Origin of the sequence: Streptomyces sp. NPDC048288, from assembly GCF_043201555.1 — a bacterium.
Classification (GTDB): domain Bacteria; phylum Actinomycetota; class Actinomycetes; order Streptomycetales; family Streptomycetaceae; genus Streptomyces.
The window spans coordinates 279609-333467 of record NZ_JBICZD010000013.1 but is presented as its reverse complement, the minus strand read 5'-3'; the positions used below and the strand labels follow the sequence as shown (position 1 = coordinate 333467).

Genomic DNA, 53859 nt, shown 5'->3' with positions numbered 1-53859 from the left:
CTACGAGCGCAAGCCGGAACACTTCCTCGCCTTCACCGCCATCGCCGCGACCCTCATATGTCACCGCCGACTCACCAAATGAAATGGCGTCTTAGAGTCCGGCACCCGCTGGCTCGTCGCCCAGTCCAGGCTCATCCACGCCATGCCGGCCCTGGTCCGGATCCCCGAGGGCCGGCGCGGCCCGGTCCTCGCGGACGGGAAAGGGGACGCCGCCTGCCGGCTGGTGCCGCTCGACGCCGCCGAAGAACTCGCCGACGTCGGGGCGGTATGCGTGAAGGCGTCCGGCGGGTGCCTCCATCGCGTGGAGGTGCCGGGGCGACCACGGACGCGACCATGACCGAGGCGCAAGACCGCCTGGCGCCGGACATCGAGACCATGCGGAGTACCGCACACCGGTTCCTCGCCTCGGACGCCCGCCCCATCCCCACCGGCGAGGTGCAGACGCTGGGCACCGCGTTACGCGGGCAGATCGCGGAACTCATCCCCACCATCGAGGCGATGACCCGGCAGTTCCCGGCGGACGACATCCCGAGCGCGTGCGCGCTCGCCTGCACCCGGGAGGCCCGCATACGGCTCGGCCTGCGCCCCGGTTACAACAGCCCCGGCCAGATGACCGTTGCCATGAAACTTGCGCGAAGCGTGACCGCCTTGTGCGACCACTTCGAGAACCTCGGCGGCGGGCAGACCGCACCAACTCAGTAAGGCGCCCCAGCCGGGGCGCCCGTCCACGACAGGAGGACAACGTGACCGTCGCGTTGGAACAGCCCGCCACGACCCGCACCCGGGACCCGCAGGAACTCCTCAACGCCGTCGCCCCGCACATCACCGAGCTGACCGTCAACGTCTTCGACTCCGGTATGAGCCTGTGGGACCGGGAGGTCGCCCTGCTCCTGCGTGACCACACCATGGTCCGCGACATGGCCGAACGGATCCTCGGCAACGCCATCATGTACGTCATGGGTTCCATCGAGAACCCCGACCAGCACCTCGGAGTCGGCAAGCTCGTCGACATCGGCGTGCACCAACTCATCCTCGACACACCTGTCTGGTGGGGCATCTGCCGCCTCTACAACGGCGGCCGGTTCAAGCACCACGCCCCGTTCATCCAGCGCCGCCGCGACGGGCTGTGCGCACGCACCGGCGACTTCCTCCGCTCCCAGGGCTGGGCGATCGACGAGGAACTGTGGGCAATCGACGGCACCGACTGTTCGCCCTGCGACGACAAGGTCCCCGACAGCCACTGACCCCGGCTACAGTCGCCCCCGCCCTCACCGCACCCCCGAGGGCGGGGGATCCGCATCCCGACGACCCAAGGAACCGCCGTGCCCGTACCGCACGACATCGCCGCCGAGACCGAACTGTGGGACGCCTTCGCCGAGTCGGCGTTCAAGGAAGACGCCGAGCCGTCGTTCTGCTGGACCCAGTACGCCGGCCACGGCCCCGGCCCGGAACTCCTGGGATCCCCCGAATCCGTGCTGGAGGTCGGCTGCGGCACCGGCCGCGCGCTGGCCTACCTCTCACAGCGGGGAGTGAAGGCGACGGGCGTGGACCTGTCGCCGCGCATGGTGCAGCTGGCGGGCGACAAGTGGACGCCGCTCGGGGTGCGGATCGAGCAGGGCGAGATCCTGGAGTGGCTCGCCGCCGATGGCGGCCGGTACGACGCGGTGTACTCCATCTTCGGCGCCGCCTGGTTCACCGCTCCGTCCCGGCTGTTTCCCCTCGTCCGTCAGCACCTGGTCCCGGGGGGTGTCTTCGTGTTCTCCCAGCCGCCGGCCATCCCGGGCGCCTACGGTCCGCAGGGCATGTACAAGGGTGGCTTCGCGGGGAAGGCCATGTTCACCTATCGGTACAGCTACCGGCCTGCGGTGTGGGAGCGGCATCTGCTCCGGGCGGGGTTCACCGCAGCAGAGGTGACGGTGGTGGACGCGCCCAAGGCCGGGCACATCGGGACCCTCATCGCCCGGGCCCGCGCCTGAGTCACCGTCGTGCCTCGGCCGCCGCCCCGAAGACGCCGCGGGACGAGTGAAACTCCGGACGGGTGCTGTTTTCGCCCTCCATACGAGGTAACCCAGCAGACGGCGGATTGCGCTCCGGGCAGAGTGGGTGCATGGAAAACGCCGCCCTGCATAAGTGGGTCGCGACGACTGCCGCTGTCGGCGCCCTGGCCATTTCGATCTACAACTTCGCCGATTTGCACCGGCAACCCACCGTTGATGTAACGCTCAGTAATCCGCGATGTGCGCCTACACCTCGCCCCTACCGGCTCCATCTCCTCTTCCAAGAAGCCGGCATTCTATTGGCGGGAGAGCGACACATGGGCATACGATCCGAATTCCGACTCGGTCAATCCCACATGGAGTGGTGATCCAGCCCCATTTATCGTCAGCCAGGACAATCCTCAACAACCATCATTCAAGTTCCTGGCAAGCAACTGGCTGTACCAGGCGGGCCGCTACGAAGGATCCATTGAGCTGCGCCGCACAGCAGGCCGCCATCCGCTGATCAAGACGTTCTGCCTGACCATTTCAAAGGCAGCCGCAAATGAGCTAGCAAACCCACAGCCGCCGAGCCAGAATGTCCACTTTTCCCGCAACGACCTGCCTAAGTTCACCTCTTCCGGCAACTCCCCGAACTGCTATCGGAGGGACACGGACTAAAGCCCAGGGTGGCCACGGTCCGCAGTGCGCCTCGATCGAATTCGCCCACGAGGCGTAAATCGGGATGAAGCACGGCTCGACCTTGTTCTTCTTCGCCCAGCGGCGGATCTCGGCGCCCCTGTGGGCGGGCGGCACGGATCGACTTCAGCACGGTGCGGCACCCATGGAAGTAGCGCGCGGGCACAGCGCTAGCCGGCCAGAGCGGGCACCGGCGCCGCCGGCCGGCGCCGGATCACCAGGGCCATCAGGGCCGCCGCCGCGCACAGGGTGCCGGAGGCGTACCAGACCATGTCGTAGGTGCCGAAGACGTCGCGGGCGACGCCGCCGAGGTAGGCGACGAGGGCGGCGCCGACCTGGTGGGAGGCGAGGACCCAGCCGAAGACGATGGCGCTGTCCTCGCCGTAGTGCTCCCGGCACAGGGCCAGGGTGGGCGGGACGGTGGCGACCCAGTCGAGGCCGTAGAAGACGATGAAGAAGATCATCGGGGGGTGGATCGAGGGGCCGAGCAGCATCGGGAGGAAGAGCAGGGAGATGCCGCGCAGGGCGTAGTAGACGGCGAGCAGGCGGCGCGGTTCGAAGCGGTCGGTGAACCAGCCGGAGGCGATGGTGCCGACGACGTCGAAGACGCCGATGACCGCGAGCAGCGAGGCCGCCGCCGTGATCGGCAGGCCGTGGTCGTGGGCGGCGGGCACGAAGTGGGTCTGGATCAGGCCGTTGGTGGAGGCCCCGCAGATCGCGAAGGTGCCGGCGAGCAGCCAGAAGGGCCCGGTGCGGACGGCGGAGGCCAGCACGCCGAGGGTCCTGCGCGCGGCTCCGGTGACCGGTGCCGGCTTCGGTACGAAGTCGACCGCGCCGTACGGCTTCAGGCCGACGTCGGCCGGGTGGTCGCGCAGCAGCAGCCAGACGAAGGGGACGACCGCGAGGGCGGCGAGGGCGACGGTGACGGCGGCCGGGCGCCAGTCGTACGTCTCGACCATCCAGGAGAGGAGCGGGAGGAAGATCAGCTGGCCCGAGGCGGAGGCCGCGGTGAGGATGCCGCTGACCAGGCCGCGGCGGGTGGTGAACCAGCGGTTGGTGACCGTGGCGGCGAAGGCGAGCGCCATCGAGCCCGAGCCGAGGCCGACCAGCAGGCCCCAGCAGAGCAGCAGCTGCCAGGCCGCCGTCATCCACACGGTCAGGCCCGAGCCGACCGCGATCACGGTCAGGGCGACGGCGACCACCCGGCGGATGCCGAAACGGTCCATCAGGGCGGCCGCGAAGGGCGCGGTGAGCCCGTACAGCGCGAGGTTGACGGAGACGGCCGCGCCGATCGTGCCGCGCGACCAGCCGAACTCCCCGTGCAGCGGGTCGATGAGCAGGCCGGGCAGGGATCGGAAGGCGGCCGCGCCGATGATCGTGACGAAGGTGACGACGGCGACGAACCAGGCACGGTGGATGCGCGGTGAGCGGGTCGGCTTGGAGCCCTCCGCGTCCTCGGCGGGGGCGGCTGCGGCTGCGCTTGTCTGGGTCACGCCACAAATATCCGGCCACCGGGTCCACTCCATCGAGTGGCCGAGAGGACAGTATTCGCTAGGATCGGGCCATGAGCAGCGACCCCGGCTTCCGCCCGCACCGTGTCGTCGTCCTCGCCCTGGACGGCCTGCTCCCCTTCGAGCTGGGCATCCCGCACCGCATCTTCGGCCGCCCCAAGGACGCCCGGGGGCGGCATCTCTACGAGGTCGTGACCTGCTCGGTCCGCCCGCCCGGCCCGGTCGACACCGACGCCGACTTCGCGATCCACGTACCGAACGGCCCGGAGACGCTGGCCACCGCCGACACGGTGATCATCCCGGCGTCGTACGAACTCGGCCCGGTCTTCGAGGAGGGCGTCCTCACCCCCGAGCTGGCCGCCGCCCTGGCCCACATCCGCCCCGGCACCCGGCTCGCCTCCATCTGCACCGGCGTCTACGTCCTGGCCGCCGCCGGCTACCTGGACGGCCGCCCGGCGACCACGCACTGGGCCGAGGCCGACCATCTCCAGCGGCTGTTCCCGCGGATCGAGGTGGACGCGGACGTCCTGTTCATCGACGACGGCGATGTGCTGACCTCCGCCGGGGTGGCCGCCGGCATCGACCTGTGCCTGCACATGGTCCGCCGCGACCACGGCACGGCCGTCGCCAACGAGGTGGCCCGCCGCACCGTCGTCCCCCCGCACCGGGACGGCGGCCAGGCCCAGTACATCCACCGCCCGGTCCCCGACCTCCAGGTGGCCACCACCACGGCCGCCCGCGCCTGGGCGCTCGGCCGCCTCCACGAGCCGATCCAGCTGCGCGACATGGCCGAGCAGGAGGCCATGTCGGTACGGACCTTCACCCGCCGCTTCCGCGAGGAGACCGGCGTCAGCCCCGGCCAGTGGCTCACCCAGCAGCGGATCGAACGCGCCCGCCACCTCCTGGAGTCCACCGACCTCTCCGTCGACCAGGTCGCCCACGACGCCGGCTTCGGCACCGCCCAGTCCATGCGCCAGCACCTGCAGACCGCGCTCGGTGTCACCCCGACCGCCTACCGCCGGACCTTCCGCACCTCGCCGGCGCGGGTCAGAACGTGAGCACCCCCCGGGCCACCCGCCCCGCCTCGGCGTCCGCGCGGGCCTTCTCGAAGTCCTCCACCGGGTAGGTCGCGGTCACCAGTTCGTCCAGCAGCAGGGTCCCCTGGCGGTACAGCTCGGCGTAGAGCGCGATGTCGTGCTGGGGACGGGAGGAGCCGTAACGGCAGCCCAGGATGGACTTGTCGAGGAACATGGAGGCGACGACGAAGGACGCCTCGGCGGTGGCGGCGGGCATGCCGAGCAGGACGGCCTGGCCGTGCCGGTCGAGGAGGTCGACGGCCTGCCGGACCAGCTCGACCCGGCCGACGCACTCGAACGCGTGGTCCACCCCCGTCGGCAGCAGATCCCTGACACCCTCCGTCGAGGTCAGGAAGTCGGTCGCGCCGAACTGCCGGGCCGCCTCCTCCTTGGCCGGGTTGGCGTCCACGGCCACGATCCGGCGCGCGCCCGCGATCCGCGCGCCCTGGATGACGTTCAGCCCGATCCCGCCCGTGCCGATGACCGCCACCGTGTCGCCGCGGTCGACCCGGGCCCGGTTCAGTACGGCACCCACACCGGTGAGCACCCCGCACCCGATGAGGGCGGCCGAGGTCAGGGGGATGTCCTTCGGGATCCGCACCGCCTGCACGGCCCGGACGACGGTCCGTTCCGCGAAGGCCGAGTTGCACGCGAACTGGTACACGGCCCCACCGCCCCGCGTGAACGGCTTCTGCGGCCGCCCTATGGCTTTGCGGCACATGGTGGGCCGCCCCCGGTCACAGTCCGCGCAGGCACCGCAGTTGGCGAGGGTGGACAGTGCCACATGGTCGCCCGGGGCCACATGGGTCACGCCCACACCTACGGCCTCGACCACGCCCGCACCCTCATGTCCGAGCACCACAGGAACGGGGAAAGGTATGGTCCCGTCCACCACGGACAGATCGCTGTGGCAGAGCCCGGCCGCCGCCACCGCGACCAGCACCTCGCCCGGCCCCGGCTCCCGGATGTCCAGATCGTCGACGACCTGCACCTGTTTCCCGTCGAACACGACTCCACGCATCACGACTCGACCCCCTTCGGTTCCCTCGGCAGACCGAGCACGCGCTCGGCGATGATCGTGCGCTGCACCTGGTCCGAGCCGCCGTAGACGGTGTCGGCCCGGGAGAAGAGGAACAGGTGCTGGGCGGCGTCCAGTTCGTACGGCGCGGCGGCCGACCAGTCGGCCGGGCCCACGCTCGCCGCCGCGCCCCGCACCAGCACGGCGAGTTCACCGAGCCGCTGGTGCCAGCCGCCCCACAGCAGCTTGGCCACACTGGGCGCGCCCGGCTCCGCCGCCGCACCCCCGAGCGTCCGCAGGGCGTTCCACCGCATCACCCGCAACTCGGCCCACTGCCGCACCAGCCGTTCCCGTACGACGGGATCGTCGACGGCCCCGGTCCGTACGGCGTCCCGGACCACCCGCCCCAACTCCTCGGCGAACCCGATCTGCTGGGCGAGCGTCGACACCCCGCGCTCGAAGCCGAGCAGGCTCATCGCCACCCGCCACCCGTTGCCCTCGCCCCCGACGACATGCTCCGCACGCGCGTGCGCCCCGTCGAAGAAGACCTCGTTGAAGTCGCTGGTGCCGGTCATCTGGCGAATGGGACGGACCTCGACCCGCCCCGGCTGGTCCATCGGCACGAGCAGGAAACTCAGCCCGTGGTGACGCCTGGAACCGGGCTCGGTCCGCGCCAGCACGAAACACCAGTCCGCCTCGTGCGCCAGCGAGGTCCAGATCTTCTGCCCGCTGACGCGGTAGCCGTCCGCCTCCCGCACGGCCGCCGTCCGCACACCGGCGAGGTCCGACCCGGCACCCGGCTCGCTGTACCCCTGGCACCACAGCTCCTCGCCCGCGGCGACGGGCGGCAGGAAGCGGGCCTTCTGTTCACCGCTGCCGTGGGCGATCAGCGTCGGCGCGAGCAGGTTCTCCCCGATGTGCCCCGAGCGCGGCGGCGCCGCCGACCGCGCGTACTCCTCCGCCCACGCGACCTGCTGCGTCAGCGTGGCAGTCCGGTTCCCGTAGCCGCCTTCCGGCCAGCCGAGCCCTATCCACCCGGCGGCCCCGAGCGTGCGCTCCCAACTGCGCCGGTCCGCATCGGGTTCGACGTGCGCGTCGAGCCACTCGCGGACCTCGCCGCGAAACACCTCGTCCTCCGGCACTGAGCCGAACTCCACGGTGACCTCCAAAGACGGTTCGGATGACGGCCCAGGAAAAGCCGCCGGTCAGGTGTTCGGCCGCTCCCCCGCCCGCGCAGCGACCTCCATCGCCGCCACCCGCGCCAGCATCGGCATCGGATCCGCCCCCACACTCCCGGGCAGCACCTCCGCGATCCGCTCCGGCGTCCACGTGCCTTCCGACGCGTACGCGGCCCGCAGCTCCCTCGGCTGGGCCCACACCGCGATCTTCGGCCCGGCCACCGTGTACACCTGCCCGGTGATCGCGGCGTCCCGCGCGGCGTCCGAGAGGAGGTAGACGACGAACGCGGCGACGTCCTCCGGCTCACCGATCTCGGTCAGTTCCGTCGGCACGCCGGCCGACATCCGGGTCCGGGCCACCGGTGCCACCGCGTTCGCGGTCACCCCGTACTTGTGCAGGCCAAGGGCGGCGCTCCGCACCAGCGAGATGATCCCGCCCTTGGCCGCGCTGTAGTTGGCCTGCGAGACCGACCCCTGGTGGTTGCCGCTGGTGAAGCCGATCAGGGTGCCGGCGCGCTGCTTCCGCATCACCGCGGACGCCGCCCGGAACACCGTGAACGTGCCCTTGAGGTGGGTGGCGACCACCGGGTCCCACTCCTCCTCGGTCATGTTGAACAGCATCCGCTCGCGCAGGATCCCCGCCACGCAGACGACCCCGTCGAGACGGCCGTAGGCGGCCAGCGCGGTGTCCACGACCCGCTGCCCGCCCGCCATCGTGGAGATGTCGTCGGCCACCGCGACCGCCTCGCCGCCCGCCGCCTCGATCTCCTTGACGACGGCCTCGGCGACCTCGCTGGTGGGCGAGCCACCGTCGACCGAGACGCCGTAGTCGTTGACGACGACCTTCGCGCCGTCGGCCGCCGCCGCCAGCGCGACCGCGCGTCCGATGCCGCGCCCGGCACCGGTCACGGCGACGACCTTGCCTGCCAAGAAGTTCCCCACGCCCGGCCCCTTCCCGTGGTTTCTGACGGACCGTTAGATTTTATGGCGCGTCAGATGTGCGGACACAAGCCCCGGGGAGGAACCGGATGTCACTGCCGACACTTCATCCGGCGTTTCACGACATCGCCGAGCGCGTCAACAACTGGGGGCGCTGGGGTGCCGACGACGAGATCGGCACGCTGAACCTGATCACCGACGACGTCGTACGCGCCGCCGCGCAGACGGTCCGCTCGGGCCGGCGCGTCCCGCTCGCCCTGCCCCTGCAACAGGACGGCGTGCAGACCGGGATGATCCCCGGGCGGGTCAACCCGCTGCACGCCATGGTGCAGATCAACCAGGAACTCTTCGGCCCGGGCACCGTCGCGTGCAGCGACGACGCGGTGACCATGGGCCTGCAGGCCGGTACGCACTGGGACGCGCTGACCCATGTCTCGCACTCGGGGAAGCTGTACAACGGCCGCCCGGCGGGCACGGTGACCGCGCACGGCGGGGCGGAGTTCAGCTCCATCGCCACGGCCCGGCACATCGTGTCGCGCGGGGTGCTGCTCGACGTGGCACGCGCGCGGGGCGTACGGCGGCTGGAGGGGGGGCACGCGGTCACGCCCGAGGACCTGGACGCGGCCGAGGAGCTGGCCGGGACGACGGTCCGGGCGGGGGACGTCGTGCTGGTGCGGACCGGTCAGGTGCAGGTGTATCTCGCCGGGGACAAGCACGGCTACGGCTATCCGTCGCCGGGTCTCTCGGTCCGTACGCCGGAGTGGTTCCACGCGCGCGATGTGGCCGCCGTCGCCAACGACACGCTCACGTTCGAGATCTTCCCGCCCGAGATCGAGGACCTGTGGCTGCCCGTGCACGCCCTCGACCTGGTGGAGATGGGGATGCTGCAGGGCCAGAACTGGAATCTGGAGGAGTTGTCCACAGCCTGTGGAGAAACCGGCCGGTACGCGTTCCTGCTGTCGGCGATGCCGGAGCCGTTCGTCGGGGCGACGGGCACGCCGGTCGCACCCGTGGCCGTTCTCTAGTCCCCGGTGACGAAGCCGGTGTCACGCCGAGGCCGAAGCCCGGGCCGGCGTGACACCGGCCTTCCCCCATTCCCCCCGGAATCCGAACGGCTGCACGCGCCGGCCCGCCCCGAGCCCGGTCCCGCGCGCCGCCGTCCGGCTCGACCCACACTCGACGAGGACGTCCGCCATCAAGGCCCCCGCCGTCCCCTCGCGGCGAATCGCAGACCTCAAGCGTGATCACATGGTCACAAGGCGTCAACACCCGTGCGGAGTTTTACGGCTTATGCCCCGGTTCACCGAGGGCGCGCACGGATGCAACCCCCCGGCGCATCACCGCGCACCGGGGTCAGACCGCCTCGAAGGCCAGCCCCTCGAACGAGGCCAGGCCGCCGCCGTACGCCACCGCCGCGCTCTGCCGGGGCTGCGAACACCGGTCGAGTTCGCACCAGATGCGCTTGCCGACGCCTTCGGGGCTCCATCCCCAGCGGTCGGCGAGCCCGTCGACGAGGGCCAGGCCCCGGCCGCCGGTCGCGTCGCCGTCGGCGCACCGGGGTACGGGCGCGCGGTTGCTGGTGTCGGCGACCTCCAGCCGTACGGTGACCGACTCCTCGGCGCTCCCGCGGTCCGCGCCGGGCAGCGAGAGCCGCAGCACGGCGGGCCGGCCGGTGTGCACCACGGCGTTGGTGACCAGCTCGGAGACAAGCAGGATCAGCGTCTCGGCCAGCGGCTCGTCCGCCGCTATACCGGACCCGGCGAGGCGCGAGCGGGCCCACCTTCTGGCCCGTCCCACCTCCGCGGGGTCGGGCCGGATCTCCAGCTGCACTTGAAGCACCTGCACCGCTCACACCATCCGAACCGGCGGACACATGAACCCGCGCCGAGCGAGCGCCACGACGAGGATCGCGACGAACAGAACGGCGAGGGCCACGATCGTAGCCATTTTCTGCATGGCCAGAACAACGGCCAGAGCAAGGGTCACGGAACGTGATTCCCTTACGAGACAGCATGGTTGACGTACAGTCACCCCAACAAGCGCTTCGGGCATATTCCAGCGCGAAGGAGTACGCGTCCGGCATACTGTGCGACGCTCGCGGCGGGGAGTCGAACAGGCGGGGGAGCAAGCCCTTACCGCCCTGCGAGCAGCGGTGTGCACCATGAATCGCGGCGCCGCTTCGACGGCACCGCCGGCATGGCTCGTCCTCGGAACCACTCGCATCCCACAGAAGGTACCCGAGGGGACACTCGACTCCAGGCCGTGACGAGTCACGCGTTGGACACAACCCGGTATCAACGCTCCGTGATTCCGGTATGCCACAATCCGCGACATCCGGCCCACCCGCACCATCGATCCCGCAGGCCAGAGCCGTTTCGAACGCTCACCCGAGCAGTTCTGCGGCGAGCAACTCCTCACTCTCCGTGTTCCCACCGCCACGCTGTGCCCGCACCCAGGCCCGTTTCAGGTGCAGGTGCACCTCCGCCTCCCAGGTGAAGCCCATCCCGCCGTGCACCTGGAGGCAGTCCCGGGCGCCGCGCACGGCGGCCTCGTCGGCGAGCAGCCGGGCCGCCGCGATGTCCACGGGGTCGGCGGTCACCGCGGCCGCGTAGACGGCCGCCCGCGCGGTCTCGGCGCGCACCAGCATCTCGGCGCACAGGTGCTTGACCGCCTGGAACGCCCCGATGGGCTGCCCGAACTGCTCGCGGGTCCGCGCGTGTTGCACGGCGAGCTCGCACGCGCGCGTGGCCGTGCCGAGCTGCTCAGCGGCGGTGAGGAGCACGGCCACCGGGTCGGGGGGCGCGGCGGAGGCCGGGCCGGGGATCCGGTGCAGGGGTGTCAACGGGTCGACCGAGCGCACCGCCACGGCCCCGGCGGCGTCCCCGGTCACCGCGTCCGCCTCGGCCAGCCACTCCACCAGGCCGCCGTCCACGCGGGCCACCACGGCCTCCCCGTCGGCCGCGCCGGGCACCTCGGCCGCCGCGAGGTGGGTGGCGGCCAGCGGGCCGGTCAGCAGCGCCCGCCCGGCCTCCTCGAAGACCAGGACCGCCTCGGGCAGTCCGAGTCCGACCCCGCCGTCCGCCTCCGGCAGCCGCAGCGCGAAGAACCCGGCCGCGCCCAGCTCCCGCCACAGGGCACGGTCGAGGCGGCCGGGCACGCCGGCCGCCGCCCGCAGCGCCGCGCCGTCGAACCGGCGCCCGAGCAGCTCCCGCATGCCGTCCCGCAACGCCCGCTGGTCCTCGGTCAGTTGGAAGCGCACGTCATCTTCCCTTCGGCAGCCCGAGGATCCGCTCGGCCACGATGTTCCGCTGGATCTGCGAGGTCCCGGCCGCGATGGTGTACGAGAGGGAGGAGAGCCGGTCCAGGACCCACGGCCGGTCCAGGTCGAGCGCGTCCGGGCCGAGCACGTCGGCCGCCGTGTCGTACAGCTCCTGACGGGCGTGCGAGTAGCGGAGCTTGAAGACCGAGCCGCCGACGCCGGGCACGCCGTTGCCCTCGGCCTCGCTGACGTTCCACTGGGTGAGCCGCCACAGCGCCCGGAACTCGGCGTTCAGCCGGCCCAGGCGGCGGCGCAGCGCGGGGTCGTCCCAGGTGCCGTCGGCGCGGGCCGCGCGCGCGAGGTCGCCGAGCACCCGGCGGCAGGCGACGACCTCGCCGACGAAGGCGGTGCCGCGTTCGAAGGAGAGGGTGACCATGGTGACCCGCCAGCCGTCGTTCTCGGCGCCCACCCGGTTGGCGACGGGCACCCGGACCTCGTCGAGGAACACCTCGGCGAACTCGGCCGACCCGGCGAGCGTGCGCAGCGGCCGTACCGTGATGCCCGGCGCGTCCATGGGCATGCCCAGCCAGGTGATCCCGCGGTGCTTGGGCGCCTCCGGGTCGGTGCGCACCAGGAGTTCGCACCAGTCGGCGACCTCGGCGTGCGAGGTCCAGATCTTGGAACCGCTCACCACGTAGTCGTCGCCGTCGCGCCACGCGCGCGTGCGCAGCGCCGCCAGGTCGGAGCCGGCGTCCGGTTCGCTGAATCCCTGGCACCACACCTCCTCGCCGCGCAGGATCGGCGCCAGCCAGCGCGCCCGCTGCGCCTCGGTGCCCTCGGCGGCGATCGTCGGGCCGGCGTGCAGCAGGCCCACGAAGTTGGCGCCCACATAGGGCGCGCCGGCCCGTTCGGTCTCCTCCAGGAAGATCAGCCGGGTGGTCGGGGAGGCGTCCCAGTGGACGTCGGCGTACCCGGCGTCGTAGAGCATCCGCTGCCAGCCGAGGTCGTAGGCGCGGCGGCCCGGCCAGTCCTGCGGGCCGGGCTTCGGCGGGAGGCCGGGCAGCGCCTTGGCGAGCCACTCCCGCAGCCGCGCCCGGAAGTCCTCCTCCTCCGGCGTGCAGGACAGATCCACTGGCAGCCACCCCCACGGAACTGATGGTTCATCAGATTCTTCTGATCCCGCAGGCTAGCCCCGCGCCTCTGGACCGACAAGGCGGCAGGACCTACGATCTGACGACTCGTCAGTTCTGCTGGGCAGGGGGACTCCATGAACGCCACCGCACACGAACTGAGCGCCTCCCGCACGCTCTGGGACCTGGCCGCCCGCCGCGCGGAACTCACCCCCGAACGCCCGGTGTTCCTCCAGGGCGACCGCACCCTGTCCTTCGGCGGACTGCGCGCGCGTGCCGAGCGGGTGGCGGCCGGCCTGTACGGCATGGGCGTGCGCCCCGGCACGGTCGTCGCCTGGCAGCTGCCGACCCGGATCGAGACGGCCGTGCTGTCCTTCGCGCTGGCCCGGCTCGGCGCCGTCCAGTCCCCCGTCATCCCCTTCTACCGGGACCGCGAGGTCGGCTTCGCCCTGCGCGAGTCCAGGGCCGAGTTCTTCGCCGTACCGGGCGTCTGGCGCGGCTTCGACCACACCGGGATGGCCCGGCGGCTCGGCGCGAAGGGGATCTTCGAGGCGTACGACGACCTGCCCGACGGCGATCCGGCCGTGCTGCCCGCCCCGCCCGCCGAGGGCACCTCCGTCCGGTGGATCTACTGGACCTCGGGAACCACCTCCGACCCCAAGGGCGTTCTCCACACGGACCGTTCGCTGATCGCGGGCGGTTCGTGCCTGGCGCACGCGCTGCGGCTCACGGCGGCGGACGTGGGCTCGATGGCGTTCCCGTACGCGCACATCGCCGGCCCCGACTACACGGTGATGCTGCTGCTGTACGGCTTCCCGGCGGTGCTGTTCGAGCAGTTCGCGCTGCCGGACGCGCTGGAGGAGTACCGCCGGCACGGGGTGACGGTGGCGGGCGGCTCGACGGCGTTCTACTCGATGTTCCTGGCCGAGCAGCGCAAGCAGCCGGGGATCCCGGTGATCCCCTCGCTGCGGCTGCTGGCCGGGGGCGGGGCGCCCAAGCCGCCGGAGGTGTACCACGCGGTGGTGCGGGAGATGGGGGTGCAGCTGACGCACGGGTACGGCATGACCGAGGTGCCGATGATCACGATGGGGGCACCGGACGACACGGCGGAGAACCTGGCCACGACGGAGGGGAAGCCGCCGCGGGGCATGGAGATACGGATCGCCGAGGGCGGCGAGGTCCGGTTGCGCGGGGAGGCGGTGTGCCAGGGCTATCTGGATCCGGCGCAGACCGCCGACGCCTTCGACGCGGACGGCTTTCTGCGCACCGGCGACCTGGGCCACCTGACCGGAACCGGCCATCTCGTCCTCACCGGGCGGCTCAAGGACGTGATCATCCGCAAGGGCGAGAACATCTCGGCGAAGGAGATCGAGGACCTGCTCGCCGCGCATCCGGCGGTCGGCGAGGCCGCGGTGGTGGGGCTGCCGGACGCGGAGCGCGGGGAGCTGGTGTGCGCGGTGCTCGAACAGCCGCCCGGGACCACCGCGTTGACGCTCCCGGAGGTGGTGGCCTACCTGCGCGCGGCGGGCCTGTCGGTGCACAAGCTGCCCGAGCGGCTGGAGGTGGTGGACGCCCTTCCGCGCAACGAGACCCTGCGCAAGGTGCTCAAGTACAAGCTGCGCGAGCGGTTCGCGGGGACGGCCACCACGGCGTGAGCGCTGCCAGGATTCATTCGCAGCGCATCAGCCCTCAGGCCGATGGTGAAGCGAATCCGGTGGTTGTGGCGCGGAGCGTCACGGATGCTGTCCTGCGGAGCATGAGAGCGCAGGCGCACCACGGCCGACGCGGAACGTCACGGGACCCGATACGGAAGGCCGGGCAGCGCCTCCTCCATCCGGCCCGTTCCGCTCCCGGTCCAAGGGGAGGGTACCGACCGCTCATGTGTTCCCCCTGGTGACGGTAGGCGCTCGTTCGTACGATCACCGCATGCAGCTTCGGTACAGCTTCCGCCTGTACCCGGACACCGGCCAGCAGACCGCGTTGGCGAAGGCGTTCGGGTGCGCCCGTGTCGTGTTCAACGACGCGGTCCGTGCCCGTGAAGACGCCCGTGATGCCGGGCGGCCGTTTCCGACGGCCGGTCAGCTGTCCCGGAAGCTGATCACGGAGGCGAAGCGGACAGCCGGGCGGTCCTGGCTGGGCGAGGTGTCCGCAGTGGTGCTCCAGCAGTCCCTGCGGGACGCCGAGACCGCCTACCGCAACTTCTTCGCCTCCCTCAAAGGCACCCGCAAGGGGCGGAGGGTGGGAGCGCCCCGGTTCAAGTCCCGCAAAGACGCTCGGCAGTCGGTCCGGTTCACCGCCAACGCCCGCTGGAGCATCACCGGCAGCGGCCGTCTGTGCCTGCCGAAGATCGGCGCGGTCAAGGTGAAGTGGTCCCGCACCCTGCCCGTCACCCCCACCTCTGTCACCGTCGTCAAGGACGCGGCCGGCCGGTACTTCGCCTCCTTCGTCATCGGCACCGACCCCGCCACCGACCAAGCGCGGATGCCCGAGACCGACCAGATCGCCGGTATCGATCTCGGCCTCACCCACTTCGCCGTCCTCTCCGACGGCACGAAGATCGACTCCCCGCGCTTCCTGCGGCGCGCGGAGAAGAAACTGAAGAAGGTCCAGAAGGAGCTGTCCCGCAAGCAGAAGGGATCAAAGAACCGCGCCAAGGCCCGCCTGAAGGTCGCCCGCGCCCATGCGAAGGTCAGCGACGCACGCCGTGAGTTCCACCACCAGCTGTCCACGAGGCTGATCTCCGAGAACCAAGGGATCGCCGTGGAGGACCTGGCGGTGGCGGGGCTGGCCCGCACGAAGCTGGCCAAGTCCGTGCACGACGCCGGATGGGCATCGTTCCTCAGCATGCTCGAATACAAAGCAGAACGGTACGGACGGACCCTGGTCAAGATCGGCCGGTTCGAGCCGACCTCCCAGACCTGCTCCACCTGCGGCGTCAAGGACGGACCCAAACCCCTGAACGTGAGGGAATGGACCTGCAGCGCCTGCGGTACGGTCCACGACCGGGACCACAACGCCGCGATCAACGTGAAAACGGCCGCCGGACTGGCGGCATCGGCCTGCGGAGCGCCGGTAAGACCGGGAGCAATCCCGGCACAACGCGAAGAAACAGGAAGCCACGGACTCCCGACCGAACCCTGTGCCGCGTAGCGGCACAGGGTTCGGTCGAGAAGGCCAGAATCCTCGCCCTTCACAGCGAGGAGCAAGTCAATCCGGGATGGTGAAGTAGCGGGCGAACGCCGGGACGATCTCCGTCTCCGCGACCCTGCCGTCGCCGTCGATGTCGAGACCGGACGCGACCGCCCGCGCGAGCTCCGGGGGCACCCCGAGGACGCGCAGCACGCGCGCGGTGTCGGCGACGGTGGCCGTGCCGTCGCCCTCGGTGTCCGCGAGGGCGAGGGCCGCGTGCAGGAAGGGGCGGGCGATCTCGCCGAACCGGTCGGGGTTGTCGTGCAGCCGCTTGACCGCGCCGCTCACGAACTCCTCGCGGGTGATGCGCTGGTCGCCGTCCCGGTCCGCCATGCCGGCCATGCCCTGCCAGAAGGCCTCCGCACCGGCGTACAGCGCCTGGCCCTGGCCCGAGCGGGCGGGGGTGCCGAACTCGGCGAGCAGTGCCTTGGTCGCCGCGTTGAAGTCCCCGCGGTCGATCCAGCCGTTGCCGTCCTGGTCGAAGGTTGCGAACCGGGCGGCGATCCGTCGCTCGTACTCGGTGCTGACCATGTCTGTTCGGGCCGCCTTACGTGACGTGGGGGTTCATCTCGCAGGGAGCGTACGACGCCGGGAGCGGCCCGGGAGCGGGAAAACCACGCTTGTGCCAAGACCGGGGGAATTCTGCGACAACAATGTGGCATTGCCGTGATCGTCGGCTATGGGCGCGGCTACGCGGAGAGCGGGTCCTCCTCGTCGTCCGCCGTCGCGCTGTCGATGTCGGGGTACACGTCGAACAGCCGTCGTACGCCGAGAGCGCCGAGGACCCGGTTGACGTGAGAACCGTCACTCGCGCCCTGGGCGGGCAGTATCAGCCGCAGCCGGCCCCGGCAGGAGCGGATCAGGCGGCGGGCGGCGATGAGGACGCCGACGCCGCTGGAGTCGCAGAAGAAGACGTCGGACAGGTCCAGGACCAGGCTGTGATGGCCCTCGGCCACCGCGTCGTGCACCCGCTGGCGCAGCGCGGGCGAGGTCACCAGGTCCAGTTCGCCCGACACCCCGAGCACGGTCCACTCACCCTGCTCGACGCCGGTCACCTTGAAAGCCACGGCTCAGCCCTCCGCTCGCCGGATCTCCGGAACCGCCCGGAAACGGAGCAAGTTCCTACGCTTCTTTTCGCGCGGCTGCCCAGCGGCGGTGCCCCGAAACACCGGATGACAAACGAGCGACGATCAGGAAGGGTCTTGTTTCAGTCACCGCCGATCCTGTTCGATCGGAAACGGAAGGGTCGAGCGGGCACAGCGGTGGTACCCGAGGACCACCCGGAGGACCACGGGACCCGGAGGACCACAGGGAGGGCCCCCTACCATCCGCCGTCCGTCAGGGGGCGCGCATTGCCACAAAGGGGCGTGCGTTGTCCGACGTGCCGACTACATTCGAGGAGACGGTGGAGACACGCTGGACACGGGCACGGGGAGGGGGCCGCATGGCGAAGAAGGACGTACCGCCCCGCTGGGACCGCAAGATGCAGCAGCGGCTCGCACGCGGCGAGGCGGCCGCCCTCGGTGAGCTCTACGACCGTTACGCCTCGCTCGTGCACGGCCTCGCCCACCGCGTCCTCGGCGACGAGACCGCCGCCGACGGCATAACCCGCGAGGTCTTCGTCCATGTCTGGGAGCATCCCGACGCCTACGACCCCAAGCAGGGCCCGTTGCGCACCTGGGTCGCCGCGCTGACCCACCGGCTCGCCGTGCAGCGGCTGCGGGCCACCGAGACCGCCGCGCTCGGCCCGGGCGAGACCGGCTCCGCCGAGGCCACCGAGGAGCTGGAGCGCAAGGTGCTGCGCGCCTCCGTCGCCGCCCGCGCGGACTACATCGTCCACTCCATGCCGACCCCGCTGCGCGCCGCCCTGGAACTCGCCTACTTCCAGCGCCGCGACTACCGGCAGACCGCGGCCGACCTCGGCGTCACCGAGGACGAGGCGCGCCGCCGGCTCCGCCTGGGCCTGCAGCTGCTGTCCACCGCGCACGACGCCGGGACCCCGCCGGGATACGGAGGTGGCGTGTGAGCGACGCCTTCGAGGCGCACGACGGCCCCGGCTCCGGGGGCGGCGACGCGCCGGGCAACGGCGGCGGCGGCCTGGGCCGGCCGCCGCGCATACCGCTGCCCCGGGCCTCCGTCGAGGACGGCGGGCAGCCGCTGCCCGCGCCGGCCGACCTGCCGCCCGTACCGCTGGAGTTGCCGCACGACGTCCTGAAGTCGCTCCTCGGGGCGTGGGCGCTGGCCGCGTGCTCGACGGCGGAGTCCCTCGCCGTCGAGGTCCACCTCGGCGACTGCGGCGCCTGTGCGGACGAGGCACGGCGGCTGCGCGAGGCGGTCGGCCTGCTGCACCAGCCGGAGAGCCTCGACCTCGACCCGGGCCTGCGCACCCGCGTCCTGGAGAGCTGTCTGGACCGCCGGCCGGCCCGGATCCCGCTCCCCGCGTGGGCGGCGCCCTACGACGCCGAGACGGCCCGTCTGGACGCCCTGCTCCAGGACATCGGCGACGCGGAGTGGCACGCCCCGGTGCGGCTGCGCTGGTTCGACGGCGCGGCGCCCGCGACCCGCCGTACGACGGTCGCCGGGGTCATCGCGCATCTGCTGTCCGTGGACGGCCTGGTGGCGGTGGCGCTGGGCCTGGACGACCCGCTGGGCGAGGTGCCCGGCCAGGGTCCCGCCGGGCGCACCGAGGCCTTCTGGCAGGGCTCGCACTTCCCGCCGACCCGCGCGGTGCGGGTGCCCTGGCGGGAGCAGAGCCACCAGCTCGTGCAGACCGTCTCCTTCACGGGCGGCGGCGCAGGGCGGCTCGGGGTGTCGTACGGCGACTTCGCGCTGCCCCTGCACGACGCGATGCTGGACCGTGCCTTCGAGTGCTGGGTGCACGCGGAGGACATCGCGGAGGCCGTGGACTACCCCTACGGGCCGCCGGCCCCGAAGCACCTGCACAAGATGATCGACCTCGCCGCCCGCATGCTGCCGGAGGCGCTCGCCGCCCGGCGCCGGGCCGGGCTCGCCTCCCCCGGCCAGGTCCCCCACCTGGTCCCCGCCGGGGCGCCCGGCCGCAGCCTGCGGCTGGAGATCGAGGGCAACGGCGGCGGCCAGTGGCTCATCCCCCTGGACTCACCCGGCGCGGTGGGCTCCGAGGACTTCGAGGTGGCCCACGTGGCCCTGGACGACGTGGAGTTCTGCAGGCTGGCCGCGGGCCACGTACCGCCGGAGGAGGCGGCCGCGGGTCAGCTCGGTGACCGGGCGGCGATCAGAGACGTCCTCTTCGCGGCGGCGAGCCTGAGCCGGATGTAGCCCCCGGGGGAGGTGGGTTGCGGTGCGTCGGCGACTGCGGGTGCGTGGGGCTGGTCGCGCAGTTCCCCGCGCCCCTTCTTTTGCTTTTAGGGGCGCGGGGAACTGCGCGAGCAACCACGAACCACCCGCAGCCGCCCCGCGACCGAACCGACCCGCCCCCTAGGCGAACACGACCGTCCGGCGGCCGTTCAGCAGAATCCGGCGCTCGGCGTGCCACTTCACGGCCCGCGCCAGCGCCTGGCACTCGACGTCGCGGCCGATCGCGACCAGCTGGTCCGGGGTGACGTCGTGGCCGACCCGCTCGACCTCCTGCTCGATGATCGGGCCCTCGTCGAGGTCGGCGGTGACGTAGTGCGCGGTCGCGCCGATCAGCTTGACGCCGCGCGCGTGCGCCTGGTGGTACGGCTTCGCGCCCTTGAAGCTCGGCAGGAACGAGTGGTGGATGTTGATGATCCGGCCGCTGAGCTGCTTGCACAGGTCGTCCGAGAGGACCTGCATGTAGCGGGCCAGGACGACCAGCTCGACGTCCTGCTCACGGACGAGGGCGAGAAGCTGGGCCTCCGCGTCGTCCTTGGTCTCCTTCGTCACCGGGATGTGGTGGAAGGGGATGTGGTACGAGTCCACCAGCTCCGCGAAGTCGGTGTGGTTGGAGACCACGGCGGCGATCTCCACCGGAAGCGCGCCGATCCGGGCGCGGAAGAGCAGGTCGTTCAGGCAGTGGCCGAACTTGCTGACCATGAGGACGATGCGCATCTTCTCGTCGGCCCGGTCGAGCTGCCAGTCCATGTGGAACGAGTCGCCGACCGCCGCGAAGCTGGCCCGCAGCTTGTCGACCGTCACCGGCGCCTCGGCCGAGAAGTGCACGCGCATGAAGAACAGGCCCGTGTCGTGGTCCCCGAACTGCTGGCTGTCCTCGATGTTGCAGCCGGTCATGAACAGGTAGCTCGACACGGCGTGCACGATGCCCTGCTTGTCCGGGCAGGAGAGGGTGAGGACGTACTGGTCGGCCAGGGCGGCCTGCGCTCGGGTGGGCTGATCGGTCATGCACCACAGAATCTCATGCCCCGCCGCCCCCGGCGGTCCCCGTCCGCCACGCGGACGCCCGGGGACCGGCGCCGGGACCTACGCCGGACCTATGCGGCCCGCGTGATGATCCGCAGCACCTCAAGGCTGCGCGGCTGCGCGTCCGGGTCGTCGCCGTCGCTCGTCGCCAGACGTATGTGCGCGTCCCGGGAGGCGCGGACGGCGTCCGGCCACCCCTGGTGGTCGAGGTACGCGGAGACCGGCGCGTCCGGCCCCACCTGGTGCATGATCCGCAGCACCCGCAGCACGGCGGTGTCGACGAGCGCCGCCTCCTGCGAGTCGCGGAATATCGTCCCGACGTACTTCTCGGCCGACCAGCTGTCCAGCCAGGTGTCCTCGACCAGCCGGTAGACCGCGTCGGTCACATCGCCGTACCCGTCCTGGCCGGCCAGCCAGACGTTCCGCTGGAACTCCGGGTCGGAAAGCATGTGCAGCGCGGAGCGCACATTGCTGCGCCAGCGCCACCACGGCATGTCATTGAGTGGCATGTCGCCCATGGTGGAGGAGCGACGGCCACGGCGGGAAGAGTTCTCCGAACCTTGCACGGTCATCGATCGTACGTTCCGCGTCACACCGCCGTAACCCGCCCCCGCAATTCACCTGCACGTCACCTCTCGTTGACCGAGGGTCACTTCCGGGTTAGTGATGTGGCGGAATCGTGCGTGTCCATGACCGGCAGGCGAGACCAGCGCAGCACCTTCCCCCCTTCGGCCCACCGACGCCGCAGAGCGACCGCCCTGTCCGCGGTGGCCATGGCGTCCTGTGCGTCGCTCGCGGCCGGCTGCGGCGTCGTCCCAGGGCTGTCGAGCGCGGCGGACGACGAGATCAAGGTCATGACCTGGGCCCCGCAGCAGACCAGCGCGACCAACAAGCCCGGCATGCCCGCCATGGCGTCGGCCATCGTCCGCTGGATCAACTCCCAGGGCGGGGTCAACGGGCACAAGCTCAAGCTGCTCACCTGCAACGACCACAACACCAGCGTGGGCGCGGCCAACTGCGCGCAGCGCGCGGCCGACCAGAACGTCGTCGCCGTCGTCGGTTCCTACAGCCAGTTCGGCGACTCCTACTTCGCCCCGCTGGAGGGCGCGGCCACCCCCTACATAGGCGGCTACGGGGTGTCGAACGAGGAGTTCACCAGCCCCGTCTCCTACCCGGTCAACGGCGGCCAGCTCACCCTGCTGGCCGGACTCGGGGAGGCGCTGGCCGACTCCTGCGGCCCGGTCACCCTGGTCCGCCCGGACAGCATCGCCGGGGACCAGCTGCCCCAGCTGCTCGACTCGGGCCTGCAGGCCGGCGGCCACGCCAAGTCGATCGACCAGCTGGCGGCCGAGGACCTCACCGAGTACGACAAGCAGTCGCAGAAGGCCCTGGAGAACGCCACCTCGAACCCGGCGAAGACGGGCTGTGTGGTGCCCGAGCTCGGTGACCGCACGGCCACCTTCATGGACAACTTCCAGCGCGCCCGCAACGACTACCCGAAGGTCAAGACGGCCGCCGAGGTCGGCAGCGTCGACCAGACGGTGATCAACTCCACCGGCGGCGCGTCCGGCCCGTACGAGGGGTCGTACATCACCGGCTGGTACCCGGTGGCCTCGGACTCCCGCTGGGACCAGATGAAGAAGGTCATCAGCAAGGAGGCCTTCGGCGACAACCGGATCGACCCCGCCGACGCCGGTGTGCAGACCACCTGGATCGCCTACCAGGTCCTCGTCGCCGCCCTGAAGAAGATCGGCGACGGCGAGGTGACCGCCGACAGCGTGCGGCGCACCCTCAACGACGGCCTGAAGGTCTCCACCGGCGGCCTCACCCCGACCCTGACCTGGCCCTACCAGGGCAAGCTGGCCGCGGCCGGCTTCTCCCGGCTGGTCAACGCGGACGTGAACGTCCAGACCGTCAAGGGCGGCCTGCTGCAGTCCGCGAACAAGAACGCCCTCGACATGACCAAGATCCTGGAGAACGCGGACCTCAGCTGATCCGCCCCCGCCGGCCCGCACTCCGCCGGCCCGCACTCAGCCGGTCAGCCGCTCAGCCGGTCAGAGCTGGGTCGGCTGGCGCTGGGTCAGCCCGTACTTGCTCGCGATCGTGTTCCACAGCGCGGCCGCCTTCGCCTTCTGGCTGCTGGCGGTGCCGCTCTCCCGGTTGCCGGCCAGGGTCTGGCCGGTGGTGCGGGCCTGGCCCTTGCGGCAGCCGTGCTTGCCCCTGGCCTGGTCGGCCCAGGACGCGTAGTGGCTGTCGGCGTTCGCGGAGGCCTGCCACGCCTTGGTGAGGGAGGCGGTCAGCTCGGCGTTGTCCGGCAGCTTGTCGACGGACAGCTGCGAGAGCCGGGTGACCAGACCGGTGCGCTGCTTGGCGGCGTCGCGCAGGTCGGAGGCGGCGCCGTCCAGGTCCTTGCACTGCTTCACATTGGCGACGGCAGCGATCACCGTGGCCCGGCTGCTGCCGCTGTCGGCGAGCAGCTTGTCCAGGGCGACGGCCTGTGCCTTCGCCGGGTCGGCCGCGGCCGACGAGGACCCGTCGGTGGCGGGGGCGGTCGCGGCGACCGTCTTGTTGCCGTCGTCCGAGCTCCCGCCGCCCCCGCTGAGCAGGGCACCGGCCCCGATGCCGAGGACGGCGATACCGACCCCGACGGCCGCGATCAACGGCACCTTCGACTTGGTGCGACCGCCCCGGCCGCCGTCGTCGTAGTCGTCATACGAAGCCGACGGAGACGGGCCGGCGGGCGGCGGGGTGTACCCCGGCTGCTGCTGGAAGTGCTGGGGCTGCTGGAAGCGCGGCAGCTGGGCCGTGGACGCGGCCGGCGGCTCGCCGCCCGGGGTGTTGCGGAAGAGGTTGTCGAACTCGGCGGGCGGCTGCCGGTCGGCGCCCTGTGGGGCGCCCGCCGGGTACGGCGCTATGTACTGGGTGGCGTCGGCGTCGGAGTGCGCCGGGGGCGCGGACTGCCGGCCGAGATAAGTGGTCTGCTCATTGGATCTCTCCGGCGGCAGCGCACCGGGGCCGACCGGCGGGATCAGCTGGGTGGCCCCCTCGTCCACCGGCGCGGCGGGCACCGGCGGGATGAACTGGGTGGCGCCCTCGTCGGCGGGCGGCAGGGCCCCGGGGTACCCGCCGTGTCCACCGTGACCGCCGTACGGGCCGGCGGGCGGCAGCGCGGCTCCCGGAACGCCGTAGAGGTCCTGCCCGGCGGCCGGCGGCAGCGCGTCGCCGGCCGTGCCCGGGGCGCCGTACGCCTGCTGGGGCTGGGCGCCGTAGCCGTACGACTGCTCGTAGCCGCCGTACGACGGTGCCGGGGCCGTCTCCGGCGGGAGCGGGCCGGCGCCGGAGGCGTCGGAGCGGGCCTGCGCGTGGGCGGCGTGGGACTGGGCGTTCCAGGCGGGCGGCAGCTCGACGGAACCCCACTCCTGGCCCGCCGCCTGCGGCCAGTCCTGCTGGGGTTCCGAGGCGCCCTGCTGGTGCCCGGGACCCCACGGCTGCCCCCAGGCCTGGCCCTCGGGGGGCGCGGCGGCCGGCGGGGCCGGGGCCTGGGCGGGGGCTATCGGCACGGGGCCGCCCGTCATGCCCGGCAGCAGGGGCTCGCCTCCGTCGGAGGGCAGCACGATGCCTTCGCGTGCGGGCTCGCCCTGTCCACTCTGCGTCACCGGGACTCCTACTAATGGGGGACCTTGTGAATCGTCGGCTCACGCTACCGGGTCCCCTCAGCAAGGTGCCACGCAGCCAAGGGCGCGATCTTGTTCCCTGTGACGGCGGTAACAGAACCGCCCCGCGGTGCGCTGTATATGCCACCTCTTGCACGGCAAGGTGTGGTTTCCCGCACGTTCACGCAACCGCGGGGCATGAATTCACGCGGCCGCCTGCAGATCCATCCGCGCCCCGAACTCCCTGACCACCGGTTCGTCCCGGAACGGCTCCAGGCGCTGCTGGAAGTCCTCCAGGTACTCGGCGCCCCGGTTGGAGCGGACCGTCTCCAGGAGCTCCACCGCCTTCGTCCCGGTGGCGCAGGCCTGTTCGATCTCGCGCTGCTGCACCTGGGCTGTGGCGAGAAGCACATAGCCGATCGCCCGGCGCCGCGCCCGCTTCTCCGGGTGCCCGTCCAGCGACTGCCGGGCGCACCGCGCGGCCGCCTCCGCCTGGCCCAGGTCCCGGTGGCAGTGCGCCAACTCGTCGGCCAGGTAGGCCTCGTCGAAGTGCGCGATCCACGCCGGGTCGTCCCCGGAGGACGGATCGGCCGCCTCCATCGCGGAGAGAGCCCGCCCGGACGCCAGCTGCGCCGACCGCGCGTCGCCCAGCAGGGCGTGGCCGCGGGCCTCGGCCGCGTAGAACATCGCCTCCGCGCGCGGGGTGACGCGACCCCGCGCCCCCTCCTGCGCCGCCCGCGCCAACTGGGCGATCTCCCGCGGGTTCCCGAGCTGCGCGGCGAGGTGGCTCATGGACGCGGCGAGCACATAGCCGCCGTAGCCGCGGTCCCCGGCCGCCTGCGCGAGCCGCAGCGACTGGATGTAGTACCGCTGGGCGAGTCCGGGCTGGCCGGTGTCGACGGCCATGTACCCGGCGAGCTCGGTGAGTCGGGCGACGGCCGCGAACAACTCCCGCCCCACGGCCTCCCGGTAGGAGCCGGCCAGCAGCCCGGAGACGACGCTGTTGAGGTAGTGCACGACGACCGGCCGCACATGCCCGCTGCCGAACTGGTGGTCCAGGTCGGTGAGCGCCTGCGTCATCGCCTTCACGGCCGCGACGTCCGACTGCCCGACCCGCGGCCCCGCCTGCCGCGCCACCTGCGCGTCCGGCGCCGAGATCAGCCAGTCCCGGCTGGGCTCCACCAGCGCGGACGCGGCGACGGAGGAGCCGGACAGGAAGTCCCGGCGCCCCACGTCGCTGCGCCACAGCTCGCAGACCTGCTCGATGGCCCCCAGTACCGTCGGCGAGAACTGGAGACCGACACCCGACGCGAGGTTCTTGCCGTTGGCCATGCCGATCTCGTCGATCGTGACCGTACGGCCCAGCTTCCGCCCCAGCGCCTCGGCGATGATCGCGGGCGCCCGGCCCCGCGGCTGCTGGCCGCGCAGCCAGCGGGCGACCGACGTCTTGTCGTACCGGAGGTCGAGACCGTGCTCGGCGCCGCACATGTTGACCCGGCGGGCGAGCCCGGCGTTCGAGCACCCCGCCTCCTGGATGAGCGCCTGCAACCGTTCGTTCGGCTGCCGCGCGACAAGCGGCCTTGCGGCCATGGCGTACCCCCTGCGAACTCCCTGTAGGGAAAAGATCCGGCCTTTGCGATCACTGCCCAGCGGACATACCGAAAATGCGGGACATGCGAGGATTGCCGGGTAAAGGCAGCGGAACTGCGGGGACGACCGCCGCCAACCCCCCACTTGTGACTACCCGCTCACGCCCCGGTTCCTCCTGCGCGCCCCCACACGTGCATCCATGCGCCCCAGTTGCGGAGAAGATGCTCCTCCCCCGCGCGCGTTACAGCCGTAACTCCAGGTGGGTGCGGGAGTTGTGTTGAGCGTGGAAGAGACGATCGCCGGAACCGAAGCCGCTCAGATTCCGAAGCAGCGCGGGGAATCGCTGCTGGAGACCGCCGTACGCTACGCCGAGGAGCGCCACTGGGACGTCTTCCCCGGCACGTGGCTGGAAGCGGTCGAGGGGGTGCAACGCTGTTCCTGCGGGGAGGTCGCGTGCGGCGCACCCGGCGCGCACGCGGCGCGCCCGGACTGGGCGACGCAGGCCACCGGTAGTGCGACGGTCGCGCGCCGGATGTGGCAGAAGCAGCCGACGGCGTCGATCCTGCTGCCGACGGGGCGGACCTTCGACGCGCTGTCCGTCCCGGAGACGGCGGGGTTTCTCGCGCTCGCCCGGATGGAGCGGATGGAGCTGACGCTCGGGCCGGTGACGCTGACCCCGGACCGCCGGATGCAGTTCTTCGTGCTTCCCGGGGCCTCGGTGAAGGTGCCGGAGCTGGTACGGAAGCTGGGCTGGTCCCCGGCGTCCCTCGACCTCATGGCGCTGGGCGAGGGGGCGTACGTGCCCGCGCCGCCGACGCGGTACGGGTCGCGGGGGGCCGTGCAGTGGGCCTGCCGGCCGACGGCCGCGAACCGGTGGCTGCCGGACGCGGAGGAGTTGATCTCGCCGTTGGCTTATGCGTGCGGGCGGGATCGGTAGCGGTTTCGTCTGCCGCGTTCGGTCTCGTCTGCCGCGTTCGGTTTCGTCGGCGGCTGCGGGTGCGTTGTGGCTGGTCGCGCAGTTCCCCGCGCCCCTTGCGGGGCACGGGGGTCCCGTAGGGTTCATCCATGACCGATGCCGTGCGTGTGCGTGGGCTCTGGAAGCGGTTCGGGCAGCAGGTCGCCGTCGCCGGGATCGATCTGTCGCTGCCTGCCGGGAAGTTCGTCGGGCTGGTCGGGCCGAACGGGGCCGGGAAGACCACCACTCTCTCCATGGTGACCGGGCTGCTGCGGCCGGATCAGGGGTCCGTCGAGGTGGTGGGGCACGACGTGTGGCGGGACCCGGTGGCGGTGAAGGCCCGGATCGGCGTGCTGCCCGAGGGACTACGGCTCTTCGAGCGGCTTTCCGGACACGAACTGCTCGGCTACTCCGGGCGGCTGCGCGGCCTCCCCGGTCCGGAGGTCGACAAGCGGGCCGCGCAACTGCTGGACGTGCTCGATCTCGCCGGGGCCCAGCACAAACTCGTCGTCGACTACTCGACCGGCATGCGCAAGAAGATCGGGCTCGCCGCCGCTCTCCTCCACAATCCCGAAGTCCTCTTCCTGGACGAGCCGTTCGAGGGCGTCGACCCGGTGTCCGCGCAGACCATCCGGGGCGTGCTGGAGCGCTACACCGCCTCCGGCGCGACCGTCGTCTTCTCCTCCCACGTCATGGAGCTCGTCGAGTCGCTGTGCGACTGGGTCGCGGTGCTGGCGGCCGGACGGATCCGCGCGACGGGGACGCTGGAGGAAGTACGCGGGGAACATCCCCACCTCCAGGCCGCCTTCCTGGAGCTGGTCGGGGCGAGCGGCCGGGACACGGCCTCCGACCTGGACTGGCTGGGCGGCGGGGCGGCCCGATGACGGACGTGACCGCCACCGTCGTACGGCTGAAGCTGTCGCTGTTGCGGAACGGGCTGCGGCAGTCCGGCGGCCGGCGGGCCGCGTTCGTCGCGTCGGCCGTCGTCGCGCTGCTGTTCGCGGCGCTGCAGCTGCTGGGCCTGGTCCTGCTGCGCGGGCACGCGCACGCGGACGCGGTGGCCGTCCTGGCGACCGCCGTACTGGCCCTGGGGTGGGCGTTCATGCCGCTGTTCTTCCCGAGCGGCGACGAGACGCTGGACCCCACCCGCCTGGTGCTGCTCCCGCTGCGGCCGGTCCCGCTGGTCCGGGCGCTGCTGGCGGCCTCGCTGGTCGGCATCGGCCCGCTGTTCACGCTGGTGCTGCTGGTGGGCTGCGCGGTGTCCGTGGCGCACGGGGCGGCGGGGTACGGCGTCGCGGTCGTCGGCGTCGTCCTCGCGCTGCTGGTGTGCGTGGCCCTCGCCCGGTCCGTCGCCGCCGCGAACGTACGGCTGCTGACCAGCCGCAAGGGACGCGACCTGGCCGTGCTGAGCGGCCTGGTCATCGCGGTGGGCGCGCAGCTGGTCAACTTCGGGGCGCGCAGCCTCGGTTCGGCCGGGCTCGGGGAGCTCGCGCCGGTGGCCGACGTGGTGCGCTGGCTGCCGCCGGCCTCCGCGATCGGGGCGGTGCACTCGGCGAGCGAGGGGGCGTACGGGCGGGCGGTCCTCCAACTCGCCCTGTCCGCGGCCGCGCTGGCGCTGCTCGTCGGCGCCTGGGCGCGGACCCTGACCCGGCTGATGACCGCGCCGGACGGCTCGACGCTCCAGGAGCCCGACTCCGCCCGCCGGGGCGCGTCGTCGGGCGGCGGTCCGGGTCGGCTGCTGCCCTCCGGGCGCACCGGCACGGTCATGGCGCGCAGCCTGCGTTATGTCTGGCGCGACCCCAAGACCAAGGCCGCGTGGGTGACCTCGCTGGCCATCGGCCTGATCGTCCCCGTCTTCAACGCCCTGCAGGGCACCGGCTCGATCTACTTCGCCTGCTTCGCCGCCGGCATGCTCGGCATCCAGATGTACAACCAGTTCGGGCAGGACACCTCCGCCTTCTGGATGGTGGCGATGACCATCTCGTCCCCGCGCGACGCCTACGTCGAACTGCGCGGGCGGGCGCTGGCCCTGCTGGTGATCACCCTGCCGTACGCGACCCTGGTGACCGTCCTGACCACGGCCATGCTGGGCGACTGGCCCCGGCTGCCCGAGGTCCTCGGCCTCTCCTTCGCCCTGCTCGGCGCCATGCTCGCCACCGGCGCCTGGACCTCGGCCCGCTTCCCCTACTCCATCCCCCAGGAAGGCCACCGCAACGTCGCCGCCGGCCAGACCGGCCTCGCCTGGATCGCCATCTTCGGCGGCATGGTGTCGGCGGCCCTGCTGTGCGCCCCCGTCATCGCCCTGACGATCGCCCTGAACGTGAGTGCGGGGGGCGAGGAGTGGACCTGGGCGCTGCTGCCGGTGGGCGCGGCGTACGGGGCGACGATCACCTGGGCGGGGCTGCGGGGCGCGGCACCGCGCACGGCGGCCAACCTGCCGGAGATCCTGACCGCTGTCAGCAAGGGCTAGCCCCAGCGCCCCGTCTTTCAGGGGCGCGGGGCTGTATCGATGTGCGGCTACCGCCGCGTGGGCGCGACCAGCCACATCGCACCCGCACCCGCCGAACCACCCGCTCCCCCCACCCCACTAGGCGCCAACTACTCCCCCACCCGCTCAAGAAACGGCTCCACAGCCGCCCGCCAAGCCTCAGGCCGGTCGTACGGCAACAAGTGCCCGGCATCAGCAACCTCCGCGTACTCCCCCCTGGGCAGGACCCGCACCATCTCCTGCGCCTCCGCCCGCCCCAGCTCCCCGTCCACCCCCCGCACGACCAGCGCGGGGCACGGCACCTGGGCCAGCTCCTCCCAGTGCGCGTCGTACACCCAGGTCTCCCTGGACCTCAGCATCTGGTCGGGATCGAAGACCGGCCGCCAGCCGTCACCGCACTCGTGCATGACCTCGGCGTAGAACTCCCCGCGCGCGGGGTTCGGCCGCTCCACCCAGGGATCGTCCTCACCGAACCACTTGCGGACGTCGGCGAGCGTGGCGAACGGCACGGGCCAGGACCTGAACCAGTCGGCCCACTCGCGCTGCGAGGCCGCACCGAGCGCGGAGGCCCGCATATCGCAGATGATCACGCCCCGGACCAGTTCGGGGCGCTTCGCGGCGAGCTGCCAGGCGGTCAGCGCGCCCATGGCGTGGCCGATGAGCACGGCGGGGGCGAGACCCAGCTGCTCGATCGCGGCCGTGGCGTCCTCGACGTACGCCTCACGGGTGTACACGGCCTGCGGGGGCTTGTCGCTCTGGCCGTGGCCGCGCTGGTCGAGCGCGACGGCCCGGTGCCGCTCGGAGAGCCAGCGGGCGGTGGACGCCCAGTGCGAGGCACGGCCCATCAGGCCGTGCAGTAACAGCACGCCGTGCGACGACCGCTCCGGGTCGTCCTTCTTGGGCGGGTCCGCGAACTCCCAGGCGGCGAGGTGTACGCCGCCGGCTCCTGTCACGTCGATGCGCCGTGCCATGGGCCTGGCACCCCCCTAGCTCCGCGTGCCTTGTGTCGCCTCGGATCTCTTCGGATCGCTTCGTGATGCTTCGCTACCACTGCAGACTATCGAATGCCTATTCGAAAATCGGGCTCCTGCGGGCAACACCCCTCGTTCGAGTGACCCCTTCCCAGGCATGATCGGCGCCGCCGAGGGGATCTGTTCTGCGGGGGGCGGACCGCTCGGGGAAAACGGTCCGAGGGGATGACCCTGAGAGCTCGGGGCTCCGGGTCAGCACTGGGGAGGACAGGCCCCGGCACCGCAAGGTGCCGGGGCCAAGCCCAGGTCCATCTCCACGCCTTCGGCACATCCTCCCCGCCCCCCTCAGGTCATATGCCTCTCGCGACAGCCTCGCACGCGAAACGGCCGGGCGCTGCGATTCGACGCACTGAATCTCCGATTCGACGCGTTCGACACACCGGGGAGGAACGCCGAAAAGACCCGTCAACTCCCCCACGAACAACGGGAGTTGAACGGCGCTCCGGCTACGGTGCTCAGCGCTTGGCGACGAACACATGGGAGGCGATGTCCGCCTCCAGCTCGGCCGCCTCACCACCGCTGCCCACCAGCACCCCGCCGGCCGACTCCGTCACGCTCACCACCGAACCCGGCTGCACACCCGCCCGCCGCAGCGTGTACATCAGCTGCGCGTCGGTCTGGATGGGCTCCCCGATCCGGCGTACGACCACGGTCTTGCCGTCCGCGCCCGGGTCCAGGTCGGCCAGCGAGACCATGCCCTCGTCGAGGAACGGGTCCGCGCCGTCCTTCTCGCCCAGCTCCTCCAGACCCGGGATCGGGTTGCCGTACGGCGACTCGGTCGGGTGCCGCAGCAGCTCAAGTACCCGCCGCTCCACCGCCTCGCTCATCACGTGCTCCCAGCGGCACGCCTCCGCGTGCACCTGCTCCCACTCCAGGCCGATCACATCGACCAGCAGGCACTCGGCGAGCCGGTGCTTGCGCATCACCCGCGTCGCCAGCCGGCGGCCCTCGTCGGTCAGCTCCAGATGGCGGTCGCTGGCGACGGACACCAGACCGTCCCGCTCCATCCGCGCCACCGTCTGGCTCACCGTCGGCCCACTCTGGTCGAGCCGCTCCGCGATGCGGGCGCGCATGGGGACCACGCCTTCCTCTTCGAGCTCGAGGATGGTGCGGAGATACATCTCCGTGGTGTCGATCAGTCCGGACATTCGTGCCCCTCGATTACCTCTGCCGGAAGCCCGGCCGCGTGCGCTGGCCCTGACACCAATTCTGCCGGATCCCACTGACAAGCGGGGGACACCGGCGGAACGGGCACCAGAACGGGCCCGGACCGGCAGTTCGACAACGCCGTGCGGCCGCCTCGGCACCGGCCGTATTGACACCGAGATGGTCCAGACCGGAGGGTGATCCGCGACACAGACGCTGCGAAGGGGCACCGCATGAGCGACGGCACGCCGGCCGACCTGTTCTTCGACGCCGCCATCGGCCTCCTGCAACGGGTCCGCGCCGAGGAGGCCGAGGCCATCGGCGCCGCCGCCACCCTGCTCGCCGACACCGTCACCGCCGGCGGCCGGCTGTTCGCGTTCGGCGCCGGGCACTCCTCCCTCGCCGCCCAGGACGTGGTCTACCGCGCGGGCGGCCTCGCCCTCATGAACCTGCTCGCCGTCCCCGGCGCCGTCGGCGTCGACGTCATGCCCGCCACGCTCGGCTCCCGCCTGGAACGCGTCGACGGACTCGCCACCGCCGTCCTGGACACCTCGCCCCTGCGCGCCGGCGACGCCCTCGTGATCATCTCCCTGTCCGGCCGCAACGCCATGCCCGTCGAGATGGCCATCGGCGCCCGCGACCTCGGCGCCCGGGTCATCGGCGTGACCTCGGTGGCGTACGCCGAGCAGACCACCTCCCGGCACTCCTCAGGCACCTACCTCAAGGACCACTGCGACGTCGTCCTCGACTCGAAGATCTCCGTCGGGGACGCCGAACTGAGCCTCGACACCATCCCGGCCCCCTTCGCCCCCGCCTCCACGGTCGTCACCAGCGCCCTGCTCCAGGCGGTCCTCGCCACCACCGCCGCCACCCTCGCCGACCGCGGCATCGAACCCCCGCTGCTGCGCTCCGGCAACGTCGACGGCGGCCACGAGTGGAACGCGCGCGTCTTCGCGGAGTACCGCGACCGGATCTTCTACCAGCCCTGACAGACCCACCGGGGCCGCGGGGCCGCAGGCCGCAGGGCTTTGGTCAGCGCTCCCTCAGGAGCCCCGCCAGGTCCAGCGCCGTGGCGATCCGTACCGCCACGTCCTCGGCGTACGTCGCGTCCGGGCGCTCGAAACGGTTGCGGCCCGACCCGCGCAGGAACGTCACCACGCCCAGCGTCCGCCCCCGGCTGCGCAGCACCGCGCACAACGCGTGCACCGCGTCACCCGGCCACTGCCGGTCCAGCGCCCACGCCCGCGCCCGGTCCGGCGGCACCGAACCCGCGTCCGCCCGCACACTCCCGGCCCGCTCCACGCACTGCAGCGCCGGGTGCCCGTCCTCGTACCGCACCGGCAGCCCCGCCGCGCCCGTCAGCAGACTCGGCCCCGGCGTCCCCGCCGGCGTGGCCGCGATCCGCACCAGCCGCACCGGCCCCACGTCCCCGTCGCCCCGCGCACCACCCACCACCCGGTCCACCACCGCATGATCGGCGAACCCGGCCAGCGCGAAGTCCAGGTGGACGGTGGCCGCCTCCGCGGGGTCCTCGCACTCGGCGGCCGCGCGCGCCGCGCGGTGCAGCTGGTTGGCACGGAAGCGCAGCATCGCCGCCTCCTGCTCGCTCTGCTTGGCCTCCGTCACGTCCTGGAACAGCCAGCCGACCCCGAGCGGCACCGGCTCCTCCGCGAGCGGCGACGCCAGCCGCAAAAACCCGGACCGCCAGCAGCGCCGCTGCTCGCCCTCCGCCGTCCGCACACTCACCCACATCTCCGCCGGCGCGGGCGGCGCGCCCTCGGCCAGCACATGCGTGAGCGCGCTCTCCAGATCCTCCACACCCAGCGCCAGCAGCTCGCCCAGCGGCCGCCCCAGCGCCGACGTACGCCCGATCCCGAGCGCCCGCGCCGCATGGGCGTTCACCACGGCGGGCCGCAGATCGGCGTCCACCAGGACGACACCCCACGCCGCGTCCTCGAACAACGCCTCGCTCAGCGCGATCGACCGCTCCAGGTCTATCTGCGCGTGCACCTCGCTGAACGCGCAGTACACACCCGCCGGCTTCCCGTCCGGACCGCGCACGGCCGCCGACTGCGTCCGTACGAGGACCCGCCCGCCGTCCTTCGTGAGCAGCGCGAACTCGTGCACCTGACGGCCCGGGGCATGCATGGCCGACAGCAGCCGGCCCGCCACCTCGTCGGCGTCCGCCTCGCGCACCGCCCACCCGGCGAACCCGTGCCGGCCCACCGCCTCGGCCGCCGTCCAGCCCAGGATCCGCTCGGCCTCACGGTTCCAGTGGGTGACGACACCGTCCGCGTCGAACGCGCACAGGGCCGCGTCCATGCCGTCGAGCAGCGCGGCGAGCAGGTCGGAGCCACCCGAGTCGTCCGGGGCGTCCCGCTCCGGTTCCGGCTCGGGCTCGCCGGGCCCCAGCTCGTCCGTGGTCCCACTACGCCGGGAAGCACTCACCTGGACCCCCATCAGGCTGCGTCCGCACGCACGGCGCGTCGGTTCACTCACTGCCCTTCATTCAACTCGAACGTGACGCAGCCCACACTGTGTTCCCGCAAGATTGAAGGAATCGTTGCAAGCCGCACTCCGCCGACGCTCACAGCACGAGCCGCAGATCCACCCACTCGTCGCTCTCCCCGTCGAGCACATACCGCTCCACCTCGGCGAACCCGTACCGCCGCGCGAACCGCAGCCCGTCCTCGTTGACCCCCAGCACACACGTCTCGACGGCCTCGACCCCCGGCACGCACGCGTACCCGGCCACATGCTCGTACAAGGCCGTACCGAACCCCCGCCCCCGATACCCCGGCAGCACCCGCACGATCACCGTCACCACCCCGTCGACCACCGGCCGCACCGTGGCACACCCCACCAGCACGTCCCCGTCGTACGCGTTCTCCAGCCGATTCCCCCGCGCAAGCCGCTCCCGAGCCTCCTCGAAGGTCATCGCCGCAGGCGGCACGACGACGTTGTGCACATACCGCCACTGCTCCAGCGCCCCGCCCCCGTCCCCGTCCACGTCCCCGTCCACGAGGACCACCCGGAGCTCACTCACGCCCGTCCCCTCCCGACCGTCGCGCGTACACCTCGATCTCGATCTTCATCCGGGGATCGGCCAGCCCGCACACCATCATCGTCGCCGCCGGCCGCACATCCCCGAACACCCTCCGCAGCACCGGCCAGCACGGCTCGAAGTCCTCCCGCACCGGCAGCAGGTACCGCACCCGCACCACGTCCTTGAACCCGCACCTCGCCTCCGCCAGCGCCGCCCCGATGTTCCGCAGACACTGCTCCGCCTGCTCCACCACATCCTCGGAGATCGTCATCTCCGCATAGTCGAACCCCGTCGTCCCCGACACATGCACCCACTCCCCGTCCACCACCGCCCGCGCATACCCGATCTCCTCCTCGAACACCGACCCACTGAGAATCACCTGCCGTTTTGTCATGCGCCGAACGCTAACGAAAAAAGAGTTGAGACTGTCCCGGCGGCTTCTTAATGTGTGGGGCACACGAGAAGGGAGGTGGTTCGGCAGATGTATGAATACCGGACGCGTGAGGTGGCTGCGGGCTAGCGGCCCGTCACCACACCGAGTGCGGTGCCGGACCAGCACGTGACAGACACGTGCAGCCGGCCCAATCCCAAGCAGTCACCCGACCCGCGAGCTCGCCGGTGCGTCCGGCCGGCTTCTCCGTCGTAAGGCGGAGGGACCTGAGCTCGCGGGTCGTCTGCGTTTGCGGTGGCTTTGTGCCCGCTCAGGGGCTGAGGCGTTCCACGTGCCAGGTGCCGTCGGGGTCGGCGACGTAGCGGAGGCGGTCGTGGAGGCGGTTCTGGCGGCCCTGCCAGAACTCGACGGTCTGGGGGGCGATGCGGAAGCCGCCCCAGTGCGGGGGGACCGGGACCTGTTCGCCCTCGGGGTAGCGGGCGGTCAGCTCGGCGTAGGAGGCGTCGAGTTCGGCGCGGGAGTAGATGACCGAGGACTGGGTGCTGGCCCAGGCGCCGAGCTGGGAGCCGTGCGGGCGGGTGCGGAAGTAGGCGGCGGTCTCGTCGCGCCCTGTGCGGCGGGCGGTGCCGGTGACGACGACCTGGCGGGCGATGGCGTGCCACGGGAAGAGCAGCGAGACGTACGGGTTCGCGGCGAGGTCCTGGGCCTTGCGGGAGTCGTAGTTGGTGTAGAAGACGAAGCCCTGGGTGTCGTACTGCTTCATGAGGACCGTGCGGGAGCTGGGGCGGCCCTCGGCGTCGGCGGTGGAGACGACCATCGCGTTGGGTTCGTAGATCATGCCGTCGGCGGCGGCCCGTGCGGCCTGGTGGAACCAGTGGGTGAACTGGTCCATGGGGTGGGCTGCCAGGTCGTGCTCTTCGAAGCCCTCGGCCCGGTAGTGCTTGCGCATCGCGGCGGGGTCGAGGACGGGGTCGTCGGAGGCGGCGGCGTCGCGGTCGGTCACGCGGTCATCTTGCCGTATGCACATATGGGTCCGGGGCACATGTGACGCAGACCTGTGGTGGCACTGAGTGCCGCTGGGCTCCCCAACTCTGGCACTCGGGGTTATGGTGCAGTTGCCTCCGCCTACACCTCATGAGGAGCCGCCCCATGTCCGACTTCGTACCCGGGCTCGAAGGAGTCATCGCGTTCGAGACGGAGATCGCCGAACCGGACAAGGAGGGGGGCGCCCTGCGGTACCGGGGCGTCGACATCGAGGATCTGGTCGGGCACGTGTCGTTCGGGAACGTGTGGGGGCTGCTCGTCGACGGGGCCTTCAATCCCGGTCTGCCGCCGGCCGAGCCGTTCCCGATCCCCGTCCATTCGGGTGACATCCGCGTCGATGTGCAGTCGGCGCTCGCCATGCTCGCCCCCGTGTGGGGGCTGAAGCCGCTGCTCGACATCGACGCGGCGCAGGCCCGGGAGGACCTGGCGCGGGCCGCCGTCATGGCGTTGTCGTACGTCGCCCAGTCCGCGCGCGGGCAGGGGCTGCCGATGGTGCCGCAGCGGGAGATCGACAAGGCGCACTCGGTGGTGGAGCGGTTCATGATCCGGTGGCGGGGTGAGCCGGATCCGAAGCATGTGGCCGCCGTGGACGCGTACTGGACGTCCGCCGCCGAGCACGGCATGAACGCGTCCACGTTCACCGCGCGTGTCATCGCCTCCACCGGTGCGGATGTCGCCGCCGCGCTGTCCGGTGCCGTGGGTGCGATGTCGGGGCCGCTGCACGGGGGTGCGCCCTCGCGGGTGCTCGGGATGATCGAGGAGATCGAGCGGACCGGGGACGCGGCCGGGTACGTCAGGAAGGCGCTGGACCGGGGTGAGCGGCTGATGGGGTTCGGGCACCGGGTGTACCGGGCCGAGGATCCGCGGGCGCGGGTGCTGCGGCGGACGGCGCGGGAGCTGGGGGCGCCGCGGTTCGAGATCGCGGAGGCGTTGGAGAAGGCGGCGCTGGAGGAGTTGCACAATCGGCGGCCGGATCGGGTGCTGGCCACGAATGTGGAGTTCTGGGCGGCGATCATGCTGGACTTCGCGGAGGTGCCGGCGCACATGTTCACGTCGATGTTCACGTGTGCGCGGACGGCGGGGTGGTCGGCGCACATTCTTGAGCAGAAGCGGACGGGGCGGTTGGTGCGGCCGTCTGCGCGGTATGTGGGGCCGGGGGTGCGGAAGCCTCAGGACATCGAGGGTTTTGTGGATATCGCCCACTGAGTTGCCTGTGCGGGTGGGTGGGGGCTGGTCGCGCAGTTCCCCGCGCCCCTGAAAATCAGGCGCTTCGCGCCTTGATTTTCATAGGGCCTCGTCCAGCAGTGCCGCCCACTGCGTCACCACCCGCTCACGTCTCGCCCTGTCGTCCGTCAACAGGTTCGCCAGGCCCAGGCCGCGGGCCATGTCCAGGAGGCCCTGGACGGTTTCGCGGGTGCCGGGGCGGGATTCGTCGGCGCCGAGGAGGTCGACGGCGATGCGGTGGGTTTCGCGGCCGACGCGGGCTTCGAGTTCGGTGACGCGGGAGCGGAGCTGGTCCTCGTCGGAGGCGGCCACCCAGAGGTGGAGGGCGGCGCGGAAGAGGGGGCCGGTGAAGAGGTCGACGAGGGCGGAGACGACGGCTCTGCGGTCGCCGGTGGTGCCTTGGGGGAAGAGGGCCCGGATGGCGGTGGAGCGTTCTTCGGCGACGTATTCGACGGCCGCCGTGAAGAGGTCCTCGCGGGTCGGGAAGTGGTGCTGGGCGGCGCCGCGGGAGACGCCGGCGCGTTCGGCGACGACGGCGACCGTGGAGCCTGCCCAGCCGTGTTCGGCGAGGCAGGCCACGGCGGCTTCCAGGAGCCGTTGCCGGGTGGCCCGGCTGCGGTCCTGCTTCGGGGCACGTTCCGTCGTGCTCACACCACCCACGCCGCATCCCGTCGTTCGAGGAAGGCCGTCATCCCCTCGCGGGCTTGGTCGGAGGAGAACAGCCGGGCCGAGAGTGCGGTGAGGTGGGCCGCGTCCCGGTCGAATGTCTCCAGCACCCTAGCCGTGAGCAGCTGTTTCGTCTCGGCCAGGGCTTGGGGGGCGGAGCGGCGGAGGCCGTCGAGGATGGGGGCGAGGGCGGTGTCGACGTCGTCCGCGGTGGTGGTCAGCAGACCCAACCGGACGGCTTCCACCGACTCGAAGCGTTCGCCCGTGAGGTAGTAGCGGGCGAGGGCGCGGGGGTCGGTGCGGGGGAGCAGGGGCAGGGAGATGACCGCGGGGGCGACGCCGATTCTGACCTCCGTGAAGGCGAAGGTGGAGTCGGTGGAGGCGGCGGCGAGGTCGCAGGCGGCGAGCAGGCCGAGGCCGCCCGCGCGGACGTGGCCGGTGACGCGGGCGAGGACCGGCTTGGGCAGTTCGACGATCTGGCGGAGGAGTTCGACGAGGGCGTCGGGGTGGGGCGGGTCGCGCAGGTCGGCTCCGGCGCAGAACGTGGTGCCGGTGTGGGTGAGGACGATCGCGCGGACGTCGGGGTCCTTGGCGCAGTCGGTGAGGGCCTCGGCGAGTTCGGTGACGAGGGCGGCGGACAGGGCGTTGCGGGTGGCGGTGGAGTCGAGGCTGAGGGTGGTGACGGCACGCGTGTGCGTCTGTCCGATCGACGTCATGGGCCCTCCTCGGGTTCCCCGGCCTTGGCGAGGGCGCGCAGTTCGCGGCGGAGTATCTTTCCGGAGGCCGCGCGGGGCACCCCGGCGATGAAGCTGACCTTGCGAACGCGCTTGTAGGGCGCGACGCGTTCGGCGACGTAGAGCATGGTCTCGTTCTCGGTGAGCTCGGGGGTGTCGTCGTCGGTGGGCCGGCGGACGACGAAGGCGTGCGGGATCTCGTTGCCGTCCTCGTTGTAGGCGCCGATGACGGCGGCGTCGGCGATGCCGGGGTGGGTGAGCAGGAGGGCCTCGAGTTCGGCGGGGGCCACCTGGAAGCCCTTGTACTTGATGAGTTCCTTGACGCGGTCGACGACGTAGAGCCAGCCGTCGGCGTCGACGTGGCCGACGTCGCCGGTGTGCAGCCAGCCGTCGGGGTCGATCATCTCGGCGGTGGCCTCGGGTTTGCCGAGGTAGCCCTTCATGACCTGGGGGCCGCGGATGGCGATCTCGCCGGGTTCGCCGATGCCGACGTCCTTGTGCGGGTCGTCGAGCGACACGATCCGCATCTCGGTGCCGGGGATGAGCTTGCCGACGGTGCCGGGCGGTGCGGTGCCGAGGGCGTCGAGGGGGACGATGTGGGTGCCGGGGGAGAGTTCGGTCATGCCGTAGCCCTGGGCGACGGGCGGCAGGCCCAGGCGCTGTCCGCCGGCCGTGGCGAGCTTGGCGTCCAGCGGGGCGGCGGCGCTCATGACGTACTTCAGGGAGGACAGGTCGTACTGCTCGACGAGCGGGTGCTTGGCGAGGGCGAGGACGATCGGCGGGGCGACCCACAGGCCGGTGATGCGGTGGGTCTGGATGGCCTTGAGGAAGGTCTCCAGTTCGAAGCGGGGCAGGACGACGACGGTGGCGCCCTTGCGCAGGGGTGCGTTCATGAGCGCGGTGAGGCCGTAGATGTGGAAGAACGGCAGCACGGCGAGGATGCGGTCGCCGGGGCCGGAGGGGACGCAGACGTCCAGCTGGGCGAGGTTGGTGGCGATCTGCCGGTGGGTGAGCATCACGCCCTTGGGGACGCCGGTGGTGCCGGAGGAGTACGGCAGTGCGGCGACGTCCTCGACGGGGTCGATGTCGACCTGCGGTTCGGGGGCCTCACCGGCCAGCATGTCGAGGAGCGAGCGGTGTCCGGGTGCGCTGTCGCAGACGAAGATCTCCGCTATGCCGCCGGCGAGTTCGGCGGCCCGGCGGGCGTGTTCCAGGAGGGGGGAGACGGTGACGATCCAGCGGGCCGCGGAGTCCCTCAGCTGTTTGGCGAACTCCTCGGCCGTGGCGAGCGGGTGCACGGTGGTGACGGAGGCCCCCGCGCGCGTGGCCGCGTAGAACGCCGTCGGGAAGGCGACCGTGTTCGGGCTGTGCAGGGCGAGGACGTCGCCCTTGCGGACGCCCGCGTCGGCGAGCGCGGCGGCGATCCGCCGGTGGAACCGGTCCAGTTGCGCGTAGGTGAGGGTGGTGCCGTCGGTGCCGTCGATGAGGGCGGGCGTGTCACCGAACTCGGCGGCCCGGCCCAGTACGGCCTCGTGGATGGGGAGTTCTACGGGCGGAACGTCTGCGTACTCGCTGCGGAACACGGTTCCTCCAAGGCGGGCGCGGCTGCCTAGTACGACTTGGGCAGGCCCAGGGTCTGGTGGGAGACGTAGTTGAGAATCATCTCCCTGCTCACCGGAGCAATACGAGCCACGCGCGCGGCCGTTATCAATGAGGCGAGGCCGAATTCCCGGGTGAGGCCGTTGCCGCCGAGGGTGTGCACGGCCTGGTCGACGGCCCTGACGCACGCCTCCCCCGCCGCGTACTTGGCCATGTTGGCGGCCTCACCTGCGCCGACGTCGTCTCCGGCGTCGTACAGGTGCGCTGCCTTCTGCATCATCAGGCGGGCGAGTTCGAGGTCGATGTGTGCCTGGGCGAGGGGGTGGGCGATGGCCTGGTGGGCGCCGATGGGGGTCTTCCAGACGGTGCGGTCGCGGGCGTACTCGATCGCCTTGGACAGGGCATAGCGGCCCATGCCGATCGCGAACGCGGCCGTCATGATGCGTTCCGGGTTGAGTCCGGCGAACAGTTGCAGCAGGCCGGCGTCCTCGTCGCCGACGAGGGCGTCCGCGGGGAGCCGTACGTCGTCGAGGACCAGTTCGAACTGCTTCTCGGCGGCGTTGAGTTCCATGTCGATCGGGTGTTTCTGGAAGCCCTCCGCATCCGTGGGGACGATGAACAGGCAGGGCTTGAGTCGTCCGGTGCGAGCGTCCTCGGTGCGGCCGACGATCAGGACGGCGTCGGCCATGTCGACGCCGGAGATGAAGACCTTGCGGCCGGTGAGCAGCCAGTCGGCGCCGTCCTTGCGGGCCGTGGTGGTGATGCGGTGGGAGTTGGAGCCGGCGTCGGGTTCGGTGATGCCGAAGGCCATGAGGAGGGAGCCGTCGGCGAGGCCGGGGAGCCAGGCGCGTTTCTGGTCCTCGGTGCCGAAGCGGGAGATCACGGTGCCGCAGATGGCGGGTGAGACGACGAGCATGAGGAGCGGGGAGCCCGCCGCGCCGAGTTCTTCGAGGACGATGGAGAGTTCGGTGATGCCACCGCCTCCGCCACCGTGTTCCTCCGGGAGGTTGACGCCGAGGTAGCCGAGCTTGCCGGCCTCTTGCCAGAGTTCGGTCGGGGGGCGGCCCTCGGCGATGGTGCGGGTGATGTATTCGCGGCCGTATTTGGCGCCGAGGGTGGCTACCGCTGCGCGGAGTGCCTTGTGTTCGTCGGTTTCGATTCGGGGGGGCACTGTGGCTCCTTCGGGTGCGGGTTGTGTGTGGTTGCTCGCGCTCGCGCGGCGGTAGCCGCAAATTCGATGCAGCCCCGCGCCCCTAGAGGGGCGCTTGTACTACCGCCAATAGAGAGCCGGGCTCCACCTGTTGTCCTACGGCCACTCGCAGCTCGGTCAGTGTTCCCGTCGTCGGTGCCGTGATCTGGTGCTGCATCTTCATCGCCTCCAGCCAGAGGAGGGGCTGGCCGGCCTCGACCGCCGCGCCGGCCTCCAGGCCTTCCGCCACCCGTACGACCGTTCCCGGCATCGGTGCCAGCAAGGACCCCGGTGCCAACTGAGCCTTGGCATCGGGGAAGCGGGGCAGGGCGGTGAGGGTCGTGTTGTTGACGTGGACCTGGTCGCCGTAGCTCGACACCTCGAACTTCCGGTGTACGCCGTCCACTTCGAGTACGACCAGACGCGCGCCCGCGTGCACGACGCGTACGCCGTCTGCCGTGAGGCCTTCGCGGGTGTGGCGGTAGTGGACCTCGTGTTCCTCGCCGGCCATCAGGTAGCGCTTGGTCTGGGGCTGGGAGGGGACGTTGCGCCAGCCGCCGAAGCGGGAGCGGCCGTGGGCGTCGGCGAGGGCGGCGGCGAGGGGGGCGTGCGGGTCGGGGGCAGGGGCCGTCAGCTCGGTGAGGTGGCGGTCGTAGAAGCCGGTGTCCATGCGGGCCGCGGTGAACTCCTCGTGGCGCAGGGAGCGGATCAGGAGGTCGCGGTTGGTGGTGGGGCCGTGCAGGGTGGTGTTCTCCAGGGCGTGCGCCAGCTTGCGCAGCGCTTCGGCGCGGGTGGGGGCGTACGCGACGACCTTGGCGAGCATCGCGTCGTAGTGGACGCCGATCTCGTCGCCGTCGGTGTAGCCGGTGTCGAGGCGGACGCTGTCCGGTACGGCGAGGCGGTGCAGGGTGCCGGTCTGGGGCGCCCAGTCGCGGGCGGGGTCCTCGGCGTAGAGGCGGGCCTCTATGGCGTGGCCGCGGGCGGGGGGCGGGTCGAGGGGGAGGGGGTGGCCCTCGGCGACGCGGATCTGTTCCGCGACCAGGTCGACGCCGGACACGGCCTCGGTGACGGGGTGTTCCACCTGGAGGCGGGTGTTCATCTCCAGGAAGTGGGCCCGGCCGTCGGCGACGAGGAACTCGACGGTGCCCGCGCCGACGTACGCGACGGAGCGCGCGGCGCGCACGGCCAGCGCGTACACCTCCTTCACCAGGCCGTCGGGGAGGGCGGGCGCGGGTGCTTCCTCGATCACCTTCTGGTGCCTGCGCTGGAGTGAGCAGTCGCGGGTGCCGAGCGGCCAGACGGTGCCGTGGGTGTCGGCGAGGATCTGCACCTCGACGTGGCGGCCGCGTTCGAGGTAGGGCTCGACGAAGACCTCGCCGTCGCCGAAGGCGCTGGCGGCCTCGGCGCGCGCGCCCTCCAGGGCGGCGCTCAGCTCGTCGAGGCGGCGCACGACGCGCATGCCGCGCCCGCCGCCGCCGGCGGCGGCCTTCACCAGGACCGGCAGGTCGGACTCGGTGACGTCGCCGAGGGGCGCGATGCCCATCAGTTCCTTGGCGCGCGTCTTGGACGCCATCGCCTCGATCGCCTCAGGGGGCGGTCCGATCCAGACCAGGCCGGCGTCGAGGACGGCGCGGGCGAAGTCGGCGTTCTCGGAGAGGAAGCCGTATCCGGGGTGCACGGCGTCCGCGCCGGCGCTCACGGCGGCCTTCACCACCAGGTCGGCGCGCAGGTAGGTGTCGGCGGGCGTGGCGCCGGGCAGCCGTACGGCGGTGTCGGCCACGCGCGCGTGGCGGGCGTTCGCGTCGGCGTCGGAGTGCACGGCGACGGTCCTGATGCCGAGGTCGGCGCAGGTGCGGAAGATCCGGCAGGCGATCTCGCCGCGGTTGGCGACGAGCAGGGTCGAAATCGACGTGGTCGACGTGGTCACGTGGTCCCTCACATCCGGAAGACGCCGAAGCCGCCCCGCGCGCCCTCGTAGGGGGCGGTGTGGAGCGCGGACAGGGCAAGGCCGAGGACGGTGCGGGTGTCGCGCGGGTCGATGACGCCGTCGTCGTACAGCCGCCCGGACAGGAACATCGGCAGCGACTCGGACTCGATCTGCTGCTCGACCATGGCGCGCAGGGCCGCGTCGGCGTCGTCGTCGTAGGGCCGGCCCTTGGCGGCGGCGGACTGGCGGGCGACGATCGAGAGGACGCCGGCGAGCTGCTGCGGGCCCATGACGGCCGACTTGGCGCTGGGCCAGGCGAACAGGAAGCGGGGGTCGTAGGCGCGGCCGCACATGCCGTAGTGGCCGGCGCCGTAGGAGGCGCCCATGAGCAGGGAGATGTGCGGGACGCGGCTGTTGCTGACCGCGTTGATCATCATCGCGCCGTGCTTGATGATGCCGCCCTGCTCGTACTCCTTGCCGACCATGTAGCCGGTGGTGTTGTGGAGGAAGAAGAGGGGGATGTCGCGCTGGTTGGCGAGCTGGATGAACTGGGCGGCCTTCTGGGACTCGGCGGAGAAGAGGACGCCTTGCGCGTTCGCCAGGATGCCGACCGGGTAGCCGTGCAGCGAGGCCCAGCCGGTGGCGAGGCTGGTGCCGTACAGGGGCTTGAACTCGTCGAAGTCGGAGGCGTCGACGAGCCGGGCGATCACCTCGCGCGGGTCGAAGGGGATCTTGAGGTCGCCGGGGACGATGCCCAGGAGTTCCTCCGGGTCGTACTTGGGCGGTGCGGCCGGGGCCGGGTCCGGGTAGGCCTTGCGGTGGTTGAGGCGGGCGACCACCCGTCGGGCCTGGCGCAGCGCGTCCGGTTCGTCGACGGCGAAGTAGTCGGCGAGACCCGACACGCGCGCGTGCATCTCGGCGCCGCCCAGTGACTCGTCGTCGCTCTCCTCGCCGGTGGCCATCTTCACCAGGGGCGGTCCGCCGAGGAAGACCTTGGCGCGTTCCTTGACCATGATCACGTGGTCGGACATGCCGGGGATGTAGGCGCCGCCGGCCGTGGAATTGCCGAAGACGACGGCGACGGTGGGGATTCCGGCGGCCGAGAGCCGGGTCAGGTCGCGGAAGATGGCGCCGCCCGGGATGAAGATCTCCTTCTGCGAGGGCAGGTCGGCGCCGCCGGACTCGACCAGGCTGATGCAGGGCAGCCGGTTGGCGAGGGCGATGTCGTTGGCGCGCAGGGCCTTCTTCAGCGACCAGGGGTTGCTGGCGCCGCCGCGCACGGTCGGGTCGTTGGCGGTGATCAGGCACTCGACGCCCTCGACGGTCCCGATGCCCGTGACGAGCGAGGCGCCGACGGCGTATTCGCTGCCCCAGGCGGCCAGCGGGGACAGCTCCAGGAAGGGCGTGTCGGGGTCGAGGAGGAGTTCGATGCGCTCGCGGGCGAGGAGCTTGCCGCGCTTCCGGTGCCGTGTCACATATTTCTCGCCGCCGCCCGCGAGGGCCTTGGCGTGCTCGGCCTCCAGCTCGGTGAGCTTGGCGAGCATGGCGTCGCGGTTCGCCCGGTAGTCGGGGGTGCGGGTGTCGAGCGTGGTCTCGATGACCGTCACAGCAGGGCCTCCGGGATGTCCAGGTGGCGGGAGCGGAGCCATTCGCCGAGGGCCTTGGCCTGGGGGTCGAAGCGGTGCTGGGCGGCCACCCCCTGGCCGAGGATGCCTTCGACGGTGAAGTTGAGGGCGCGCAGGCCGGGGAGGAGGTGGCGGGTGACGGCCAGCTCCCGGCTCTCCGGGAGGAGCGCGCGGAAGGCGTCGACGGTCAGGGTGTGCGCCAGCCAGCGCCAGGCCTCGTCCGAGCCCACCCAGACGCCGACGTTGGCGTTCCCGCCCTTGTCGCCGCTGCGGGCCCCGGCGACGAGCCCGAGCGGCGCCCGCCGGGTGGGACCCGCGGGAAGCGGCTCGGGCAGGGGTGGTGCGGGCAGGTCCTGGAGTACGAGGGTGTCCTGGGCCGGCGGCACAGGGATCCGTCGCCCGTCATGGAGGACGGCCCTATGGGGCACCTCCTCCTGGGGGACGTACACATCCTCGAAGACCCCATAGGGCGCGCCCTTTCCCGGTGGGGCGAGCACATGGAAGCCGGGGTAGCTGGCGAGTGCCAGTTCCACGGCGGCTCCGCTGAGCGCCCGGCCGACGGCCTCCTGGTCGCGGTCCCGTACGACGAGCCGGAGCAGCGCGCTGGCCGTCTCCTCGGTGTCGGCGTCGGGGCGGTCGGTGCGGACGAGGTCCCAGCGGATCTCCGACGGCGCCTGCTCGGCGTGCGCGAGCGCGTCGCCCATCTGTTCCTGTACGAGGGCCGCCTTCGCCTCGATGTCGAGGCCGGTGAGGACGAAGACGACCTCGTTGCGGAAGCCGCCGAGCCGGTTGCGGCCGACCTTGAGGGCCGGGGGCGGGGCCTCGCCCCGTACGCCCTCGATCCGCACCCGGTCGGGGCCGTCCTGGCTCAGCCGCACGGTGTCGAGGCGGGCGGTGACGTCGGGTCCGGCGTAACGGGCGCCGCCGGTCTCGTACAGGAGCTGGGCGGTCACCGTGCCGACGTCGACGAGGCCGCCGGTGCCGGGGTGCTTGGTGAGGACGCAGCTGCCGTCCTCGTGGAGTTCGGCGAGCGGGAAGCCGGGGCGGCCGAGGTCCCGGCCGGCGGCCCGCGCGGCGGCGAAGAACGCGTAGTTGCCGCCGGTGGCCTGGGTGCCGCACTCCAGGACGTGGCCCGCGACGACGGCGCCCGCGAGCCGGTCGTACTCCCCCGGTCGCCAGCCGAAGTGGGCGGCGGCCGGACCGGTGACCAGGGCCGCGTCGGTGACCCGGCCGGTGACCACGATGTCGGCGCCGGCCCGCAGGCACTCGGCGATCCCGAAGCCGCCGAGGTAGGCGTGGGCGGCGAGGCTGCCGGGGTGGGCGGCGGTGAGGTCGTCGCCCTCCACATGGGCGACGCGCACACTGATGCCGAGCCGGTCGGCCAGCTTCCGTACCGCGTCGGCGAGGCCGGCCGGGTTGAGCCCGCCGGCGTTGGTGACGATCCGCACGCCCCGCTCGTGGGCGAGGCCCAGGCAGTCCTCCAGCTGGCGGAGGAAGGTGCGGGCGTATCCGGCGCCGGGGTCCTTGAGGCGGTCGCGGCCCAGGATGAGCATGGTCAGCTCGGCGAGGTAGTCGCCGGTGAGGACGTCGAGTTCGCCTCCGGTGAGCATCTCGCGCAGCGCGTCGAAGCGGTCGCCGTAGAAGCCGGAGGCGTTGCCTATGCGCAGGGTCACAGGGCGCCGTCCTTCGGGGTGCGGCCGGGTCCCGGGGGGCCCGCGAAGGCCTGGGCGATGTCCAGCCAGCGGTCGGCGTCGGGGCCCTCGGCGCGCAGGGCGAGGTCGGCGCGGTGGGCGCGCTGGGTGACCAGCAGGCAGAAGTCCAGGGCGGGGCCGGTGACGCGGTCGTCGGCGTCCTCGGGGCCGTACGTCCACAGCCCGCCGGACGGGGCGGTCAGTTCGACGCGGAACTCCTCGAACGGCACGGGCAGTCCGTGCACGCCGAAGGCGAAGTCGCGGGTGCGGACGCCGAGGCGGGCGATGTGCCGGAGCCGGTCGGTGGGGGTGCGGGTCACTCCCAGCGCGTCCGCGATGTCCAGGCCGTGCGCCCAGGTCTCCATCAACCGGGCGGTGGCCATGGAGGCGACCGACATAGGGGGGCCGTACCAGGGGAAACGCGCTCGCTCGGGCGCCGCGCGCAGCGCCTCGGCCAGGGCTTCGCGCCCGGCCCGCCAGTCCGCAAGCAGCCGGGCGGGGGGCTTCGCGGCCCCGTCCTCCGCCCCGTTGTCCACGAAGTCCCCGGGCGCGGTCAGCGCCTTCTCGACCTCGCGGGCGAAGGCGTCCTGGTCGGTGACGGCGAGCAGCGAGGAGTGGTCGGTCCAGGCGAGGTGGGCGATCTGGTGAGCGACGGTCCAGCGGGGCGCGGGGGTGTCGAGAGCCCACTGGTCGGCTCCCAACTCGGCCACCAGCCGGTCGAGTTCCGCGCTCTCCTCACGCAGGTCGTCGATGACGGGCGTCGGATCGGACATGGGGAGGAGCATGGCAGCGGCACCAGAAACAATCAAGCACGCTTGCATGAATTTGCCGTACGCAGCCCGAAGCAGGGGATTCCCCTGGGGCTGCCCGGCGCCCCACAGGTGTGCCCATGCCCTATGTTCGATGCGAACATACGGCGATGGAGTGATGTGTGAGGCGTGCGGGACGTGCGGAGGGCAGATGAACTCGCCGTGGGGGCGGACGCGACGCTCGTCGTAGACCCCGCGTCAGCCGGTCACCCGGCGGCCGGTCATCCGGCGCCCGGTCATCCGGCGGCCGAGGACGCGCCTGTGCGTGAACTCCCCCGCTTCTGGCCGCTGCTCCTCGTGGCCGCCGCCGTCGTCCCGGGTACCGCGCTCTTCCTGCTCGGCCAGGGCGTGAGCAAGGCCGCGCTGCAGGCCTGGCAGACGGTGTGTCTCGCCGTGATCGTGCAGGCGACGCCGTTCCTGCTGCTGGGTACGGCGCTGTCGGGGGCGATCAACGCGTTCGTGCCGGAGCGGGTGTTCACCCGGATGCTGCCCAGACGGCCCGCGCTGGCGGTGCCGGTCGCGGGGCTGGCCGGGGTGGTGCTGCCGGGGTGCGAGTGCGCGTCGGTGCCGGTGGCGAACAGCCTGATCGGGCGCGGGGTCACGCCGGCCGCCGCGTTCGCGTTCCTGCTCTCCGCGCCCGCCATCAACCCGGTCGTGCTGACCGCCACCGCCATCGCCTTCCCCGGCACGCCCCTGATGGTGCTGGCCCGGCTGCTCGCCTCGCTGGTCACCGCCGCCGTGATGGGCTGGCTGTGGCTCTGGCTGGGCCGGGAGGAGTGGCTGCGGCCGGCGGTGCGGCACACCGGGCACCAGCCGGGACGGCACCGCTGGACGGAGTTCCGGCGCGCCTTCCAGCACGACTTCCTCCAGGCGGGCGGGTTCCTGGTGGTCGGCGCCATGGCCGCGGCCACCTTCAATGTGGCGGTACCGCGTTCGGTGCTGGACACCTTCGCCGGTTCGCCCTGGCTGTCGGTGCTGTTCCTGGCCGCGCTGGCGATCATCCTGGCGGTGTGTTCGGAGGCGGACGCGTTCGTGGCGTCCTCGCTGACCGGTTTCTCGCCCACCGCCCGGCTGGCGTTCATGGTGGTCGGCCCCATGGTCGACCTCAAGCTGATCGCGTTGCAGGCGGGCACGTTCGGCCGGGCCTTCGCGGCCCGCTTCTCGGCCGCCACCACGGTCGTCGCGGTCCTGTGCAGTGTGCTGGTCGGAGGGGTGCTGCTGTGAGACGTCCGCTCCAGGTGACCCTGCTGGTCCTCTGCGGCCTGGGTCTACTGCACGCCTCGCTCTTCACCGACCTGTGCCTGCGCTACGTCAAGCCCGGGATGCGCCCGCTGCTGGTCGTGTCCGGGGTAGTGCTGCTGGTGCTGGGCATCGCGGAGGCGGCGACGCGGGAGGGGAGAAAGGGGCACGGAAGGCACGGGGGCCAGGCACATGGTGACTCCGCACATGGGAGCCACACACATGGAGGCCACGCACATGGGAGCCACGCACATGGGGGCCACGCACATGGTTCCGGACCACACGCCGAGGCCGGGCAGCACCATGGGGCGGACGCACACGCCGGCCATGACCACTCCGCCGTCCCCCGCGTCGCCTGGCTGCTGCTGCTCCCGGCGCTGAGCCTGCTCTTCTACGCCCCGCCGGCGCTCGGCGCGTACACCGCCTCCCGGCAGCCCGCCAAGGTGGTGGCGGAGCAGGACGACTTCGATCCGCTGCCGAAGACCTCGCCGCTGCCCATCACGCTCACGGACTTCACCACCCGGGTGCAGCAGGACCGCACGCTCGCCATCAAGGGGCGCACGGTGCGGATGAGCGGTCTGGTCACGCCGGTCGCCGGGGGCGGGAGCTGGGACCTGACGCGGATCATCATCTCCTGCTGCGCGGCCGACGCGCAGTCCGTGAAGGTCCGGATCTACAGCGACAGCATCCCGCCCGCCAACACCTGGGTGTCCGTCACCGGGAACTGGCATCCGGGCGGGAAGCTGGGCACGAAGTCCGCGCCGGTCGCGCTGGACGCCCGGACCACGAAGAAGATCCAGCGGCCGTCCAACGGCTATCAGGACGCGCTGCCGTTCCCCTCCGGCTGAGAGCTCGCCACCGGCTCCGGCCGCACCCCGGCCACCTGCTCCGGCTGGGCGCCGATCACCGGTACCGGCTCCGCCCGCGGGCCGGTCGCCGGCCGTCGGCCGCGGCCCACCTGGGAGCGGACCGCGCCGATGCTCGCCGCGATGACCAGGGCGATGGCGGCCGCCTCGGTGGCGGTCAGTGCCTGGTCGAGGATGAGGAAGCCGGCGGTGGCGGCGATGGCCGGTTCCAGGCTCATCAGGACGGCGAAGGTGTGGGCGGGCAGCCGGCGCAGGGCGAGCAGTTCGAGGGTGTAGGGCAGGACGGAGGAGAGGACCGCGACCGAGGAGCCGAGGGCGAGGGTGGTCGGGTTCAGCAGCTTGGTGCCGGCCTCGGCGATGCCCAGCGGGAGGAAGAGCAGGGCCGCGACCGCCATGGCCAGTGCGAGACCGTCGGCCTGCGGGAAGCGGCGGCCCGTGCGGGCGCTGAAGATGATGTAGGTGGCCCACATGGCGCCGGCCCCCAGGGCGAGGACGACACCTATGGGGTCGAGGTCGCCGAATCCCCCGCCGCCGAGGAGGAAGACGCCGGCCAGCGCCAGTCCCGCCCAGAGCAGGTTGATGAGGCGCCGGGAGGCCACCACGGAGAGGGCCAGCGGGCCGAGGACCTCCAGGGTGACGGCGGTGCCCAGCGGGATGCGGTCGACGGCCTCGTAGAAGAGGCCGTTCATCGCGCCCATGGTGATGCCGAAGACGATCACTGTGCCCCAGTCGGTGCGGGAGTGGCCGCGCAGCCGGGGCCGGCAGACGACGAGCAGGACCACGGCGGCGGCGAACAGCCGCAGGGTCACCACGCCGAGGGCGCCGGCCCTGGGCATCAGGGTCACCGCGAGGGCGGCACCGAACTGCACGGAGATCCCGCCGGCCAGCACCAGGCCGACGGGACCGAACGAGCCGAGCCGTCCCGGGACACCGGTGGCGGCGGGCGTGGGCGTCGACGTCGGCTGTGAGGTGCTGGGGGTGGTCACGGGCGGTCCAGGAGGGTAGCTGTTCATTACGATGCACTTCTTAGTCCAGGGTAGTGGACTTCGACAGGCGCGTGAACCCCTTATGGAACTGTCCTGGATGGTGAGATGCGTGGCCCGCCGGCCACCGTCAGGTGGTGACCTCCTCGCCGTTCGCGTTCCAGGCCCGGGTGAACCCCGGTACGTCCGAGGAGGCGAACACGGTCACCATGCCCGGCAGGTACTCGACATGCCCGGCGACCTGGTCATCGGGCGCGGGCGGGAACAGGACGTCGAGGTGGTCTCCCGAGGACAGTTCGTACTCCATGCCCGAAGGCTCGAACTGCACGGTGAGCGGCCCCTCGTAGGCGCTGATTCGGATACGCATCGGCTACCGGTTCCCCACTGGACGACACGTTCGGCCCCGCCCCGGGCGCGGGGCGGGGCCGAACGGCAGTGAAACGAGTCTTCAGGTGACCAAAAGCTACTTCACGTCGACGTAGTCGCCGGTCGCCGTCGAGGCGCCGGTGGTGGCGTTGGTCGCGAACGAGTAGCGGTAGTACCCGTCGGCCGTGGCCTTGACCGTGGTCTTGAGGGCGCCGCCGGTGCCGGCGGTGATGGTCTTGAGGGTGGTGTAGGTGGTGCTGCTCTTCTTGCGGTACTGCAGCTGCACCTTCTGCGACGCGTAGCCGGAGTACTTGCCGGTGTTCCAGTCGGCGCGCGTCAGCTTGCCGGTGACGGTGATGGTCTTGCCCTTCTTCACCGGCTCCGGGGTGGCGTCGACGGTCAGCTTGGAGGCCTTCTTGATCTTGCCGGTGCCGATGTTGTCGTCGAAGCTGTTGCTCTCGGACAGGTCCTCGCCGCCGATGGCAAGCTTCCAGGTGCCGGCGGCGCCGTTGCCCGGCATGTCGGCGGCCGCGTCGATGTTGAAGACGGCCTTGCAGCTGTAGACGCCGGTCTGGGTGGTCGACTCGGTGCAGACCGGGTCGTCGTCGGTGCCCAGGGCGCCGGTGATGGTGTCCGTGCTGGAGGGGTCGGTGCCCTGCCAGAGGAAGGCCTCCGTGACCGCGACGCCACTGGAGCTGGTGGCGGTGTACGTCGCGGTGACGGACTTCTTCGTGGTGGTGCCGAGGACGATGTCCTTGCCGCCGTTGACGACGCCCTTGGAGAAGGCGATGCTCCCGATTCCGGTCTTCGGCCGGACGGTCTGCGCGGAGTTCGTGGCGTGCGCGGTGTGCGCGGCCGACGCGGTGTTCGCGGAGAAGGAGCTGAGCCGCGCCTTCGCGCTCGGGTTCGACGCCGCCTGGGCGGCCACCGGGACAGCGAGCGCGGAGAGTGCGACCGCACCGGACAGAACGGTGGCCGCGACGCGTATACGCATGTGAATCCCCCTGGGATCGCGAGGGGCCCGGCGAGTCGCCCCCGGCCGAGCCCATTGGCGTACGCAGCCTACGAAGAGGATGGAGGATCCTTGAAGATCCCTTGTGCAATAGGTGTGTAACAAGGCCGATGTGACGGGCACTCACCGGAGTCGCGGCCCGTCCGGGCGCCGGATGCCCCGGACCCTCATGTGTGTACGCCCTTGACGAGGACCGCTCTTCCGTGTGTGTACGGATCGGCCCCTGCCGCCTCGAATCCCGCCGAGGCCAGAATTCCGGCGAGGGCGTCGGCCATGCGCTGGACGACAGTCTCGTGATGCCGGAGCACCGGAGGGATGTTTGAGAAGCCGCCCTTTTCGAGAAGGTCCACCGCAGCGGCTCTCAGGTCCTCACCCGTACGCCATGCGACAAGGACGCCACCGTCGGTGGACGGGTCGACGTGCACGCGTGTGCCGGACGTCCCGGGTGACGAGTCGCCTTCGGCGTCGCCCCGGTGGACGGGAAGCCCGCCCCGCTCCAGTTCCCGGCACACCTTGTCGGCCGGCGCGTTCCGTGCGGCGATGACGTCCGGTGATGCTTTCGGCGGGATGCCGAATCCGCTTCCGCCCACTCGCTTCTCACTCTCTTTCACCCTGCTCTTCCTCTCTTTCACCCTGCTCTTCGCAGGTCCTGGTGCGACGGGGCGGAGCATCCTGCCCGCGCCCGGAAAACCGTTCGCGCCCCGGGAGCCTTCGAGCGGAGACTGGTGGGGCGAACACATCGAACAGCTTCCCCGAGAACCGTGTGCCCCCCGTCACCCACAGGGGCATGCAGGGCTGGGACGAACTCGACCCGGGCCGGAACCCGTTCGCCTGGGACGAGGACGAGGAGGCCCATCTCCGCTCGCTGGTCCGCGAGTGGGTGCCGCCCGTGCTCTCCGGTATGGCCGGCTGGTGGCAGGGGGAACACTGGTGCGAACGCCAGGTCGACGCGATCGTCCGGGAGCGCTACGGCAGCTGGGCCCGGGGATGGAACTGGTGCCACCGGTACGGCGGCCCCATCGGCAGCTGGGTCACCGGGCCGAGTTCGGTGACGACCCCGGACGAGACCGCGGCACGTGTCGTGGCCGCGCTGTTGGAGTGGCGGGAGTGGCTGGAACGCATGGCCGAGCGCTTCGCCGAACTGGCGCCGCCGCCGGACGCCTCGCCCGAGGACCGCAGCTGGCACCTGGAGCGGGCCTGCGTCCGGCTGGTGACGTACGCGCTGGACTGCTCCGGAGCGGAGGGGGGCTGGCACGGGCAGGCGGCGCTGGTTCTGTGCTGGTTCCTCACCTCCACCGGCATGGACCGGGCCGAGGCCGCGCGAGCGGTGGACAGCGCGATCGGCGGCCGGTTCAAGAGCTGGGTCCCCCCTGAACAGACGCTGATCGATTCCGTCGGCGACGACCTCGCCGTCGGCCTCACCGGCCATGCCCCCTACCGGGACCATCGGGAGAGGGCGGCCCTGGAGGATCTCCATGACCGCTCCTGACAGCCTGTCGGTCTGGCTGCGCGTGCGCCGTGAGGCCGAGTGGCGGCACGCACCGGTTCTCCGGCGGGTCCCGTCCGGGAGTGACGGGTTCCGGACCTGGTGCGAAGGGCCGGTGCGCCGGCGCGACCCCGTTCGCGCCGAACGTCTGCTCGCCGCCCACGCCTTGGCCCTGGCCGATGCCGCACGCCTTGTCCCGCTGAGCTTCGCCGTGCTGTCCGGCTGGCAGCGCGAGATCCTCGGCGGACCGCAGGCGCCGTTCCGCGCGAACGACGCCTATGCGAAGGCCGGCCGCGAGCGCTACGGCCTGACCCCGCGCACCCGGGCCGACTTCGCGTCCTGCCTGCGCGAGACGACCGACCCGGACCTCCCGCTGGCGGCCCGCGCGGCCCGCGTGTACCTCGACGTGGCGTTCTTCCACCCGTTCGCCGACGGCAACGCCCGCGCCGCCCTGGTGGCCCTGGTGCACGTGCTGGCTCGGGAGGGCATCGTCCTTCCCGAGGTCGGCCCTCTCCAGACCACCCGCTACGCGGACGACCCGGCGGGCGCGGCCGACCTTGCGACTCTCATCGGGGTGCTCAACCGCCGCCGGCTCTGAAGCCTTCACCTTCTTGAGCCGTCCGGGGGCGGTTCAGATGCCGGGCCAGGGCTCCTCGTCGCGGAACAGGGGGCGGCCGTCGGGGAGTGTGGTGGGCACATCGGCCCCGTAGGCGGGCTGTATGTGGGCCTCGTACATGGGTTGGGGCCATAGCCCCGCGGCCGCGT

Annotated in this window: 53 protein-coding genes (1 of these 53 cut by a window edge); 20 read left to right on the top strand and 33 right to left on the bottom strand. The window is 71.8% G+C overall.

What is annotated here, in order from left to right; genetic code table 11:
• Positions 1-333: 333 nt before the first annotated feature.
• From ACGFZS_RS39330 to ACGFZS_RS39315, 4 genes are all read left to right on the top strand, one after another.
• Positions 334-702 carry a DUF6415 family natural product biosynthesis protein gene (locus tag ACGFZS_RS39330; protein WP_393799129.1) on the top strand — a complete coding sequence of 123 codons (369 nt, stop codon included), beginning with the start codon at positions 334-336 and terminating at the stop codon, positions 700-702.
• 41 nt (positions 703-743) lie between these two features.
• The gene (locus tag ACGFZS_RS39325; protein ID WP_393799128.1) at positions 744-1244 is read left to right on the top strand and encodes a hypothetical protein; all 501 of its coding nucleotides are present in this window, start codon (positions 744-746) and stop codon (positions 1242-1244) included.
• Between the two features lie 78 nt (positions 1245-1322).
• A complete protein-coding gene (locus tag ACGFZS_RS39320; protein WP_393799127.1) occupies positions 1323-1976 on the top strand; it encodes a class I SAM-dependent methyltransferase in 654 nt (217 codons plus the stop codon).
• A gap of 261 nt (positions 1977-2237) precedes the next feature.
• A complete protein-coding gene (locus ACGFZS_RS39315) occupies positions 2238-2657 on the top strand; it encodes a hypothetical protein (RefSeq protein WP_393799135.1) in 420 nt (139 codons plus the stop codon).
• Positions 2658-2845: 188 nt separating this feature from the next.
• Here ACGFZS_RS39315 and ACGFZS_RS39310 read toward each other — a convergent pair whose 3' ends face one another.
• Positions 2846-4168: an MFS transporter gene (locus ACGFZS_RS39310; protein WP_393799126.1), complete on the bottom strand. Its 1323-nt coding sequence runs from the start codon at positions 4166-4168 to the stop codon at positions 2846-2848.
• Between the two features lie 71 nt (positions 4169-4239).
• Here ACGFZS_RS39310 and ACGFZS_RS39305 point away from each other — a divergent pair, with 71 nt between their 5' ends.
• Positions 4240-5244 (top strand): helix-turn-helix domain-containing protein, encoded by a 1005-nt coding sequence (locus ACGFZS_RS39305; protein ID WP_365688530.1) that lies wholly within the window; start codon positions 4240-4242, stop codon positions 5242-5244.
• Here ACGFZS_RS39305 and ACGFZS_RS39300 read toward each other — a convergent pair.
• Genes ACGFZS_RS39300 through ACGFZS_RS39290 form a run of 3 tightly spaced genes read right to left on the bottom strand, consistent with a single transcriptional unit; the run spans position 5234 to position 8400 of the window.
• Positions 5234-6283, bottom strand: a complete 1050-nt coding sequence (locus ACGFZS_RS39300) for a Zn-dependent alcohol dehydrogenase (RefSeq protein ID WP_393663222.1) — start codon at positions 6281-6283, stop codon at positions 5234-5236. The two genes, ACGFZS_RS39305 and ACGFZS_RS39300, sit on opposite strands and share 11 nt — an antisense overlap.
• Positions 6283-7437 carry an acyl-CoA dehydrogenase family protein gene (locus tag ACGFZS_RS39295; protein ID WP_393799125.1) on the bottom strand — a complete coding sequence of 385 codons (1155 nt, stop codon included), beginning with the start codon at positions 7435-7437 and terminating at the stop codon, positions 6283-6285. The genes ACGFZS_RS39300 and ACGFZS_RS39295 overlap by 1 nt, the downstream gene beginning before the upstream one ends.
• A gap of 48 nt (positions 7438-7485) precedes the next feature.
• Entirely contained in the window at positions 7486-8400 is a 915-nt protein-coding gene (locus ACGFZS_RS39290) for an SDR family NAD(P)-dependent oxidoreductase (protein WP_393663226.1), read from the bottom strand.
• An 86-nt stretch (positions 8401-8486) separates the two neighbouring features.
• Here ACGFZS_RS39290 and ACGFZS_RS39285 point away from each other — a divergent pair, with 86 nt between their 5' ends.
• Complete coding sequence (locus tag ACGFZS_RS39285; RefSeq protein WP_393799124.1) at positions 8487-9422, top strand: cyclase family protein; 936 nt, start codon at positions 8487-8489, stop codon at positions 9420-9422.
• Between the two features lie 328 nt (positions 9423-9750).
• On the opposite strand, the gene ACGFZS_RS39280 is transcribed toward ACGFZS_RS39285, so the two are convergent.
• The 4 genes from ACGFZS_RS39280 to ACGFZS_RS39265 all read right to left on the bottom strand — a co-directional run bounded on the left by ACGFZS_RS39280 (position 9751) and on the right by ACGFZS_RS39265 (position 12788).
• Positions 9751-10227: an ATP-binding protein gene (locus ACGFZS_RS39280; protein ID WP_393799134.1), complete on the bottom strand. Its 477-nt coding sequence runs from the start codon at positions 10225-10227 to the stop codon at positions 9751-9753.
• An 18-nt stretch (positions 10228-10245) separates the two neighbouring features.
• Positions 10246-10383 (bottom strand): hypothetical protein, encoded by a 138-nt coding sequence (locus ACGFZS_RS39275; RefSeq protein ID WP_393799123.1) that lies wholly within the window; start codon positions 10381-10383, stop codon positions 10246-10248.
• A gap of 397 nt (positions 10384-10780) precedes the next feature.
• Positions 10781-11656: an acyl-CoA dehydrogenase family protein gene (locus tag ACGFZS_RS39270; RefSeq protein WP_393799122.1), complete on the bottom strand. Its 876-nt coding sequence runs from the start codon at positions 11654-11656 to the stop codon at positions 10781-10783.
• A gap of 1 nt (position 11657) precedes the next feature.
• Positions 11658-12788: an acyl-CoA dehydrogenase family protein gene (locus tag ACGFZS_RS39265; protein WP_393799121.1), complete on the bottom strand. Its 1131-nt coding sequence runs from the start codon at positions 12786-12788 to the stop codon at positions 11658-11660.
• A gap of 135 nt (positions 12789-12923) precedes the next feature.
• Between ACGFZS_RS39265 and ACGFZS_RS39260 the strand changes: the two genes are divergently transcribed.
• Entirely contained in the window at positions 12924-14441 is a 1518-nt protein-coding gene (locus tag ACGFZS_RS39260; RefSeq protein ID WP_393799120.1) for a class I adenylate-forming enzyme family protein, read from the top strand.
• A 271-nt stretch (positions 14442-14712) separates the two neighbouring features.
• Complete coding sequence (locus ACGFZS_RS39255) at positions 14713-15936, top strand: RNA-guided endonuclease InsQ/TnpB family protein (protein ID WP_393799119.1); 1224 nt, start codon at positions 14713-14715, stop codon at positions 15934-15936.
• A 57-nt stretch (positions 15937-15993) separates the two neighbouring features.
• Here the strand turns inward: ACGFZS_RS39255 and ACGFZS_RS39250 are convergent, their stop codons facing one another.
• Both ACGFZS_RS39250 and ACGFZS_RS39245 read right to left on the bottom strand, forming a co-directional pair.
• Positions 15994-16506, bottom strand: coding sequence for an EF-hand domain-containing protein (locus tag ACGFZS_RS39250; RefSeq protein WP_355708870.1), 513 nt, complete (start codon positions 16504-16506; stop codon positions 15994-15996).
• A 158-nt stretch (positions 16507-16664) separates the two neighbouring features.
• Positions 16665-17042: an STAS domain-containing protein gene (locus ACGFZS_RS39245; RefSeq protein ID WP_365688514.1), complete on the bottom strand. Its 378-nt coding sequence runs from the start codon at positions 17040-17042 to the stop codon at positions 16665-16667.
• Between the two features lie 377 nt (positions 17043-17419).
• On the opposite strand from ACGFZS_RS39245, the gene ACGFZS_RS39240 reads away from it, so the two are divergent.
• Positions 17420-18001: a sigma-70 family RNA polymerase sigma factor gene (locus tag ACGFZS_RS39240; protein ID WP_393799118.1), complete on the top strand. Its 582-nt coding sequence runs from the start codon at positions 17420-17422 to the stop codon at positions 17999-18001.
• On the top strand, positions 17998-19272 hold the full coding sequence (locus ACGFZS_RS39235) for a maleylpyruvate isomerase N-terminal domain-containing protein (protein ID WP_393799117.1): 1275 nt from the start codon (positions 17998-18000) through the stop codon (positions 19270-19272). The genes ACGFZS_RS39240 and ACGFZS_RS39235 overlap by 4 nt, the downstream gene beginning before the upstream one ends.
• Before the next feature lie 159 nt (positions 19273-19431).
• Here ACGFZS_RS39235 and purU read toward each other — a convergent pair whose 3' ends face one another.
• Positions 19432-20316, bottom strand: a complete 885-nt coding sequence (purU, locus tag ACGFZS_RS39230; RefSeq protein ID WP_393799116.1) for a formyltetrahydrofolate deformylase — start codon at positions 20314-20316, stop codon at positions 19432-19434.
• A gap of 89 nt (positions 20317-20405) precedes the next feature.
• A complete protein-coding gene (locus ACGFZS_RS39225; RefSeq protein ID WP_359207206.1) occupies positions 20406-20906 on the bottom strand; it encodes a hypothetical protein in 501 nt (166 codons plus the stop codon).
• A gap of 117 nt (positions 20907-21023) precedes the next feature.
• On the opposite strand from ACGFZS_RS39225, the gene ACGFZS_RS39220 reads away from it, so the two are divergent.
• Complete coding sequence (locus tag ACGFZS_RS39220) at positions 21024-22328, top strand: ABC transporter substrate-binding protein (protein WP_393799115.1); 1305 nt, start codon at positions 21024-21026, stop codon at positions 22326-22328.
• 60 nt (positions 22329-22388) lie between these two features.
• On the opposite strand, the gene ACGFZS_RS39215 is transcribed toward ACGFZS_RS39220, so the two are convergent.
• Both ACGFZS_RS39215 and ACGFZS_RS39210 read right to left on the bottom strand, forming a co-directional pair.
• Complete coding sequence (locus ACGFZS_RS39215; protein WP_393799114.1) at positions 22389-23990, bottom strand: hypothetical protein; 1602 nt, start codon at positions 23988-23990, stop codon at positions 22389-22391.
• Positions 23991-24191: 201 nt separating this feature from the next.
• Positions 24192-25577, bottom strand: coding sequence for a transcriptional regulator (locus tag ACGFZS_RS39210; protein WP_393799113.1), 1386 nt, complete (start codon positions 25575-25577; stop codon positions 24192-24194).
• A 274-nt stretch (positions 25578-25851) separates the two neighbouring features.
• Between ACGFZS_RS39210 and ACGFZS_RS39205 the strand changes: the two genes are divergently transcribed.
• The 3 genes from ACGFZS_RS39205 (at position 25852) to ACGFZS_RS39195 (ending at position 29002) form a co-directional block, all read left to right on the top strand.
• Positions 25852-26514, top strand: coding sequence for a bifunctional DNA primase/polymerase (locus tag ACGFZS_RS39205; RefSeq protein WP_359207216.1), 663 nt, complete (start codon positions 25852-25854; stop codon positions 26512-26514).
• Positions 26515-26642: 128 nt separating this feature from the next.
• Positions 26643-27416 (top strand): ABC transporter ATP-binding protein, encoded by a 774-nt coding sequence (locus tag ACGFZS_RS39200; RefSeq protein WP_393799112.1) that lies wholly within the window; start codon positions 26643-26645, stop codon positions 27414-27416.
• Entirely contained in the window at positions 27413-29002 is a 1590-nt protein-coding gene (locus ACGFZS_RS39195; protein ID WP_393799111.1) for a transporter, read from the top strand. The genes ACGFZS_RS39200 and ACGFZS_RS39195 overlap by 4 nt, the downstream gene beginning before the upstream one ends.
• 128 nt (positions 29003-29130) lie before the next feature.
• On the opposite strand, the gene ACGFZS_RS39190 is transcribed toward ACGFZS_RS39195, so the two are convergent.
• Together ACGFZS_RS39190 and ACGFZS_RS39185 are read right to left on the bottom strand one after the other, a co-directional pair.
• Positions 29131-29991, bottom strand: a complete 861-nt coding sequence (locus tag ACGFZS_RS39190) for an alpha/beta hydrolase (protein WP_359207225.1) — start codon at positions 29989-29991, stop codon at positions 29131-29133.
• Between the two features lie 515 nt (positions 29992-30506).
• The gene (locus tag ACGFZS_RS39185) at positions 30507-31199 is read right to left on the bottom strand and encodes a metal-dependent transcriptional regulator (RefSeq protein WP_355708894.1); all 693 of its coding nucleotides are present in this window, start codon (positions 31197-31199) and stop codon (positions 30507-30509) included.
• Positions 31200-31430: 231 nt separating this feature from the next.
• Here ACGFZS_RS39185 and ACGFZS_RS39180 point away from each other — a divergent pair, with 231 nt between their 5' ends.
• A complete protein-coding gene (locus ACGFZS_RS39180) occupies positions 31431-32186 on the top strand; it encodes an SIS domain-containing protein (RefSeq protein WP_393799110.1) in 756 nt (251 codons plus the stop codon).
• A 43-nt stretch (positions 32187-32229) separates the two neighbouring features.
• Here the strand turns inward: ACGFZS_RS39180 and ACGFZS_RS39175 are convergent, their stop codons facing one another.
• The 4 genes from ACGFZS_RS39175 to pdxH all read right to left on the bottom strand — a co-directional run bounded on the left by ACGFZS_RS39175 (position 32230) and on the right by pdxH (position 35661).
• Positions 32230-33645, bottom strand: a complete 1416-nt coding sequence (locus ACGFZS_RS39175) for a PAS domain-containing protein (RefSeq protein WP_393799109.1) — start codon at positions 33643-33645, stop codon at positions 32230-32232.
• A 139-nt stretch (positions 33646-33784) separates the two neighbouring features.
• Positions 33785-34243 carry a GNAT family N-acetyltransferase gene (locus ACGFZS_RS39170; protein ID WP_393799108.1) on the bottom strand — a complete coding sequence of 153 codons (459 nt, stop codon included), beginning with the start codon at positions 34241-34243 and terminating at the stop codon, positions 33785-33787.
• Positions 34236-34637 carry a RidA family protein gene (locus ACGFZS_RS39165; RefSeq protein WP_393799107.1) on the bottom strand — a complete coding sequence of 134 codons (402 nt, stop codon included), beginning with the start codon at positions 34635-34637 and terminating at the stop codon, positions 34236-34238. Before ACGFZS_RS39165 ends, ACGFZS_RS39170 begins: the two co-directional genes overlap by 8 nt.
• 307 nt (positions 34638-34944) lie before the next feature.
• Positions 34945-35661 (bottom strand): pyridoxamine 5'-phosphate oxidase, encoded by a 717-nt coding sequence (gene pdxH / locus ACGFZS_RS39160; RefSeq protein ID WP_355708903.1) that lies wholly within the window; start codon positions 35659-35661, stop codon positions 34945-34947.
• A 122-nt stretch (positions 35662-35783) separates the two neighbouring features.
• Here pdxH and ACGFZS_RS39155 point away from each other — a divergent pair, with 122 nt between their 5' ends.
• Entirely contained in the window at positions 35784-36884 is a 1101-nt protein-coding gene (locus tag ACGFZS_RS39155) for a citrate synthase 2 (protein ID WP_393663265.1), read from the top strand.
• 78 nt (positions 36885-36962) lie between these two features.
• Here ACGFZS_RS39155 and ACGFZS_RS39150 read toward each other — a convergent pair whose 3' ends face one another.
• From ACGFZS_RS39150 to ACGFZS_RS39115, 8 genes are all read right to left on the bottom strand, one after another.
• Entirely contained in the window at positions 36963-37562 is a 600-nt protein-coding gene (locus tag ACGFZS_RS39150) for a TetR/AcrR family transcriptional regulator (RefSeq protein ID WP_393799106.1), read from the bottom strand.
• Positions 37550-38284, bottom strand: a complete 735-nt coding sequence (locus tag ACGFZS_RS39145) for an enoyl-CoA hydratase family protein (protein ID WP_393799105.1) — start codon at positions 38282-38284, stop codon at positions 37550-37552. The genes ACGFZS_RS39150 and ACGFZS_RS39145 overlap by 13 nt, the downstream gene beginning before the upstream one ends.
• The gene (locus ACGFZS_RS39140; RefSeq protein WP_393799104.1) at positions 38281-39885 is read right to left on the bottom strand and encodes a 4-coumarate--CoA ligase family protein; all 1605 of its coding nucleotides are present in this window, start codon (positions 39883-39885) and stop codon (positions 38281-38283) included. Before ACGFZS_RS39140 ends, ACGFZS_RS39145 begins: the two co-directional genes overlap by 4 nt.
• Positions 39886-39911: 26 nt before the next feature.
• The gene (locus ACGFZS_RS39135) at positions 39912-41072 is read right to left on the bottom strand and encodes an acyl-CoA dehydrogenase family protein (protein ID WP_393799103.1); all 1161 of its coding nucleotides are present in this window, start codon (positions 41070-41072) and stop codon (positions 39912-39914) included.
• 82 nt (positions 41073-41154) lie between these two features.
• On the bottom strand, positions 41155-43017 hold the full coding sequence (locus ACGFZS_RS39130) for a biotin carboxylase N-terminal domain-containing protein (RefSeq protein ID WP_393799102.1): 1863 nt from the start codon (positions 43015-43017) through the stop codon (positions 41155-41157).
• An 8-nt stretch (positions 43018-43025) separates the two neighbouring features.
• A complete protein-coding gene (locus ACGFZS_RS39125) occupies positions 43026-44624 on the bottom strand; it encodes an acyl-CoA carboxylase subunit beta (RefSeq protein ID WP_393799101.1) in 1599 nt (532 codons plus the stop codon).
• Positions 44621-46315, bottom strand: coding sequence for an acyclic terpene utilization AtuA family protein (locus ACGFZS_RS39120; protein WP_393799100.1), 1695 nt, complete (start codon positions 46313-46315; stop codon positions 44621-44623). Before ACGFZS_RS39120 ends, ACGFZS_RS39125 begins: the two co-directional genes overlap by 4 nt.
• Positions 46312-47106: a TIGR03084 family metal-binding protein gene (locus ACGFZS_RS39115; protein WP_393799099.1), complete on the bottom strand. Its 795-nt coding sequence runs from the start codon at positions 47104-47106 to the stop codon at positions 46312-46314. Before ACGFZS_RS39115 ends, ACGFZS_RS39120 begins: the two co-directional genes overlap by 4 nt.
• Before the next feature lie 297 nt (positions 47107-47403).
• On the opposite strand from ACGFZS_RS39115, the gene ACGFZS_RS39110 reads away from it, so the two are divergent.
• Both ACGFZS_RS39110 and ACGFZS_RS39105 read left to right on the top strand, forming a co-directional pair.
• Entirely contained in the window at positions 47404-48366 is a 963-nt protein-coding gene (locus tag ACGFZS_RS39110) for a permease (RefSeq protein WP_393799098.1), read from the top strand.
• On the top strand, positions 48363-49229 hold the full coding sequence (locus tag ACGFZS_RS39105) for a TIGR03943 family putative permease subunit (protein ID WP_393799097.1): 867 nt from the start codon (positions 48363-48365) through the stop codon (positions 49227-49229). Before ACGFZS_RS39110 ends, ACGFZS_RS39105 begins: the two co-directional genes overlap by 4 nt.
• Here ACGFZS_RS39105 and ACGFZS_RS39100 read toward each other — a convergent pair.
• From ACGFZS_RS39100 to ACGFZS_RS39085, 4 genes are all read right to left on the bottom strand, one after another.
• Positions 49199-50233: a DMT family transporter gene (locus ACGFZS_RS39100; protein WP_393799096.1), complete on the bottom strand. Its 1035-nt coding sequence runs from the start codon at positions 50231-50233 to the stop codon at positions 49199-49201. The genes ACGFZS_RS39105 and ACGFZS_RS39100 overlap by 31 nt on opposite strands.
• A gap of 127 nt (positions 50234-50360) precedes the next feature.
• Entirely contained in the window at positions 50361-50597 is a 237-nt protein-coding gene (locus ACGFZS_RS39095; RefSeq protein WP_393799095.1) for a hypothetical protein, read from the bottom strand.
• A 96-nt stretch (positions 50598-50693) separates the two neighbouring features.
• Positions 50694-51590 carry a hypothetical protein gene (locus ACGFZS_RS39090; protein ID WP_393799094.1) on the bottom strand — a complete coding sequence of 299 codons (897 nt, stop codon included), beginning with the start codon at positions 51588-51590 and terminating at the stop codon, positions 50694-50696.
• Between the two features lie 185 nt (positions 51591-51775).
• Positions 51776-52240 carry a hypothetical protein gene (locus ACGFZS_RS39085; RefSeq protein WP_393799093.1) on the bottom strand — a complete coding sequence of 155 codons (465 nt, stop codon included), beginning with the start codon at positions 52238-52240 and terminating at the stop codon, positions 51776-51778.
• A gap of 155 nt (positions 52241-52395) precedes the next feature.
• On the opposite strand from ACGFZS_RS39085, the gene ACGFZS_RS39080 reads away from it, so the two are divergent.
• The gene (locus ACGFZS_RS39080; RefSeq protein WP_393799092.1) at positions 52396-53097 is read left to right on the top strand and encodes a hypothetical protein; all 702 of its coding nucleotides are present in this window, start codon (positions 52396-52398) and stop codon (positions 53095-53097) included.
• Entirely contained in the window at positions 53084-53692 is a 609-nt protein-coding gene (locus ACGFZS_RS39075) for a Fic family protein (RefSeq protein ID WP_393799091.1), read from the top strand. Before ACGFZS_RS39080 ends, ACGFZS_RS39075 begins: the two co-directional genes overlap by 14 nt.
• 33 nt (positions 53693-53725) lie before the next feature.
• Here the strand turns inward: ACGFZS_RS39075 and ACGFZS_RS39070 are convergent, their stop codons facing one another.
• Positions 53726-53859 carry the 3' end of an ABC transporter ATP-binding protein gene (locus ACGFZS_RS39070; protein ID WP_393799090.1) on the bottom strand. 1990 nt of this gene lie beyond the right edge of the window, so 134 of the gene's 2124 nt are visible here — the last part of the coding sequence; the start codon falls outside the window, past its right edge; the stop codon is at positions 53726-53728.

Coding starts and splice junctions, on each gene's coding strand:
- ACGFZS_RS39330 (WP_393799129.1), top strand. CDS start 334: ATGACCGAGGCGCAAGACCGCCTGGCGCCGGACATCGAGACCATGCGG.
- ACGFZS_RS39305 (WP_365688530.1), top strand. CDS start 4,240: ATGAGCAGCGACCCCGGCTTCCGCCCGCACCGTGTCGTCGTCCTCGCC.
- ACGFZS_RS39300 (WP_393663222.1), bottom strand. CDS start 6,283: ATGCGTGGAGTCGTGTTCGACGGGAAACAGGTGCAGGTCGTCGACGAT.
- ACGFZS_RS39285 (WP_393799124.1), top strand. CDS start 8,487: ATGTCACTGCCGACACTTCATCCGGCGTTTCACGACATCGCCGAGCGC.
- ACGFZS_RS39260 (WP_393799120.1), top strand. CDS start 12,924: ATGAACGCCACCGCACACGAACTGAGCGCCTCCCGCACGCTCTGGGAC.
- ACGFZS_RS39255 (WP_393799119.1), top strand. CDS start 14,713: ATGCAGCTTCGGTACAGCTTCCGCCTGTACCCGGACACCGGCCAGCAG.
- ACGFZS_RS39250 (WP_355708870.1), bottom strand. CDS start 16,506: ATGGTCAGCACCGAGTACGAGCGACGGATCGCCGCCCGGTTCGCAACC.
- ACGFZS_RS39240 (WP_393799118.1), top strand. CDS start 17,420: ATGGCGAAGAAGGACGTACCGCCCCGCTGGGACCGCAAGATGCAGCAG.
- purU (WP_393799116.1), bottom strand. CDS start 20,316: ATGACCGATCAGCCCACCCGAGCGCAGGCCGCCCTGGCCGACCAGTAC.
- ACGFZS_RS39225 (WP_359207206.1), bottom strand. CDS start 20,906: ATGACCGTGCAAGGTTCGGAGAACTCTTCCCGCCGTGGCCGTCGCTCC.
- ACGFZS_RS39220 (WP_393799115.1), top strand. CDS start 21,024: ATGACCGGCAGGCGAGACCAGCGCAGCACCTTCCCCCCTTCGGCCCAC.
- ACGFZS_RS39210 (WP_393799113.1), bottom strand. CDS start 25,577: ATGGCCGCAAGGCCGCTTGTCGCGCGGCAGCCGAACGAACGGTTGCAG.
- ACGFZS_RS39200 (WP_393799112.1), top strand. CDS start 26,643: ATGACCGATGCCGTGCGTGTGCGTGGGCTCTGGAAGCGGTTCGGGCAG.
- ACGFZS_RS39195 (WP_393799111.1), top strand. CDS start 27,413: ATGACGGACGTGACCGCCACCGTCGTACGGCTGAAGCTGTCGCTGTTG.
- ACGFZS_RS39190 (WP_359207225.1), bottom strand. CDS start 29,991: ATGGCACGGCGCATCGACGTGACAGGAGCCGGCGGCGTACACCTCGCC.
- ACGFZS_RS39185 (WP_355708894.1), bottom strand. CDS start 31,199: ATGTCCGGACTGATCGACACCACGGAGATGTATCTCCGCACCATCCTC.
- ACGFZS_RS39180 (WP_393799110.1), top strand. CDS start 31,431: ATGAGCGACGGCACGCCGGCCGACCTGTTCTTCGACGCCGCCATCGGC.
- ACGFZS_RS39165 (WP_393799107.1), bottom strand. CDS start 34,637: ATGACAAAACGGCAGGTGATTCTCAGTGGGTCGGTGTTCGAGGAGGAG.
- pdxH (WP_355708903.1), bottom strand. CDS start 35,661: ATGTGCATACGGCAAGATGACCGCGTGACCGACCGCGACGCCGCCGCC.
- ACGFZS_RS39155 (WP_393663265.1), top strand. CDS start 35,784: ATGTCCGACTTCGTACCCGGGCTCGAAGGAGTCATCGCGTTCGAGACG.
- ACGFZS_RS39145 (WP_393799105.1), bottom strand. CDS start 38,284: ATGACGTCGATCGGACAGACGCACACGCGTGCCGTCACCACCCTCAGC.
- ACGFZS_RS39115 (WP_393799099.1), bottom strand. CDS start 47,106: ATGTCCGATCCGACGCCCGTCATCGACGACCTGCGTGAGGAGAGCGCG.
- ACGFZS_RS39095 (WP_393799095.1), bottom strand. CDS start 50,597: ATGCGTATCCGAATCAGCGCCTACGAGGGGCCGCTCACCGTGCAGTTC.
- ACGFZS_RS39090 (WP_393799094.1), bottom strand. CDS start 51,590: ATGCGTATACGCGTCGCGGCCACCGTTCTGTCCGGTGCGGTCGCACTC.
- ACGFZS_RS39080 (WP_393799092.1), top strand. CDS start 52,396: ATGCAGGGCTGGGACGAACTCGACCCGGGCCGGAACCCGTTCGCCTGG.
- ACGFZS_RS39075 (WP_393799091.1), top strand. CDS start 53,084: ATGACCGCTCCTGACAGCCTGTCGGTCTGGCTGCGCGTGCGCCGTGAG.